We start from the raw sequence: 57671 nt of genomic DNA, 5'->3' as shown, positions 1-57671 counted from the left end.
AGTTTTATAGCTACAAAAGAATCGATAAAATTTGAGAGAGAATAATAGAAGAGTCGAATCATGGTCTGTCAAGGACACTGATTCGACTTTATTGTTATCTTATCATTCCTTTTTACCTTAAATATAAGCACCTGCCTTTGTAGATATATCAGGCTTTCTGTATGACACGTGATTGTGATGCCTGTGAGCATAAGGCATCGCATAACAGATAAAACAGACTAAAAACAAGGAGGAAATAGTCTAGGACTCATGTAAAAATAACCTATTTCCTCATGAAGGAGAGTGTTAGAAGCATAGAGGATAAGTGTTGGCTCGAGGATAGAGGTATATTGTTATGAAAAGAGATAAGCGTGTTGTACAGGCGAGATAACTTAAACAGTTTTCCTTTTTATTAGGATTTTTAATATATTGAGCGGTGGTTTCTTGGTATAAAAAAGGTATCTTTGCAGCAAGATTTATTTGCAGAATGAAACGGATTAGAATATCATCTCTGATAGTGTTTGCCGGACTCGTCGCATGTACCTCATGTGAAGACGTGAAACGTCCTGCACCTAAACGAGAGGCAGTCAATGTCACTCCTCCGTCTAGAGAGAACGAGGCAATAAGTCAGTTGACGGCCTCAATAGACGAAATATCGGATAATTTGGATCTTATCTCATCGCAAGAGGCAATGCTTTGTAAGACTACTGAGCATGCGAACAAGAAGTCTAAGATTATTCAGCAGATAAAGGGTCTTGGAGCGTTGTTGGCTGAGAAACAAAAGCAAATAGATAAGCTATTAAGTGAGAAGAAAAAGCAGTCAGAGGTGTCATCTGATAAGAGTGCCACAATAGATAAGCTCTATAAGACGATAGCTTTCTTAGCTTCTCAGTTGAAAGAAAAGAGTGATCACATGGCGGAACTAGAGGCTGTTGCTAGTAGGAAAGATGTCAGTGTAGAGCAGTTGAAATACATTGTCTTGAATCAATCTAATAGTGCTGAAGCCCTGCGCTATAAATATGATATGTCTGTATCAGGTAATAATAGCCCTAAAGTAAAGGTGGTGAAGCAAGTGGAACAACCAAAGAGAGTGTTCTATATTATTGCTGATAAACAGACGCTGAAAGATAAGGGACTCTTGAAGACAAGCCTCTTTTCGAAGAAGATAAACAATAATAATATCACAGAAGAGAGCTTTATTAAGGCGAATCAGAAGGACTTAACAACGTTGACGATTAAGTCGACATCCCCCAAGATATTATCTCCTAATCCAGAGTCAAGTTATACCTTGACAACGAACGAAGATGGTACTTCAACGCTCACCATTACAAATTCGGATAAGTTCTGGAACGTGTCTCCTTACTTGATTATACAGGAGTAAGAGGCTTGAAACCTACCTGGAGATGGATAGTGAGATACGACAGCTCTAGTATAAAGTCCTAAAATAACGTATGATAAGAGTTGTGAGAATGGAATAAAATTGCTATCTTTGCAGTCTAAAACTTATGCGTAGCGTGAAAATAAAGGAAGTGATTGATGCCCTTGAACGGTTCGCGCCTTTGCCCTTGCAGGAGAGTTATGATAATGCTGGTCTGCAAGTTGGATTGACAGAGGCGGAAGTATCAGGGGCTTTATTGTGCCTTGACGTGACGGAGAAAGTGGTGGAGGAGGCAATGCAACGTGGTTGTAACCTAATTGTTGCACATCATCCACTTATCTTCCGTAAGTTATCACAAGTGTCAGATACCGATTATGTTCAGCGTACGGTTATGAAGGCTATTAAGAACGATATAGCCATCGTTGCCATGCACACGAATCTTGATTCGGCAGAGAATGGCGTGAACTTCAAGATAGCCGAGAAACTAGGATTGAAGAACGCACATTTCTTTGGTCGGAATAAACAAGTGCTTAGTCCGCTCACAGGTAATACGATAATTGGTGGTGATGGGGTTATTGGTGAATTTGAAACACCATTAGCAGCTGATGACTTGATACTTTTACTGAAAAAGAAGTTTGATGTAGAGTGCGTTCAAGCCAATGAATTACTTCGCAGAGAGATTCGTCATGTTGCAATTTGTGGTGGTTCTGGTTCTTTCTTGTTGCGTGATGCCATTGGTGCTGGTGCCGATGCCTTCATAACGGGAGAGATGGGATACCATGAGTTCTTTGGTCATGAGCAAGAGATACAGATATGTGTTATGGGTCATTACCAGAGCGAGCAATATACAACGGAAGTACTTCGAGATGTGATAGAACGTGATACCCCAGGTGTTAAATGCTGTATATCAGAGATAAATACTAATCCGATTATCTATTTCTAGTAGGTTGAGTAGGTTTATCCAATCAATTAATCAAGCATAGGAATGGGGTTTGATAATGAATATTGAATTATAATTAAGATAAGAACTATGGCAAAGAAAGATCCAAAAGAGTTACCAGTAGAGGAGAAGCTAAAGAACCTTTTCCAGTTACAGACAACACTTTCTGCTATCGATGAGAAGCGTGCATTACGTGGTGAGTTACCACTTGAAGTACGTGACTTAGAGGATGATTTGGAAGGTTTGCACACTCGTATAGAGAAGATAGAGCAGGATATAAAGGATTTCCAGAGTGCTATCACTCAGAAGAAAGGTGATATCATTGAAGCTCAAGCAAGTTTGGAACGATACAACAAGCAGTTGGATACTGTTGCAAACAACCGTGAGTATGATACCTTAACAAAGGAGATAGAGTTCCAAACTTTAGAGATTGAGCTTTGTAATAAGAAGATAAAAGAAGCTCAGTATAAGGTTGAAGAGAAGCAAAGAGACTTAGAGGAAAATCGTGCTCTACTGGAGGATCGCCAGCATGCACTCGAAGAGAAGCGTAATGAACTGGACGAGATTATGCAGGAGACACGTGAAGAGGAAGGTCTGTTGAAAGAGAAGTCCGCTGAGCTTGAAACAAGAATTGAACCAGGATTGTTACGTAGTTTCAAACGCATTCGTCGTGGAGCTCGTAATGGATTGGGTATCGTTTATGTGCAGCGTGATGCTTGTGGTGGTTGCTTTAACAAGATTCCTCCTCAGCGTCAGTTAGATGTTAAGATGCACAAGAAAATCATTGTCTGTGAATATTGTGGTCGTATCCTTATTGATCCAGAGTTGGCTGGTGTGAAGGTAGAAAAGCCTACAGAAGATAAGCCAAAGAAGCGTAGAACAACCCGTAAGAAGAAGGAAGAAGAGGAAGACTAAATAATGTCTGATGTTGAATTCCTATAAAATGGAATTATAAAATGAAGTCCCTTATCTATGCACAATGATGCTTTAGGTAAGGGATTTTTCAGTTCTCTTGGTTACTTTCTGTGAAATTATTTGTGCCTTTAATAATATTTATTTATCTTTGCCAGTACTAAGATTGATTAGAATAAACATTAAGTTGCATGTAGGATGAGAGTTGCCTTATAGGTTCTCCCCAATCTCAAAACTATGTGTTAAATAGAACTGATTACCAAACTTAGCCATGGGAGACTGGCTCAAAATTTACTATTATGGAAGAATTAAACAATCCAAAGCCAAACAATTATTTGCCTCTCGCAATTTTCACTACTCTTTGTTGCTGTTTACCATTTGGTATCTATGCGATTATTCGTTCTATGAAGGTGAACGATTATTACATGATGAAGCAATATGATGCAGCAGCGGCAGCAGCAGCAGATGCTAAGAAGTGGAGTATTATTGGTATTGTTACGGGCGTAATCTTTCAGATAATCTACTTTGGTTTCTTGGGTGGTATGAGTTATTTAAGCGCATTATCACACTAAAAATTGAAATCTAAGAAGAGATTTATGGGGGCTCTCTTTTTGGGAGCCTCCTTATTAATCATATACTATTTTTATGATCCTGTTACTACTTCTTGGGCTCCAAAATGTCCATTTAAGGTGTTGACAGGACTGCAATGTCCAGGTTGTGGATTGCAGCGGGCATTGCATGCTTTGTTGCAGGGAAGATTCGTAGAGGCAATTCATTATAATTACTTCTTGTTATTTGGTATCCCTTATTTATTTTTATTTGGACTTCGTGCGTTGCTACCTGCTAGCAATTCTAAGCGCAGATTGACTAGAGTAATAGAGGATAGAAGACTTATTTTGACCTATGTTGTCCTCTTCTTTGTATGGCTTGTTGTGAGGAATATTTTGCATATATGATAATTCTTCTGTTATTACCATATGTTACAGACGGATAAAAGGGTTATTTTACTTTAAAGATAAAGATAATGGAACAAGAGAAAGTTAATCAATTATTAATGATGATGGGTTCGAAGATTCCATCTGAAAGTATACCAATGGTACGTGATAGATTGCTTAAGTCAGATATGAGTGAATCAGATTTTCTCATTCTAGTGAATGGTATGAAAGATCCAACTCTATCTCTTATTTTATCGATACTTGTTGGTGTCCTAGGTGTTGATAGATTTTACATCGGTGATGTTGGACTTGGAATTGGAAAGTTGTTGACCTTTGGTGGATGTTACATTTGGGCTTTGGTTGATATTTTCCTGATAATGGGAGCTACGAAAGAAAAGAACCTAGAACTCCTTTTAACCCATATTCATTAATTTGTAATTTGACGTAATGTTATTACATTCGTATTAGATTGTAAATCTAAGAAAAAGCCCTTATCTACTTGATATAAGAGTCATCAAGTAGGTAAGAGCATTGATTATTTTGTTGTTATAAAACTTCTATTGTTTCAATCCTAACATCTTCTGATGGGCGGTCGTTGCGATCTGTTTGACAATTTTGGATACGTCCAACGATGTCTAATCCTTCTTCAACTTCTCCAAATACTGTGTATTGGTTGTCAAGGAAGGGAGTACCACCTAATGTTGTATAAGCCTCATTTTGTTCTAGAGTGAATGTCGGTTTACCTTGTGACTTACACTTTTCTTTCGTTTCTTCTATCAGTTTGTCTTGTAGAGTCTGTAGTCCTACATGATCGCGATTACGTCTTAGATTCATAATTTCATCATGATGTTGTTTGGCTAATTGATTGAAGACGTCCTGCTCTTGTTGTATTCCCATTTGTCGTTCCAACTGCTTCAGTTCGGCTGATTTATATATTTTTCCCCATACAATATAAAACTGACTACCACTGCTAGCACGCTCAGGGTTTACCTCATCGCCTGTGCGAGCAGCACTTAAAGCACCACGTTTGTGGAAAAGTTGTGGGTATATGAACTCTGCGGGGATAGTATAGTCTGGACCACCAGTTCCAAGAACCTTTCCTTTAGGCGCATTCTTACTATTAGGGTCACCACCTTGTATCATGAAATCTTTGATAACACGATGGAAAAGAGTCCCATTGTAATAGCCTTCCTTTGCAAGCTTTAAGAAGTTATCACGATGTTTAGGGGTCTCATCATAAAGGCGAATAATAATGTCGCCCTCACTTGTTTTTATTTTAAGTCTTGTTGCCATAATCCTTTTAAGATATTGTTTATAATTTATAAATCGAAGTTATATGAGTGATTGGTGATAATATTTTCTATAAGAAGCAGCTAGGTTAGAAAAAGAATACTTACAATCCTCTGGCTTTAAAGATGCGTTCTTTAGCATCGTTAATGTCTTGGAATTTCTTCTCTGCCGCTTTACGAATATCCTCTCCAAGGGTTGCTACTCGGTCTGGATGATGCTTTAAAGCCATCTTTCGATAGGCTACTTTTACTTCGTCGTCAGTAGCAGTAGAAGACAAGCCCAACACTTTGTAAGCGTCTTCTATATTACTATTTGTCCTTGCCCCATTCTCCATGTTAAGCATTGAATCAACGTCCTTTGCTGTTAGTCCTAAGTGGCGTGCAACCTCCTTTAAAGCCTTTATCTCTTCTGGACTTACATATCCATCTACCTTCGCAATGATAACAAGGTAATTGAGTAATTGTAGTCGTTGACTAACGTCCATATTGTGTTTTATCTCTGCACAACTTTGATGGATGGTATTTCGAAACACCTGTATCCCTTGTTTCTTTTGTATTTCAAAGAGCTTTAAGAGTATTTCTTGTCCTTGATTTACTGCTTGTTCTCCAAAGTTCTGACGTAGGAACTGACGTACAAACTCCATCTCTGAATGCATGATTTTGTTATCTGCTTTGATGATATAAGATGATAAAACAAGCATAGAAAATAGAAAAGAATTGCGCTGTCCTTCATTGGAATGTGCATTAGAAGAACCATTCTGCCCTCCATACTGATATTGTTTATAACCATTACCTTGAGAGTAATAATCTTGGTTATTAGTGTTATAATCATTGGGGTCAGCCCTAGAATCCATCATTTCATCAATGATACTACCAAGGCAAAAACCTGCTAATGTTCCAAGAATTCCACTTCCTAACATTGTTCCTAAGGTTCCGCCAATCCAACAACCAACCCATTTCATATTTCCCATGTTGTTCTATTTTGATGTTTTCGGTCTTATTAATATTGTTCTTTATATCTTATATTAGTTCACAAAGATAATGCCAAATTGGGAGAAGCTTGTCTTTTGCCTTTGGGATTGGATGCCAAATATAATGTATATCATTGAATAGATGCAGAATGATGTAAAGTAATTTGTGTGATAAAAGATACTTTTAAGAGTTATGTATGTTAAATATTTTCGTAATTGGGAATAGCTTCTAAGAACTTATATGTTTGCTTCTCGTAATCCATCTTACAGATGTATGTAATCATACCATTTGATACAATGAGGTAATCTACATGAAGTAGTAAATTGTATACTGTGATTTGGTCAAACACTTTCTGTGTTAATGTGATATTGGGTGCTTTGTATTCTATGATCATGCGAGGGTGTAGTTGGTTATCATACAACACACTATCCGCCCTCATCCTTTTCTCTCCAATCTGCAAAGAAACCTCATTAGCAAGTAATGAGGATGGGTAATTCTTATGTTCAACGAGATAATGTATGAAGTGTTGGCGTACCCATTCTTCTGGAGTGAGTGCAACATATTTTCTACGTAGGATGTCGAAAATTTGCTTTCGACCATGTGTCTCTTTCACTCTAATTTGATATGGAGGGAGAGTAAGTTGTATCATTTTGGACAATTCCTATATATAATAAGGTGAAAACGATAAGGCGAAAGTCAAATGAAAATTTTGTTTTCTATCTCTTTTCTATTAACTTTGCATGAAAGGATTCAGCCATGGTTATGGTGAAGTTAATTCTTAATTTCTACGGAAATAGGTGACTTCAGACATGGTAACAATCTATTCTAAATGCAAAGTTAATAAAAAAGTAAATGCCAACAAAGCAAGGAGTAACATTTCAGGCTATCATGCAGGATCTTAAAAATAGGAACTTTGCCCCTTTTTATTTGTTAATGGGGGAAGAGTCTTATTACATCGATACTATATCTGACTATATTGCTTCGCACGTTCTTTTACCAGAAGAATGTGATTTTAATCAAACGATTTGTTTTGGTTCAGATGTGACTGCTGTACAAGTTACGGATATGGCTAAGCGATATCCTATGATGGCCGAATTTCAAGTGATTATAGTAAAAGAGGCGCAAAATATAAGATCTTTAGAGGCTTTAGAGGGATATCTTAAAAAACCTGTAAAATCAACTATTCTTGTCTGGTGTCATAAGAATGGGAAAATAGATACACGTAAGAAAGTTATTGGACTGGCGCAGGCAATGGGAGTAGTTTTTGAGAGTAAGAAGTTGAGAGATTACCAATTACCAGAATTCATCCAAAATTATTTGAAGTCAAAGAAGGCTACTATTGACCCTAAGTCATGCCAGATGATAGCCAATCATATTGGTTCTGATCTAAGTCGTATAGTTTCGGAACTTGATAAAATTCTAATTTATCTCCCTAATGATAATCGGCGTGTTACGCCAGATATAGTAGAGAAGGAGATTGGGGTAAGTAAAGATTTTAATGCTTTCGAATTGAGGAATGCCATTGTTTCTAAGGATATATTTAAGGCAAATCAGATAATCAAATATTTTGACAATAATCCTAAAGCCGGCTCTCTTTACTCTTTTCTTCCTTTACTTTTCTCGTTCTTTCAAAACCTTATGATACTACATTATACTCCAAATAAGAGTTCAGAACAAGACATTGCTAGGGCATTAGATTTGAATTCAACGTGGGGAATAAAAGACTTAATAATAGGTTTGAAAAATTATTCAGCACGCAAAACTATGGATATTATTTCTAAGATTCGTGAAGTTGATGGTAAGAGTAAAGGTTTGGATAATCCTTATACTGGTGCTGGAGAATTGATGAAAGAGCTAATTTTCTACGTTTTACACTAAAGTAAATGGAGATTTTTGGTAATTTGAAGTCTCAAAAATCTCCATTTCTATGCTAAAATCCTTCTTTTTCGATCTAGAATGAGTACTCTTAAAAGGGTACTTTTTTTGTGTTACTCCCTGAATAATAGGGTAGTTATGGTATTCTTACCTTCTCATTTTGAGCGTATTTTCGTTTGTCTTATACTCCGTTTATGAATATTGCAAATACGCTAAAAATAGACAGAAATTCAAAAATTGCATTTACTATTCACATTTATTATAAGTTAAGAATTTAGGATTCTTATTTACAAATACAAATAATCTGCATATTATTTACAAGTATAATAATAATAGTTTATGTAATCAAACCATATATTATGATGTAAATATGAGTATTAAAACTTATATATCTCACTTTAAAAATGTACACGAATAAATATACATCATACCATTATTAAATATAACTACTTGTAAACCAGAATTATATGAATTAATATTCTTGCTATAAAATGAAAATAGCCTAAATTTATGCGCGAACAAGTGTATAATCCTTTATTTTATCTTCTTAAATGTATAAATAGGCTTTTAATAGCCAGTTAATTAAAGATATTGACCAAAGAACAGCTTATATATGATATTCTGTTGTCTATTTTGATTTGTATATGTGTATATGAATTGCACACATTTAGTTATTTGTTATTTTAAATTGTAAACATCAAAAGTTGTATATACAAACTTATATTATTTGTGTGGAGATTTTGGTGTTTAATATTATTTGTTTACCTTTGTAAAATTAATGGAAGTATGGCTCTAGAGCCTAAAAAAGCCTATTATTTGGTTATGAAAGATAGAATTAGACAACTAATGGAGAGTCAACACATGACTCAACAGACCTTTTCAGATTTTATAGGAATATCGTCTGCATCACTCAGTAGTATCTTTACAGGGAGGACGAAACCTACTCTTAACACGGTTGAGGCTATTCGTAGTAAGTTTACAAAGATCAATCTTGATTGGTTAATGTATGGTCAAGGACCAATGTTTAAGGATCAGGTTACAGCGTCAGGAGTTGATGATGGTGAAAGTAGTGTGGTCAATGGTACAAGTTCTGAAGGTCATTTGAATTTCTCTTCAAGCCCTGCCCCATCTGTTGAGGGATATGGTCAAGGTTCTTCATCGCACGTTGCTGATACACTTAAAACACCTGCGAGAACTGAAATAAAATATGTTGACAAACCACAAAGGCGTATCACTGAGATTCGAATCTTCTTTGATGACCAGACATGGGAGAGTTTTGTTCCAAAAAAGTAAGTAGGTTAATAAAGTTGGAAGTCATCATTTCTTGTAAGGTTGTTCTATGATATTTTGCACAGAGTATAATCAGCTTTTATATCTCTGGAAGGCTGATTTCTGTCTTTGTGTTTTATCCTTTATAATCTTAGATGAGCCCTCCCTTTATGAATGGAATTTGTTTTGCTTTATTTATAGGGGATCATTTTGATAGCTGCTATTGGGTCTTTCTAATTATATAAGGTATAACCTATGATAGAAGTTGCAATGAGATAGCCTATCCGTAATCACCATCCGTACATTCCTTTGAAGATGGACTTTTACCCCGAACTTAGGTCTATGTGATAGAGTCAGAAGCAATGGAAGAAAGCTGTTAGCAGTGTTGTTTTGTCCATTTCTTTGTTTTTTCGTTGATATTTTTTGTGTATCTATCCTTTCAATAGATAATTTGTGTATCTTTGCATAAGCTAAGCAGCACTCGACAAAGCGAATGTGAACATTCCTTTGTACTCGTTTGCATTATCTTTGCATAAGCTAAGCTGCACTCGACAAAGCGAATGTGAACATTCCTTTGTACTCGTTTGCATTATCTTTGCTAAATACATTCAAAGCATAAAAAGATGAAGAAGTATGTCCTCGACTTGAAGGTCTCTTCTGTGGAGCAGGTCAATGATAAGAATGTTCTCATTCGACTCACTGATGACAAGCCTCTACCTGAGATGCTTCCTGGTCAGTTTGTAGAAGTGAGAGTGGACGGCTCACCTTCTACCTTTCTTCGCCGTCCTATTTCTATTAATTTTATCGATCGCGAACGTAATGAATTATGGTTGTTAGTTGCCACCATAGGCGATGGAACGCGCACGCTTGGGCGTCTGCATATTGGCGATAAGCTTAATTGTGTACTCCCATTGGGTAACACCTTCACTCCACCTAGTCGTCCTGGCGAACGTATCTTGCTTGTTGGCGGTGGTGTTGGAGTTGCTCCTTTGCTTTATTTTGGTAAAACCATAAAGGATGCCGGAGCCTGTCCCGTTTTTCTTTTAGGTGCTCGCACGGCATCTGATCTTGCAGAACTAGAACTTTTCAAAGCCTATGGAGAGGTGTGCATTACCACTGAAGATGGTTCAGCAGGTGAGAAAGGATTTGTTACGAATCACTCCGTTCTGTCCAAAGAACACTTCGATCGCATCTCTACTTGTGGACCTAAACCTATGATGAAGGCTGTTGCTCTGTATGCTCAAAAGGCTTCTATCCCCTGCGAAGCGTCCTTGGAGAATATGATGGCATGCGGTGTCGGAGCCTGTTTGTGTTGCGTTGAGAAGACCATTGAGGGCAATCTTTGCGTATGTAAGGAGGGTCCCGTCTTTGATACGCAGAAGTTGATGTGGTGAGAAAATAGTGATAACAACATCTGAAAACTTACGAATTAAAGCATGAGAATAAGCCTAGTATAAGGTGTAGTTATCCATAAGGTATAAGCTAAATATGTAAAAATAAATGATGAATCTATGGCAGATTTGAATGTAAATATAGGTCACTTACATCTGAAGAATCCAGTAATGACAGCCAGTGGAACATTTGGCTATGGTCTTGAGTTTGCTGATTTCGTCCCATTGGAAGAGCTTGGAGGAATAATCGTAAAGGGTACTACGCTCGAACCACGCGAAGGGAATGATTATCCACGTATGGTTGAAACACATCAAGGAATGCTTAATTGCGTTGGTCTGCAGAATAAAGGAGTGGACTACTTCATCGATCATATCTATCCCGAGATACGTGATATTGATACGAATATGATTGTTAATGTGAGTGGAAACTCTCCCGAGTCGTATGCAGAAACAGCTGCAAAACTAAACGAGCTAGATGCTATCCCTGCAATAGAAGTGAATATCTCTTGTCCTAATGTGAAAGAGGGTGGCATGTCGTTTGGCGTTACCTGTTCTGGAGCTTCTACTATTGTGAAGGCTGTCCGACAGTCTTATCACAAGACAATGATAGTGAAATTATCGCCTAATGTGACCGATATCGCTAGTATTGCACGTGCTTGTGAGGATGAGGGAGCCGATTCTGTTTCGCTCATCAACACCCTTATGGGAATGGCAATAGACATCGAACGTCGTCGTTCAAAGCTGAGTATTCGCACAGGAGGATTGAGTGGTCCTGCCATAAAAACAGTCGCTGTACGTATGGTGAATGATGTTGCAAGAGCCGTAAAGATACCAGTTATTGGGCTAGGAGGTATATCAACAGCAGAAGATGCAATAGAGTTTCTTATGGCAGGGGCAACAGCTATTCAGATAGGAACAGCCAACTTCATCGACCCAAAAGTGACCATTAAGGTGCGTGACGGAATTAATTCCTGGTTAGATAAACATGGTTGCAAGTCGGTTACAGAGATTATAAATTGCCTTGAATAAAGGGTGAGTTCAATCGCTAAATATAAGATAATATTATGAAGAAAATGCTTTTGATAGTCGATCCACAAGTCGATTTCATCAGTGGATCATTGCCAGTTCCTGGTGCAGCAGTGGCTATGGATGCACTTGCAGAGTATGTTCGTGCGCATGGCGAGGAGTATTCTGTGAAGGTTGTAACCTCCGATTGGCATCCTTATCATCATAGTTCTTTTGCTGATGAAGGTGGTCAATGGCCTCGTCATTGCGTTCAACATTCAGCTGGCGCAGCCTTATGGGAATCATTGCTAGTTGCTCTTAATGAGAGTTCTGATAGTTTTCAAATGCTTTATAAAGGCGATACTATTAATCGAGAGGAATATTCCATTCTGCAGAATAAAAGGTCTGCAAGACTGCTTTTAGAGCTCCTTGTTGATTATCACATCGATCAGATTGATGTCTGCGGACTAGCTGGTGATGTCTGCGTGTTGAATACTTGTAAGGATTTAAAGGCGATGATAGGAGAGAGGCAACTACACGTTTTGAGTGAGTTGGCTCCATCTTTAGATGGTGGCAAAGCCTTGAACGAGTTTGTAAAGACCTTGGAAGCGTAAAAGGAATTGGTTGCCAATCAATCAAGAAATCGTTATCTATGTTGGAGAAGATACTCATGTGAGTTTGAAAAGATACCACTCAGACTGGGAAAATAAACTAAAAGTTTCCGCATAATAGGTTATAAGGGAATAAATAATAGTCTATTTTCTCTTCCAACAAAGTCTTTTCTCTTGATATAAGGGCGAATGGGAGTAAGATAGAGGAGCATTTGTTCGCCTTGAAGAGAGCATAAAAGAAGAGGATGCCAACCATCAATAAGAATGGTTACGGCATCCTCTTTTTCGTATTCTTACGTCCACGACGTGTGTAGCTTATATTCGTTTGGCATTGTCAACAAGCAAAGCATCAAGTATAGTCATGGCTGCCATCGCTTCAACAATAGGTACGGCACGTGGCAGAACACATGGATCATGACGCCCATGAACTTCTATCTTCGTTGCTTCTCCCTCTTTATTGACCGTCTCTTGTTCCATCAATAAAGTGGCAACAGGCTTGAATGCAACACGGAAATAGATATCTTCACCATTGCTTATACCGCCTTGTATACCTCCACTATGATTCGTTTTTGTTTTGATATCATGCGTTTTTTGCTTGTTAGAGGAGGGGCTAAAGACATCGTTCTGTTGGCTACCTCGCCATGAGGAACCTGCAAAGCCCTCTCCATACTCGAACCCTTTCGCTGCATTGATACTAAGCATTGCAGCACCTAGTTGCGCATGTAGCTTATCGAATTCAGGCTCTCCTAATCCAACAGGGCATCCCTTAATTACACAGGTAACTACGCCTCCGATAGTATCGCCTTCACGCTTCATTTCAGCGATGAGTGCTTCCATTTCCTTCGCTTTCTCTGGTTCTGGACAGCGCACGGGATTACTTTCTATGAGCGAGAAATCATATTTTTGATAGTCTTTGTCAAGCGTTATATTACCCACCTGACTAGTGTAAGCTGTAATACTAATACCCTTCTGCTTTAGAACTAACTTTGCCAACGCACCAGCAACGACACGTGAAAGGGTGATGCGAGCCGATGCGCGACCTCCTCCTCGATAGTCTCGAATGCCATACTTATTATAATAGGTGTAATCAGCATGAGAGGGTCTAAAGAGATTGGCGATACTATCATAGTCCTTTGACTGCTGATTCCTATTCCTTACGATGAAGCCAATAGGAGTTCCTGTAGACTTTCCTTCGAATACACCACTCAGTAGTTCCACCTGATCCAGTTCCTTCCTGTCAGTCGTAATCCTACTTTGTCCAGGTTTACGTCGAGCTAATTCTCGTTGTATGAAATCGATGTCGATAGGAATACCAGGCGGCATTCCATCCACCACACCACCGACAGCCACACCATGACTCTCGCCGAAGGTAGTTAGTGTAAAGAGCTTACCAAACGTGTTCATAATCAGTTGCCACAGTTGCAGCCATCACCACATCCGCCACCACAGCCACAGCTATCACCATCGCCACAGTTGCTTCCGCAGCCTCCGCCACATCCACAATGATGCTGGTTCATGCGGTCGAAGAAGTCCTTAACTTCAGCCTCGCTTGCCTCGAGATTCTCGATAACCTGTCCGCGAAACATTAAATCCTTACCAGCGAGCGGATGGTTTAGATCAATCGTAACCTTATCCTCTGACACCTCAAGCACCTTACCCAAGAATCGTTGCCCCTGCTCGTTTTGCAATGGAACAATCGCATCTTTGTAGATATTCTTTGCGTCGAACTCACCATTCACACTGAAAGTTTCCTTGTCAAGAGCCAACACGCTGTTTGCATCATGCTCCCCGTAAGCCTGCTCCTTAGTAAGTGAGAACTCAAAGTTAGCGCCTGTTTCGTGCTTAACTATCTCTTCTTCAAAAGCTGGCAAAGCCATGTCGCAACCCGTATAGAACTGCATTGGCTTTTGTTCCTCAGTCTTTTCAATGAAGTGTTCAACTCCATTCTCTACGCTATTTAACTCATATTTGACCACGATGAGTCGATGTGTATTTTCCTTCATTATCGTTTTTTCTTTATATATAATATGTTGTAAAGGGTATGCAAAGATAGTTATTTAAAACGAGATAGAGCTTTCTTAGTTACTGATTTTTCGATTTGCAGTCCTTTAGAATATGGTTTGTAACGGAAAAGATAGTCAAAAGTATGATATTGTTGCTGATATATATCAAACCTCTTGATATGTGTCAAAAATATAAGATAAAAGCACAAAAATGTGTTGATTAATCATTGTATATGCCAAAAACCTACTAACTTTGCAATCGTAAACAAGATAAAACTACAGGTTTAAAGATAATAAGAGGCATCATTAATGACGCCTTTGACTAAAGAAAGGAAAATGAATATGAAGAAGATTGTATTGACAGTAGTAGCAGTAATGAGTATGACAATGGCTTTTGCAGCAGGTGAGAACGATAACAACACAGCAACAACCAACGCATACAAGTTCAATCTCAGCACATATGCATTGAGCCGTGCTCTTAATCTAAACCAGGATCAGGTAGATGTAGTAGAGGATATTAACCGCACTTTCTCAGCAGAGATGATGAATGCAGCTGTATCTGATAGCTCTGAGCGTGAGGCTAAAGTAAATGCTGCCATCAAGAAGGATCTTTCTTATATGCACTATGTTTTGAACAATAGTCAGTATCGCGAGTATGTAAAGCTCCTCAATGTTACATTGAACAACCGCGGTCTTAACAAGTAAACGATCCTCTTTCCTCTTCCGATAGGAGAGATTCATACAAGATATATTAAAGGCTACGAATCAGGCTTCTGATTCATAGCCTTTTTTATTGCAAAAGGCTAATAGCAATTTATCGCAGCCTTTGATATAGAAAAGAGTAGGGGTGGAATCCCTCGTCACCAGTGCTCTTTGCAAGATTAATTATTGCTGTCTATAAGAATTATGGTATTAGGGAAAGGACTTATCAAATGGTGATATTTTGTAATAAAATACTGCTAATTTGAGGGTATGTCTTTGCAATATTTTCGATGAGGAGCGTACTTTGACTCAAATACGCAAATTATGAGACATATAAAGTGGTACTTTGTAAATCGCTGATAAACACTATGTTATGTGGATTGAGGTGTCATTCTAACGAAAATAGTATTCGTTTTGCCTGAAAAACAAGGTACTTTTTGCCAAAAATCTATATATTTCTCAGCTAAAACCTATATAGGTTTTGCCCAAAAACTATATATCTTTTTGGAAAAAACTATATACTTTTTGCGCAAAAGGTATATACTTTTCAGGAAAAACCAACTTCTAACTCGATTTTCATCTATAATGTTTCCCTTTTGACTCTAGAATGAGAAATTTAAATGTAAAGTACTTTCAGAAATATAGTAAGCCATTTAAGCTATTTGAAGAAAGGTAATGTTGTCTCAAATATGTACTTTTGCACATTACAATGATATACGAACTTGGAGAGCAGATGAGGGTGTCTGCCTCCTCTTTGGTTGTTGATTAATGATTCTTCTTATAGCTTTGTACAGCCCAACAACCCATGACAAGACCGATGCCAAGGAGTGCGAGGACCTGATGTAAGATACTCTTTAAGTTTCCACCACGAATGAATACAGTACGCATCGCATCTATGAAGTAGCTTACTGGGTTGGCGTATGTAGTGAGATAAGCTGCAGCTGGCATTGACCGAGTAGGAGTAAAGAGCCCAGAGAGCAAGAGGAGTATCACAACAAAGAACCACATGACAAGTATGGCTTGCTGCATTGTGTCCGAGTAGTTGGATATTATCAAGCCGAAAGACGAGAAGAAGAGGGCTAACAACATCGCTAAGAGATAGATAAGGGCCACATTTCCCACAGGAGTAATGTCGTATAAAGCCCATGACAACAGTAGGCAAACAGTGATAACAAAGAAGGCAATCAACCAATAAGGAATTAACTTTGCAAGTATAAACGTCCATTTATTTACTGGTGTCACATTAATCTGTTCGATAGTACCAGCCTCCTTCTCACCGACAATATTCAATGTTGGCAAAAAGCCTGTTATCATCATCATTATTATCGCAAATAGTGCGGGAATCATATAACGCTTATAGTTCAGCTGTCTATTGAAGAGATAGAACGTAGAAACGTTCGTTTGCAATGCCTGCAAAGTAGGGACAGCATTGGTCGTCACCATCTGTGAGAGGTAAACAGACCCTATCGATCCCTTTGTTCCATTGACAGCATTGGCAGCAATGAGCACTTGTGGCTTGTTGCCCAAGGTCAGGTCACGACTATAATGTTGTGGTATCACCACAACGATGTCAGCCTCAGAATGTTCGATATCATTGAGTGCTGCAGTATAGGAAGGCTGTTGTCCGTGAAAAGAGAAGTAGTTATTGGCTGCAATCTCATGTACCAACTGTTGCGAAAGAGTAGACCTATCATTGTCTACTACATCCACAACAACATTCTTCACCTCCATATTCATGACCCAAGGCATGATACACATAATCATGACGGGGAACATAACAATAAGGCGGGGGAGGAACGGGTTGCGTCGAATCTGTGTAAACTCCTTTCGTAGAAGATATTTCAGTATCATAATGAAATTACTCTAATCGTTTGTTAAACATGGCGAGCGATAGTCCGAGCAGGCCGATAAGCATACAAATTAAGACTATCATCTCGTGCATCACTTGTCTTACTCCCACCCCCATAATCATCAGTTTGCGCATAGCACTGGTATAGTAACGTGTCGGAATGATAGCCGAAACGTATTGCAACACCTTTGGCATTGACTCAATAGGGAAGAACATACCAGAAAGCATCACGATAGGCATGAGCAGTACCATTGCTGATAACAACAAAGCAACTAACTGTGTTTTGGCAATGTTAGAGACGAGTAAGCCCAAAGAAAGGGCTAAGAGAATATAGATAGTAGAGATAACGAATATCCAGAACACCGACCCCTGCAAAGGAACACCGAGTAGGCTGTTTGCCATAAGTAGGATGACAATTAGGATGATGAAGGCAAGCACCAAGTAAGGAATGGCCTTTGCGATGATGATAAGTATTGGTCGAACGGGCGATACCAGCAGCACCTCCATTGTTCCCCGCTCTTTTTCGCGAACAATAGAGATAGAAGTCATCATGGCACATACCAACATCAACAGTGTTCCCATGATAGCAGGAACGAAGTTGTAAGCCGACTTCATTTGCGGGTTATACAGTAGCTTCGTGTTTACTAAGCCGTTATTCGGATTCGTAATGACGGCATTGGCGTATTGAGTCCATTGTTGAGCCATATTCGGGTCGGCACCGTCTACAATAAATTGAAGGCCTGAATGTCCGCTGGCATAGTCCTTTCCAAAGACGATAGCCAGGTCGGCCTTTTGGTCTCGGATAGCTTGTTCAGCCTCTACGGGAGTAGCAACAACCTGCGTTATCGTGAAATACTCCGATGCAGATAAGCGGTCGACAGCCTGTTGGGTGATGTAATCAGTGTTACTCATCACTATCACCGTCCGTACATTCCGCACGTCATTCCTAACGGCATAACCAAAGAGAAGCATCATGATGATAGGCATTCCAAAGAGAATCAGCATTGTTCGTTTGTCTCGAACAATGTGTTTAGCTTCCTTGATAATGAATGATATAAATTGTTTCATTGCTTGTTGGTTTCCTTTTTGCATGTTGTCATGCTGTTCTAAGCGATTTTCTCAAAAGCTCTTAAGCTTTCCACGAAAAGCTCTTAAGCTTTTTCTCAAAAGCTCCTAAGCTTTCTCAAATTAGTTCGCGAACTTTTCCTAAATTCTTCGCGAGTCTTTTGTAGCATCTTATGTGACTTAGTCTGAACTCCTCTTCGCCTGTCGAGCTAAGTAGGTAAAGACCTGGTCAATATCGGATAGTTTGAACTTCTGTTTCAGTTCCGTGGGTGTTCCAAGGGCTTTAATCTTCCCATCAACCATGATGGAGATGCGGTCGCAATATTCAGCCTCGTCCATATAGTGGGTCGTAACAAAGACGGTTATACCTCTTTGGGCGGCATCGTAGATTAATTCCCAGAACTGTCTTCGTGTAGCAGGGTCAACTCCTCCAGTCGGTTCGTCAAGGAAGACGACACCAGGAGAGTGGAAGATACTTACCGAGAAGGCCAACTTCTGTTTCCAACCTAAGGGCAGACTTGACACTAAGGTGTCACGATGTTCTGAGAAATTCAGGCGTTGGAGAAGAGCGTCGGTCTTGTGTTTAATCTCTTTATCGTCCATTCCGTAGATACCAGCAAACAGACTGATATTCTCTGCCACAGTAAGATCTTCATAGAGAGAGAACTTCTGACTCATATAGCCAATGTGCTTCTTTATCTGCTCATAGTCTGTTCGGATGTCGTATCCCACAACTCTTCCCGTCCCACTTGTGGGCTGGCTGAGTCCTGTGAGCATGTGCATCGCTGTAGTCTTACCAGCTCCGTTGGCCCCAAGAAAGCCGAAGATTTCCCCCTTTCTCACCGTGAAGGAGATGTCGTCAACAGCATGGAAAGTGCCGAAAGCCTTTACCAGATGTTCCACTTCAATTACGTTTTCTGTTGTGCTTCCCACCTTGCTGTTATCATGCTTTTCATCATGCTCAAGGTTGGGAGGACTAAAGATGTCGCTAAACTCATGGAGTATCTTCTCTGGCGAACCAATACCTCTTATCTTGCCTTCCGATAGGAAAGCCACCCGTTCACAGCGTCTCACCTCATCAAGATAAGGCGTGGAGGCAACGATGGTAATCTCTCGCTCTTTTAGTAGGGAGAGTATGTCCCATAACTCCTTACGGCTAACAGGGTCGACACCCGTTGTCGGCTCGTCCAAGAAGAGGACACTCGGCTTATGAACAAGAGCACAGCAGAGGGCTAACTTCTGCTTCATACCACCCGATAGTGCGCCAGCCTTGCGGTCTTTGAAGGGTTCTATCTGCGAATAGATAGCCTTGATAGCATCGTAGTTCTCCTCAACTGTGGTACCAAAGAGCGTTGCAAAGAAATGAAGGTTCTCCTCTACTGTTAAGTCTTGATAGAGTGAGAATTTCCCTGGCATATATCCAACCCGCTTTCTTATCTCCTTCATTTGCTGTATGACATCGTACCCCTCAACCCTTACGGAGCCTTCGTCAGGAAGGAGCAAAGAGCAGAGAATGCGATAGAGTGACGTCTTACCCGCACCATCTGGGCCGATAACACCGAAGAGCTCACCTTTCCTTACTGAAAAGCTGACGTCTTGCAATGCTTGTACTTTGCCGTATCGCTTAGCTACTTGGTTTACTTCTATTGCGTTCATCAGCATTGTTAAAATTTCACCTCACCGTACATTCCTATCTTCACATAGCCATCGTTCGTGAATTGTATCTTAATGGCATACACCAAGTCGGCCCTTTCGTCGTCTGTAACAATAGTCTTTGGCGTAAACTCTGAACGGCTTGATATCCAGGTGACCACACCATTATAGGTTTTCTTCTGACCTTTCCCATAGTCGGCCATGACTTTTACCTTCTGTCCTATCTTCACACGTTTCAATTGCTCGGAGGTAACGTATGCACGGAGAAACATCCTCTTGGTGTCGGCAATCTTAAAGAGTGGCCTACCAACAGGGACATACTCTCCTGCCTCAACATACTTCTCCAAGACCATTCCTGTAATCGGACTCCGCACGAAGGTATGGGCTATTTGGTCGTCAAGTTGGGCTTGTTGCGTACGTACTCCAGCCTGTTGGGCATTGATGCCAGCCTGTTGTGCGTCTATACCCTCCATCTGTGCCGTAATCCCTTTGTTCTGTTCGGCTAAAGAAGTGTTCTGACTGCTTATCTGTTCTTCTGTGGCAGCAAGTTGTTTCAGCAATACTTGTATCTGATAGTCTATGTCATCAACTTGCTTCCGAGCGACGGCTCCGTCCTGCAAAAGCTCCGCAAAGCGTTGACGCTCCCGTTGCTGGTTTGCTATCTGCTGTCGGATGGCTGCTACCTGCTTCTTCAAATCGAGTTGTTTGCTGCTTGTTGCCTGCTGATTAGCAGCCAACTGGCGTTTGTTAGCGGCTAATTGTCCGTGCGTGGCAGCGAGCTGTTCGTTGCTACTCCTTAGTTGTTCACGTTTCAAAGTGAGTTGTCGAGCATCAATCTGACCCACTGTCAAACCTCCATTCAACACCTGTCCTTCGGTCACATTGAAGTTCTCAAGCTGTCCAGTCGACTCTGCCGACACTGTTACCTCAGTAGCCTCAAATGTCCCCGTAGCGTCATAGTCTTTCTTGTCTTTCGCACATGATGCCATCATCAGAGCACCGAGGCTTATTAAAAGAAGCTTTTTCATATCTTTAGTTGTTTTATTCGTTGTTGGTGAACTTTAGGTTATACATCTCTTTGAGCATGTCAATCTCGTGTATAGCTTGCTGTGCCTTAGCTGCGTTCTCATTGTTAATCTCTCTCAACAAACTATTTACATCAATAATTCCATGAGCCAGTTTCGACTCAGCAGCCTTACGGATATGGGTGCGCAGGTCGATGATTTCGTCGTCGTTCTGCATCATTTTGCGGTACCTATTTACATTTTCTTTCTGTTGTATCTCGTCTATACTGTTGTTAAACAAGAATACTTCTCGTGCATTCTCTATTTGTTCTCGTTGTAGTCTCAGTCTTGCTTTATCATTCTTATGAGTATAGAGTGCACCGATGTTCCACGATAGTTTTACGCCCACTAAGCCGTTCAGACTCCATTTATGTTGCATCATATCCTCAAACATATTGAGTCCCGGATAACCATAATAGCCTTGTGCAAAGAGTCCTAAGTGTGGCTTTAATCGTGCGTCTAAAGCTTTCTCCTGTGTTTCTGAAAGGCGTAATTGATTGTCAAAGAGCCTTATCTCTGGTCGAGTATTCGTTGATACAACTGCGTCAAGGGCTTTGGGTTTCTGCAGGTGAGTGATTTCAATGCCACAGAAGAGGCTTAGCATCCTACTTAACATCTCTTTCTGTGCTTTCAGACTCTCGTTAGCTTGCTCTGCGCTAAGCCGTTCGGCCCTCACGTTCTCGTAGTCGCTTGTTGCTGCCGTACCACCTTTCACCATGGCAGAGAGTTTCTGCTCGCTCGATTGTAGCAGTGCTTTGACATCGTCATTGAGCTTGATTTGTTCGTCAAGGAGCAAGAGTGAGAAGTATAACTCATTGACCCTTCTTCGCACCTGATATAGATTTACCTCATTCTCAGCCTCCTGTACCTTTCCTTCTTGGCTGGCTATCTTACGCTGACCACTGATAACGCCACCGTCATAAATAGGTTGCTGAACATCAATAGACAGTTTATATTGGTCTTTCCTTAAACCTTTCATCTTCAGTCCTACCTGCTGGAACATACTTTGCAGATGGTCAGGCCATGCAGCAACAGCGCTCTGATAAGTAGCTTGGGCAGCTGCTGTCACCTGTGGCAACCACCCTTTCTGAATGTTCTTAACCGTTAAGTCGGTCGTCTTAGCTATCAAGTCATAACGCTTGATAATGGGATAGTGCTTCTCTGCCGCACGTTGGCACTCATCTAATGTCTGTGCTTGTGCAACTGATGCCGAAGCTAATAATGCAAGAATTAATATTTTCTTCTTCATGTCCTATTCTATCGTTTCATAACCAATTAACATCTATGATGCTGACAAAGATAGTCTATTTGATGGAGTGGTTGGTTATTAAATACACAGAAAAGATGGTCAGATTGTACGATTTCTGGGCTTTCCTGCCTTTCATTCAGAGGATTAATACTAATTTTGTAATCGAATCATACAATAAGAACATATTATGGGAGAAGTCAAGACCATCAACCCTTTTTCGATGGATAATATCGATATTAACGAACTATCGAAACAAAAGGAACGAATCATGATGGCGGATGATGTCGTGGTAGTTCTCAATGGGCACTTGCAGCACACACGCTTTCTTGAGAAGGAAAAGATCTATCAGATAGTCGAACCACGACTAGTTCTTGGTATGGACGGACAAGCTGATATTTGTTTAAACCTGCAAGACTATCATCTAGAGAAAGGCTGTTTACTACTATTGCCATCTGATACAATCCTTGAAATAAAGAATGTTTCAGATGATGCGCGTGTAGTTGCTCTTGGCTTCCGAGAGGGGATTAACCTTACAGATGAGATTGTTCTCAATGCTTCACCAGCAGAGTTTAGTCGTATCCTACGTATGATTTATCTTACATGGGACATCCTTCAACTTAAACCTTATCGGCGAAAAACTATCCAAAACCTACTCCAATCGATTATTTCAGACATTCAATATATAAAGGATATAGCAGATGAAAGTGAGAAGCACGACCAAAGTACTCGTACACAAGATGTCTTTATGCAATTCAAACGATTGGTACATAAGTATTGTTTCTGCGAACGTTCTATTCCATTCTATGCGTCACAATTACATGTAACTCCGCATCATTTGTCTGCTATCATTCGGAAAGCTAGTGGGCATAGCGTCATGTATTGGATTAATCGTGCTACCATTCAGGAGGCGAAACTACTATTGAAAACAAACAATGCGATGGGATATGAGATTGCTGATCAGTTGCATTTCTCTAGTGCATCAGCCTTCTCTAAATTCTTTAAGAGGGAAACAGGCATGACACCAAAGATGTATCAAGAGGACATGAAATAATGAGGGGAAGGGAGAGGGGGCTTGAGCAATCAAGCACTTTTTTTCTTCTTTTCCTTGCTCCTTTCATTTTATCTTCTTACCTTTGCGCCCGTGAAACAATTAGCAATGACATATCCAGTGAACAAAGTACTGCAAAGAATTATCAAGTTCTTTGCATCTTTTTGCACTTTATCTTTGGTCAATCCAAATAATTTGCTAACACACACACACACACACATTCGCACCTAGCGTCTAATAACACATTTTTTCTTCTCGCATACGCGCGCGCGAAGCGTGCCGTAACCCCTGTAAACAAAGGACTTCTAGGAGTTTCCTTTGTTCGCTTTTTTATGCCCTTTTGTGAATTCGATTTTAAGCAAAATAAGAACGAAATAACAGCTATTTTAATCAATAAAGTTATGAGAAAAGAACAAACTAAGAAGGATTATTCTGCACCCAGTTGCATGATAATCCAAGTAAACGAGACCACTAATTTGATGGACACGTCTTTCCCAAGTCAACATAATCCTGCACAGTCAGGTGGAACCTTTGGTGATGCAAAGCAGACACCTAGTTGGATGTCAGAAGACGAGGAAGACGAAACCCCATCATGGGAAGACTAACAGAGAGTTATTAACAAAGAGAACAAAGTAAAAATGAAGAAAACAATGAAAAGACTTTCCTTTAAGTCAGGGCTTCTGTCATTGATAGCATTATGCAGTATGGCTTTGACAATCGGCTCTTGTGCGAATGATGACGTAGCACAGAACCCAACAATACCTAACGACGATAAGAATTTGACGACCTTTTCAGCAGGTAATCCCTCAACCCGTACCTCAATGGAGAGCAACGGCAAGTTCTTTTGGGAAGCAGGCGACAAGATTTATGTAAAGGACGATAACGGTGCCTGGCACGCAAGTAGCAACTCACCAACAGGTAAGACAGCTAACTTTAAGTTCAAAGTGCCTGGCACTTACACAGCCCACACGTCATACGAGGTTTATTATCCTGGGCAAGGCGGTAGCAATGACCAAGCTGTTATCGCTGCTTCTCAAAGCCAAGCAGAGCCAAACACTACCTCCCACTTCGGTGCAGCAGGCGATTGCGGTATGGCAACGGCAACTAAAGTACCAGGTAAACAACAGTTTGCTTTTACCCTTGACCATAAGGCTGCATATCTCCTCTTCTTGCCACACACGAACAACACTATTTTGCATAATTGTTACCTAACCAAAGTAGAGGTAAATTCAGACAATGATATTACCGATACTTACACCCTTGACCCAACAACAGGCAAACTAACAGGCATAGGCACTGGCAAGCAAATTGTGCTGACAACGACAGGTAGCGGAACATTTGCTAACGGTTTTCCTTTGACTAATAGCACAACAAGTGCAGCCACTAATGGTGCTTATATGGTGATAAAACCAGGAACTCACACCTTAAAAATACGTTATTGGGTGAAGGACGTTGCAACAAGCGTGGAGGGAACTATAACCAAGACATTAGCATCAGCAACCTACGACCAAAACAAGTATTACAACATCACTGCTAACTTTGACGTACGCAACTACGATGGCGACCATTATTACATGTGGGACGCCCAGGAACAATATTGGAAGGGTCACGAATGGAATCACGGCGGTAGTCAGCCAACACTTAGCAGTAATCTCCCAAATGCAACAACATCCAGCGACTACGCCCAGAGCAACACTGACCTACGTTACTACAACACAAGTTACCCAGGTAATGGCATAAGCAACCCCGCTATCCACTCATGTAAAGACCTTCCCAACGTGAACGAGATGACATGGTACGCAAAGTACGGCGATCCACGTTGGGATGCAGATGAATTATGGACAACTATGGGTCATTTATATAAAGGTGGTATGTGGTTTAAGAAGAAGTCTGTATTACAGGCAGAGGGTCATTACGACACCGAGAAATCTGCCGACGGTACAACCGACTTTCGTACAACACAGAAGGGCTATGGCAACTACAGCAGTAGTATCAACAACTCTGGCCTCCCTTCTGCCGCCGATGCAGGTAATTACTTCTACCTGCCCGCCTTGGGTTGCTACCGCACTGGTCTGCTGAACGAAGTTGGCAGCAACGGCTACTATTGGTCATCAAGTGCTGACCCAGAGGGCACACGCAGCGCGTACAGCCTGTTCTTCTTCGGTGGCTTCGGTGGCTTCGGTAGCTACGTCAGTGTGTTCAGCAGCGGCTACCGCAACAGCGGGTACAGGGTCGACGGTTTCGAGTAGTCCTCGCGCTTGTTCGTGGTCTGTTTTGTACCCAGCGAATGGGTAGAGTTGTACCCAGCGAAGAAGTACGATCGTACCCAGCGAATGGGTAGGGAGTCTACCCAACGGGCAGGGTACGATGCTACCCAGCAGCTGGGTACAAGACGACCCAACCGCTGGGTATAAAATACATGAAAAAAGACATCAAAATGATGTTGATATATTAATCTAATGTTTAATTAAAAACCAAATCAAAATGATTGAATTCAAAGTTGCGCCTCGTAAGGCGACAATGGGAAAAATGAAGGGCAAGACGGTGTATATCGCTGTACCGAAAGGTCAACAAAAGATCTCGCCCGAAATGGTGTTGGAACGCATTGTTCGTGAGACTTCATTGACGGAGGGTGATGCACGGAACGTTATCATCACGCTGCGTAACATTATCTCGGACTGTGCACGCATGGGAACAGGCTTAGACCTCGGCGACATTTTCTCTTTGCGTGTGAACGTACCCTCAAAGATGGAGGAGAACGAGAAGGATGTGTGTGCCAAGAGTCTTAAAGCTCCGAAGTTGACATTGACCTGGAAGAGTCCAGTGCGCAAGGCATTAAAGGAGTTGCAGGTGGATGTGGATAATCCTGCGAGGAAGAAGCAAAAAAGCCTCACCCCCGCCCCCTCTCCAAAAGGAGAGGGGAGTGAAGAGCACCCAGGACCACAGGCAGGGTAATACCCCCTCCACAAAAGAAAGCCTCCCCAAGCCCCTCCGAAGGAGGGGATGTCCCAAAGTCCGCTCACATATATTTGGTTATTTCAAATTGTATGCAATAAGGACATCCCCTCCTTTGGAGGGGCTTGGGGAGGCTTTCTTTTAGGGGGCTTTCTTTTTTTACCACGGGAGCATTTAAGGTTGATTCAGGATATCAATCGTTCTGTAATAAGACAATCGATTATATTAATTGTGAAATTAATGTCTTTCAAAACTAGTGTATTAATTTGGTTCTCTCGCTTCCGTGGTACGGCCTCACCCCAAGCCCCTCTCCTACAGAGAGGGGGGCGCCTAACGGGGTGGGGCTTTTGTGTGAGACAGAAGAACATGGGTTTTGAAGACAGAGTAACATAGATTTTAGACGGAATGACAAAAAGACATATTTTTTCAATGACATAAGTTTTGGACACAGAGTAACATACGAGCATAGGGTTATAGTGACATGGGTTTATACAGAAGGACAGAAGAACATATTATTTAATGATATAAGTTTTGGAGACAGAGTAACAGATGAACACGAGGTTGTAATAACATATTTTTTGGGATGCTGGATAACATCTTTTGCCTATCTCATTTATTTTTTGTTCCTTTGCAAGGTGAATAATCACGAATAGAGATGGTGATGATATTGCCAGGAATAGATTAACCCGCAAATAAGAAATAAATGTATAGGATTCTTTTATCCCTCATCTTTTTGTTATCAGTGTGCAAACTCGAAGCACAGCGACCCTCTTTTGATAAGATGTCGCCCTTTGTGCGGGAAGCAATGGTGGATGAATTGACAACAAGACGGCTCACTCGTTCTGTTGGAGATCAGCGTATATTGACAGCCTTTGTGCGTATCAATGGAGATGCGGAGAGGGTCTTGCATAGATATGGATGTCGTGAGTTAGCACGTGTCGGGGACATTAGTATAGCTGCTATTCCACTTGATAAACTAGGAGAACTGTCGCTTTGTAAGCAGGTAACTAAGATAGAATCGGGCAAACGATGCAGTGTTCAAATGGATACAACAGCGGTAGTGATTAATGCTCTACCTGCTCAACAAGGAGTGGATTTCTCGCAGGCTTATACAGGTAAAGGCGTTGTTGTGGGTGTACAAGATATTGGTTTCGATCTGACACATCCTACTTTCTATTCTGCCGATATGAGCAGATATCGCATAAAGGCAATGTGGGATCAGTTGTCAAAGGATAGTGTTGGTACAGAACTTTATGTAGGTCGTGACTATGTAGGAGAGCAGGCTTTATTGCAAGTTGGGCACCCCGTTGATGGCTTGACAGAGACTCATGGAACGCATACAGCAGGTATAGCTGCAGGAAGTGGGGCAGAGGGCAATGGCGTGGTATCGCCTTATCGCGGTATTGCTTACGATGCCGATTTGGTCTTAGTGGATAATGCTGCAGGGGATAATGTTAAGTATATAGATCCAAAAGACTATTATAAATTCACTTATGCAACCGATGCTTTGGGTTTTAAATACATCTTTGATTATGCCGACCAACAGCGTAAGCCATGTGTAATAAACTTCAGTGAAGGGAGTACGCAGGATGTTCATGGTTATGACCAATTATATTATGAATTACTCTCGTTACTGACAGGACCAGGGCATATCATAGTATCTTCAGCAGGAAATAATGGTGCAAAGCGTTCTTATATACATAAGCCAGCTGGGCAGGAGAAGGCAGGAACCTTTCTTGTTGGCGAACCGAATACGGCTTCTGTCACGTGTACATCGGTAAAGCCATTTGTCTTCCGTACTACTATATATAATGTGGCAAATGGTCCGAAAGTATTTGATATTCCTACAACAAAGGTGTGTGCTGCCCGAGACTCATTGTTTACAGACTCTGTTGTTATTGATGGAAAGAAGTATTTGTGGAAGGTTCTTGCCTATCCAAATAGTTATAACCACACAAAGACAGCCTATGACTTTCTCATTAAGTCTACCGCTTTAGGACAGAGTACGGGTGTATCCTTACAATTAGTAGGGAGGGATGCAGACATCGAACTCTATCGTATGTCTGGTGCCCTGCAAACCAATTCTTTAGATCCAAGTCTCAATGCTGGTGAATTTACACATAGTATCTTCTCGCCATCAAGTGCACCATGTGTCATATCTGTTGGAGCGACAGGCTATCGCACAAGTTTTATAAACTATTTGGGTGAGAAGAAGGTTTATAATAATGGTGAACATGGTGCTCGTGCACCTTTTTCTGCCGTTGGACCAACCTTTGATGGTAGAGTGAAACCAGATGTTATGGCACCTGGACAGAATATAATCTCAGCTTATAGCTCGTTCTATATTAGTGCTCCAACGAGGGAGGATGGCTCTGCTAAGAATGATATTAAGAGTGATGTCCGCCACTTTGAGTATAATGGTCGCACGTATGCATGGAATGCGAATGCGGGTACATCAATGTCTGCTCCAGTTGTTACAGGTGCTATCGCACTATGGTTAGAGGCTAATCCAAAGTTGACACCAGCGGATTGTATAGACATCTTCAAGCAGACTTGTACGCATTATGATACGTCACTTCCTTATCCTAATAACCTCTATGGATATGGTCAGATAGATGTAACTAAGGGCTTGAAGGAGGTTTTGCGCAAACAAGCATTAGGTATTACGAAGATAGAAAAGGTTGTGCCAGATGACCATATATACCTTTTGGATGGACGATATGTTGGTACTTCGATAGAGAATCTACCCAAAGGTATATACATAAAGAATGGCAGAAAGTTCGTAAAGTGAAACTTACAGCTCCCTAAAAGTAGGTATTTTGCATAAACCATTACTTTTAGGTATTGCAGATAATAGTTTTTCATCGTATCTTTGCAATCGTAAATAATAAACAAACAAGAAATTAAATCAGTAAAAGAAATATGAAGAAGACAATTGTTGTTTACGGTTCATCAACCGGTACATGTGAAGCTATTGCAAATACAATCGCTGAGAAGTTAGGTGTTGAAGCTATTAACGTATCAGACTTTAATGCTGATGTTGTAGCAGAGAATGATAATCTTATCCTTGGTACTTCAACATGGGGTGCAGGTGAATTACAGGACGATTGGTATGATGGTATCAATGTTTTGAAAGAAGCCGACCTATCTGGTAAGACTGTAGCAATCTTTGGCTGTGGTGATGCTGAAAGCTATTCTGATACTTTCTGCGGTGGTATGAAGGAGATTTATGACGCTGCACAAGGTGCTAACATCCTCCCAGGTGTATCAACAGATGGTTATACATTCGATGATAGCGAGGCTGTTGTTGATGGTAAGTTTGTTGGTCTTGCATTGGATGATGTTAACGAGGATGACCAAACAGAAGGTCGTATCGATGCATGGTTAGAGGCTATCAAGCCAGCATTGTAATCTAGCAAGAAGATTTATCTTACATTATATAGAAGGGATAACTATGATGACGGATATGATGACAGCCGATATGAAGGTCTTGATGAATCACATCTATGAGTATCAGAAAGGGGTTCGACAGATGGTTCTCTATACTTGTAACAAAAAGTATGAGGCATTTGCAACACTCCGACTCGAGCATCAGAATATCCCTTATATCATTCAACCAGTTGGCAAAGATCGCATGAATCTGTTCTTCGGACGCAAGGAATGCCTTGATGCCATTCGGTTAATGGTAACGAAACCCCTTAACCAACTATCACCTGAAGAAGACTTTATTCTCGGTGCAATGTTGGGTTATGACATACGTGTGCAGTGCGAGCGGTACTGCGAGCGCAAGTGTCGTACTTGCAAATGTGCGACATAAGCCATAATTATTAAGTGATAATCTTGTTCGCGAAATAAATTATTTCATAATGTTTTTGTATTATAAATGGGCTTGTCGTGAGATAAGCCCTTTTAGTATTTAAGGCTTTTATCTTTCCTTTGAAAGATCGAATAAATGAATATCTTAGGCTTGGATACCTTTGTAGGAATGGTATTTCCCATTCGTATATATAAGAATTTGTGTTTAAATCATTATTCTTTAGGATGAAATTAGACTATTGTGTGTGATAAGCGTGACTGCAAAAATGAAAAACCACCAAATGATTACTCACTTGGTGCTTGCTATTTCGGGGGAGAAAGGAGTATTAATCCCGTCTGAAAATATCTCTTGTATAGACTTTTTCTTTTACGTCATCCAAGCATTTGTCATATCGATTCGCAATGATTGCATGGCAACGTTGCTTGAAATCATCAAGATTATTGACTACCAAACTACCAAAGAATGTGGCACCATCTTCTAGTGTTGGCTCATAGATAATGACCTGTGCTCCCTTTGCTTTTATGCGTTTCATGACTCCTTGAATAGAACTTTGGCGGAAGTTATCACTATTCGACTTCATCGTTAGTCGGTATACTCCGATAACACATTCCTTCTCTTCTTCTGGGTTATAATCGCCTCGATCATAATAATCATAGTAACCAGCTGTGTGTAATACTTGGTCAGCAATAAAGTCCTTACGTGTGCGATTGCTTTCTACGATAGCCTGGATAAGATTCTCGGGAACATCTGCGTAATTAGCAAGCAACTGCTTCGTATCCTTTGGTAAACAATATCCACCATATCCAAATGATGGATTGTTATAGAAGGAGCCGATGCGTGGATCGAGGCAAACTCCTTGGATAATGTTCGATGTGTTAAGTCCTTTCACTTCTGCATAAGTGTCCAATTCGTTGAAATAACTTACGCGTAATGCAAGGTAGGTATTGGCAAATAGCTTTACGGCTTCAGCCTCAGTAAGCCCCATGAAGAGGGTAGGGATATTCTCTTCGATAGCTCCTTCTTGTAATAATTGGGCAAAAAGATGAGCGGCACGATCGAGTCGCTCGTTACCTTCTGGGCGTCCAACGATGATACGACTAGGATAAAGATTATCATATAAAGCCTTACTCTCACGCAGAAACTCTGGTGCAAAGAGAATATTCTCGCAGTTATATTTCGTTCGAATGTTCTCGGTGTAGCCCACAGGAATGGTAGACTTAATCACCATGATGGCATTAGGATTTACCTCCTTCACCACTTCGATGACTTCTTCCACATGACGTGTATCAAAGTAATTCTTGACAGGATCATAGTTTGTTGGTGTGGCGATGACTACAAAGTCGGCATCTTTATAAGCCGTCTCTGCATCCATCGTAGCTGTAAGATTCAGTTCCTTTTCAGCCAAATACTGCTCAATATAATCATCTTGAATCGGTGAACGACGATTGTTAATCAGCTCAACCTTCTCCTTTATTACGTCAACAGCCATTACTCGATGGTGCTGGCTCAATAACGTAGCAATGCTGAGACCGACATAACCAGTCCCAGCAACAGCAATCTTTAAGTCTTTTATATCTTTATCCATGTCTATTGTTCAGATTATTTGCAAAGATACTTCTTTTCTCTGGAAAGCATAAAAGAAGATGATAAAAACTTATTCTTCCGTTATAGACATGTATCGAATGAGTTCTTAAACGTGGTGATATGTTTCTTTGAAAGGACGACGATAACGGGCACCCCATACGCCATCAGATGCACGGATACCACAGGTAATGACCATATTAATCTCTGCGTTGTAAGGAAGATTTAATGCTTTCTTCACCAAAAGACTATCGAACCCTTCAAGAGGACAGGTGTCATAGCCAGCCTCACTCATAGCTAACATGAAAGTCTGAACAGCCAAGGCACAACTCTTATGTACACTAACTCGCATATCACCTTCGCTTACTTGTCGCATCATAGGGCGGAATAATCCAACACATTGAGCCAATGTCTTACGAACAAGTCCCCACAATCCGAAGCAACGTGAGTAAAGAAAAGGTATTAATTTAGCGTAATACATCTCCTGTTTCTTTAGGCGATTCTCTTGTTTTTCGGCGGGACTATAACTCTTGATATTGTTTCTTTCAAATGCAAGTGCAGCTTGCGCATGCTGTTTATATTGATCTTGACGAGTAACAAACACAACCATCTGTTGTGCTGAACGTGCCGATAACTGATCCAAACAAGCATGGGATAACTCCTTCAAAACATTCTTATCCGTGACATGATAAGCCTCCCAAAGTTGCATGTTAGAACTTGTTGGAGCCAAGGTTGCCTGTTCTATACAATTTCTTACTACTTCTTTATCAATTGGCTTTTCAACATCATAATGTCTAACAGCCCTTCTGTGATTCAAAATATCCAGTAAACTCATTGTCTTTTAAACTTTGATTTGCATATAGAAAGGCAAAGTATGTGCCAATGTTAAGCATATATTGCAGTCTTATGTCTATGTGTCAAGAGAAGATCAAGGCGTTTAGAATAAAAGAGAATCCCAGGTAACTCATTTGTTATCTGGGACTCGTTCTATAGGGAAAGACCTATTTATGGGTATTATCCGCAGTGGAAGTACTGACGAACAAGCTTTTCCATCATCATTTCTTTACCTTCAATATCCTGGCGCAAAGTGCGATCGTTGAAGGAACGAAGTTGTTTGATGATACCATCAATCATAGCAGGAGAGAATACATCATGCTCTTCATAAACCTTACGTTGACGCTCCAAGCAATCAGCTGACGCCGCACAACTATCAGGTAATTGTGCTAAGGTGGCATAACGCTCGGCATTCTTTGGATCGTGAATATCACCATCTGCGAAGGTTCTTTCGGCTTCTTCTTCTGCATTTGCCATCTCGAAACCATGACGACAAGCAACACAAAGACCTGCCAAAAGCTGATAGATATCAGCAGAAGCGTCTGGTGAACGCATCTCAACAGTTTGTTTACCAGAGTAATCACGCTGTGTGAGTGGCTCAATCTCATTGGCTTTATGGCACATATCTTCACCAGAAGTCCAACCTAAAGGCACACGAACAAGTACAGAACGATTGCTCATACCCCAGCAAACATTCGTTGGAGCTTCCTGATGTGGCACGAGGCGGAAGTAAGATGTTGGGTTTTTATTGCCGAAGGCAGTGATACTCTCTGCCAGATCCATCATACCAGCAATAGCCTTGCGAGCGTCCAATGACAACTTACCATTATCTAACATCATGTTCTTTCCATCCTTCATTATGCGCATGTGGATGTGCATTCCTGAACCAGCCTTACCCACAGTTATCTTCGGAGCAAAGGTTACATCGAGTCCTTCTTCATAGCCAAGACTACGGATAATCCACTTAGCAATGAGCAACTGTTCGGCACATTCATTGGCAGGAACAGGCAAGAACTCTATTTCGTTCTGCTCATAACAGCGTCCATTCTCAACGAAGTTGCCCACTTCGGAGTGCCCGTATTTGATCTTTCCACCACATTCTGCAATCAACTGCATCGCACGCATACGGAAGTCATTACCCTTAGAGAAGGGTGAACTCTCGTGATATCCATGTTGATCATCAGCCGGGAAGACACCTTCATCATCGCGGATAACATAGTATTCCAACTCTCCCATTGCATGGAACTCCATGCCTGTAACCTTCTTAAAGGCAGCCATTGCCTTGCAAAGAGTGTGCTCGGGTGATGATGCGAGAGGTTTTCCGTCACGATCAAAGAATGAGCAGAGCATACAAAGAGTAGGTATTTCTGAGAACGGATCAATGAATGCCGTTGAGAAACGAGGCATAACATAAAGGTCACTACTAGCTGCAGCTATAAAGCTGAAAAGTGACGATCCGTCCACACGTTCACCACTAGTTAGGATTGTCTCTAAGTACTCTGGTGAGTGAAGCATAAAGTTTAAGGTCTTCAATCGACCATCACCAGCAGGATACATAAAGTTTATCATTCTGATGTTCAAGTCACTTACAACCTGCTTGATGTCATCTTTTGTAAACTCGTGTGCATTCTTTTTAAGGTGCGCCTCCAGCCTATTAGCTGAACGCAAAGTAAGGTTATTCTCCATTGTCTATGCTTGTTAAAGTTAGTATTCGATTCTGTGGACAAAAATACATATTAATTCTCTCATTCGCAATTATCTTTGATGTTTTCTTCATATCTTTGTATTAACGTTTTATAAAAGTGACATAATCGTATGCAGAATATAGATTTTGAGCACCATTCTTATAGGCGAACTATTCGCAAAGCAAGCATGGAAGACTTACCAATTATTATGGATTTTCTGCGGCAGGGAAGGGAGAAGATGATAGCAGCTGGTAATCTTAATCAGTGGAGAAAGGGCTATCCTGCGCAACAGACAATAGAGCAGGATATACAGCGAAACGGCTCTTTCTTGCTTTGTGAGAATGATATTCCTATTGCAACTTTTGCTTTCTTGCCAGGACCAGAGCCCACCTATTCTTATATAGAGGGTGGTCATTGGTTGGATGATAGTCCGTATTATGTTATCCATCGAGTGGCTTCTATGGATGGAGTTCATGGTATTATGGTGGACATCATCGCCTATTGTTCTTCCGTAGCTCATGCCCTTCGCATAGATACTCATGCTGATAATCACCCCATGCAAAAGGCTTTGTCTCGGTTAGGCTTTGCCTATTGTGGTGTCATTTACTTACAAAGTGGAGACAGCCGAATGGCATTCCAGAAGATTACAAGTGCTTTGTAATACTTCTCCAAGTGCTTTGTAATGGTATTACAAGCCTCTTGTACAGATTCTGGAGATGGTGGTTTCGAGTTGACAAGTTTATGAGTAGACAAGTAAATGGGGTGTTTGTTAGGTTGACAAGTTTATGAGTAGACAAGTAAATGGGGTGTTTGTTAGGTTAACAAGTTTACGAGTTGACAAGTAAACGGGTTGTTTGTTCTATTTGAAATGAGGCTATTTACTCCCCTCTCCATTCGGAGAGGGGTGGGGGTGAGGCTTCTTCTCTATTCCATTGTTTCTACCGTCACGTCCTTAAACTCTGCCATAAAGTTGAGCAAATGACTTTGGTAATGGTTTCGCTTCACCTTCATCTCCATCGTAACTAGGTAGTAATGACCCGATGAAGTGTCTTTGCGATTCATCTCATAAGAGTCTATTATCACCTCTTTCTCACGTAATTGCTGTAGAACAAGCTTTATATTCTGTTCTTTCGGAGTGCTGAACGTAACACTAATATTGCGTGTTCCGAAGTGTTGTAAGATGAAATAAAGGGCTTCCAAACATAGGATAACGAGGATAGTTGTTGCGATAGAGAGCACGTACATACCAGCTCCAGCGGTCATACCAATGGCAGATGTCACCCATAAACCAGCCGCTGTGGTGAGTCCTCTCACTACATGTTTCTGAAAGATAATCGTACCTGCGCCAATAAAACCAATTCCTGTGACTACCTGTGACGCAATACGACTGGGGTCGAGTGATACATGTTCGTGCATACTTAGAGCGTCACTGAATCCGAATTGGGATAGAACCATAAACAAACCACTGCCCAACGCTACTAAGAAATGCGTTCGAAAGCCTGCTTCTTTCGCACGATATTCACGTTCCAGTCCGATAGCTCCACCCAACATAGCTGCTATAAACAGCCGTAATATGAACTCAGAAGTTGTTATATTCATGATGTTTATCTTTTAAGTAAATAGGTCTTCGGCACAAAAATACAAAAATAATAATGTAACCTACGCCTTTCTTTGCGAAAAAATACGCCTTTAACCCTTGTCGGGTTATCCTAGGATTGAAGTGTAAAACGCTTTCCTCATAAATGAGGATTGTTTATGTTAAGGCTTATCCGTACCTTTGTCGGATAATTTATTTCGACGAATGAAGCAAGAACTAATTGATAAATACAATGTGTCTGTACCTCGTTATACGAGTTATCCTCCCGCTAACTTCTTCCGTCCTTTTACAGGAGAAGAGTATCTGAAAGAGGTTGATTATAGCAATGAGGTGCGTGAAAAGAACCTTTCCTTCTATTTCCACATGCCTTTCTGTCGCCGTCTTTGCCATTATTGTGGCTGTAATTCCTATCCAATGGCTAAGGAAGAGCGGGTTGCAGAATATGTGCAAGCGTTGCATAAAGAGATAGATCTCGTGGCAGCCCACTTGGATAAGAGTAGGTGTATATCGCAGATTCATTATGGTGGTGGTAGTCCAACTGCTATGCCAGTGAGTGTTTTGAAGGAACTAAATGAGCATTTACTATCTCTGTTCTCAACGATAGAGCAGCCCGAAATCGCCATAGAATGTCACCCTGGTTATCTAACGTCAAAGGACTGGCAAGGCTTGTTGGATGCACGATTTAATCGTTTTAGTCTGGGTATTCAGGACTTCAATGAGGATGTACTAAGGCTCGTTAATCGCACACCTTCTGAATTACCAACGGAAGAGATAGTGGCTATTCTTCGTAGCGCAGGCGTTAGTCTTAATATGGACTTCCTTTTTGGTTTACCGCTTCAGACGTCGGATAGCTTCAAGACTACAATAGAACGTGCAGTAGCAATGCGCCCCGACCGAGTTACAACCTTTAGTTATGGTCACTGCCCATGGATATTTAAGCGCCAGATGATACTTGAGAAGGCTGGTCTCCCTAGTGCGGAAGAGAAGGCATTGATGTTCCAAAAGGCTAAAGAGGTACTGCATGAGGCAGGTTATCTTAGTGTTGGTCTGGATCATTTTGTGCTCCCTAATGATGAACTATCTGAGGCTTTGCGGTCGCATAGATTACATCGTAACTTCCAAGGTTATTGTACTCGTCGCACAACAGGACAAGTGTATGCCTTTGGCGTAACAGGTATTAGTCAGTTAGATACAGCCTATGCCCAGAATACAAAGTCTATAGATGAATATATTGCAGAGGTCACAAAGGGCACATTACCTATTCGCAAAGGTTACCAACTAACGCCTAGAGAACGAATTGTACGTGAGGTCATAGAGCGTTTGATGTGTAACTATCATCTTGATTGGACACATCTTGCAGAAGATTTAGCAATATCTGTTGCTGAGGTGAAAAGGGCTATCAATTATGATGTAGAACGCCTGCAAGAGATGGAACGTGATGGTATTCTTCGTTTGACAGAACATACGTTGGAGATGACAGGAGAGGGCAATCCCTTTGTTAGAACAGTGGCTGCAGCACTCGACCCAATGATGATAGACACTGATAAGAAGTTCTCAAAACCGATATAAAAAGCCTTATATCTCACCCTTACTTTATTGAGAGAAGAGCGGGCGAGAGGCTTCTATAGAACATAAATAATATGGAACAACAAAGAAAGATAGTTGTGGTTGGCGCCGGACTTACTGGTCTTACTTGTGCCGCCCACCTGCGTCATAAAGGTCAGGATGTTGTGGTACTGGAGGCGGCTGAGCGTATCGGTGGACTCATGCAGACGGAAGAGATAGACGGCTTCATTATGGAACAAGGACCGAGTACGGGTACTATTAAATATCCAGAGGTGGCTGAACTCTTCGATATGTTAGGCGATGATTGTGCGCTAGAGGTAGCACAGCGTTCTGCTAAGTGCCGTTTGATATGGAAAGATGGGCGCTTTCATGCATTACCTTCTGGACTTTGGTCAGCTATCACAACCCCGCTCTTCACCTTGAAGGATAAGTTCCGCATCCTTGGTGAACCATGGCGTAAAAAGGGAACAGACCCTAATGAGAGTGTTGGAAGCCTTGCTGAACGACGCTTAGGGCGGTCATTTGTGGACTATGCTGTCGACCCTTTCCTCTCTGGTGTGTATGCTGGCGATCCCTATAAGCTACCCACTCGCCTTGCCTTGCCTAAGCTCTATGCGCTAGAACAGCAGTATGGTAGCTTTATTAAAGGCTCTATAGCACTGGCAAAACAGCCAAAGACAGCCAGAGACAAGCGTGCAACGAAGGATGTTTTCTCAACGTGTGGAGGATTCCGCAACCTAGTTTCTGCGTTAGGGAGAGTCATAGGTGAGGATAGAATCCTAACGAGTTGCAAGGAGTTAAGAATAGAGCCGTTAGGAGATAAGTGGAAACTAGTTTGGGGCGAGAATACTATAATAGCTGAGCAAGTCATTACCACTTGTCCAGCCTATGCTTTACCCGAGTTATTGGAGTTTTTACCTAAGGAACAGCTCGACGATTTAAGCAACCTTTATTATGCTCCTGTAATAGAGATTGGAGTGGGAATGAGGAATACGGGGCGTGTACATTGGAATGCTTTTGGTGGTTTGGTACCTTCTAAAGAACGCCAGAATGTATTGGGAATCCTTATGCCTTCCGCTTGCTTTGAAGGTCGTTCACCTAAAGAAGGAGCCAATTATGCGTTCTTCATTGGCGGTGCTCGCCATCCAGAATATCTCAATAAGACGGATGAAGAGCTTACGGAATTAGTGAATAAGTCTCTTCATACGATGTTAGGATACCCCGAAGGCACACGTGCAGACGTTATTCGCATTTATCGACATAGCCATGCTATCCCACAATATATGCCCGAAACAGATGCTAGGCTCCATGCTATTGACGTCATAGAACAAGCGCACCCAGGATTGCATATCATAGGTAATCTGAAAGATGGTATCGGGATGGGTGACAGAATTAAGCAAGCTGTGGATATGGCAGATAGGATTAGTTCGATATAAGGAGTTGAAAGGACTGTTAGACAGCCTTATGAATATACGGAAAGGGCTGAATCACCTATTGTGATTCAGCCCTTTTGTTATTTCAGAGAATACTAGTTGCCTATTTGTTAGAAGCGATAAGTCACCGTAGCCTTGATGTTTCGTGGTGCTCCAGGGAATGAGCGGAGCTTGTCGTAACCGCCTACCCAGTAGACTTTAATGTCTGGTCATGTAAGAACGGGGTGCTCGATAGCGAGTCTTGCATTAGGCTATCTCTTTGCAGTTCTCCTTGTGAGTGCGCTTGCGCATGAATAGGAAGGGCAGCACTATATAATAAGGTACCCGTCAACAATAAATAAGAATGTAGTCTTGTTAACATGTGATATTTGTATTAATCCTGAAACGTTATATATTTCGCTGTGCAAAAGTATATAAAACAGGTGAATACGGCAATACCTAAGAATAGGTAATATAGTGCGTTTTAGCGACACATACGAGTCAGCTCAGTGACACATATGTGTTACCACCTGTAACACATACGAGTCATTTCATTTACACGTATGTGTCATTTCGGTAACACGTACGTGTCATTTTCGGTTACAATTATGAGTTCTTCTCCCGTCTAAAGGCTATAAGTACATAGATGAGGCTAATGATAGCGACCGCAGTTTCGGCTATGTAGAGACCGCGATAAGCGAAGAGGTGTGCCACGGTTCCCGCTAGTACGGCAACGAGCAGCCCGCTTATATGACTGATTACAATCTGTATCGTGAAGTCTGTACCCTCTCTGCCAGGGCGAACGCATCGCATGGCTGAGGTGTAGAGAACCACGGTAGCTAGTCCGTAACAAGCCTGAATGTAAATGATACCCATGACGAATGCTACCTTATTGAAGTCGGTGAAGGTCATTGCAAGGAAATATACGGGTGCCAGAATGATGAGCCCTGCAATGATGATACGTGCTTTATGTATTCCGATTCGGCGTATGAGTACTCCAGAGAACCATGCCATAATAAAGGAGGCAGTGGTACCAACGATTCCCGTGAGGAAGCCAATCTCCTTCATGTCGTAACCCTTATCAACGAGGTAAGGGCGTAACATGGATAGAATACCTATTATGCCCATGTAATAGAGCATTAGGAATCCTATCTGCGGCCATATTTGCTTACGTGTAAAGAAGCGGAAGATATCCGTCCACTTGGCACGCTCTCGTGGCTTCTCATTCTCTATTTTGATATGAGTATTGAGCAGTAAGGGAATGATCATCATCGTAACAAATAAGGCTAGGCAGGGCACTACGACATTCCAACCATAGCTTTTAAGTAAGATGAGCAATAGCCCTCCACCAATGACAGCGCCTCCGAAAGCTCCCATAGATTGCATACTGTTCAGCATACTATGATCGTGTTTCTTGAAGGCGAGTATGGCAAGCGCATCAGTAGCTATGTCTTGTGTAGCAGAGGCGAGCATGGAGATGCAGGCGAGGATGATGACGAGCGTAATTTCCGAGTGCACGTTGATGAGCTCAGTGGCTAAGAGTGCAACGGCATATATCAGTTCCGTGGTGACAATCGTTCGTTTGTAGTCGCCCACTGTTACGCAATGTCGGTCAATAAAGGGCGACCAGAGGAACTTAATCGTCCATGGTAGTCGGACGAGGTTTAGCAATCCGATGGTTGCAAGACTGTATTGTCCCTCCCTCATGATTACCTGTAAGGCTGTCATGAGAAAGGATGAAGGTACCATCTGTGCGATGTATAGACAGAAGAACGTACCGAGACTTAGTTTCTTTGAAGATATACTATTGAACATATGATTCGTTGGTTTTTCTGCCCTAATCCTAGAATGTCACGCTGACAGAAGTACCGAAGGATAGAGGCTTACCCTTCTGTGCGTAGTTACCCGTTGACATCTTGAAGCCATACGCCATATAGTCAGTTCCCGATAGATTCTTACCCCATAGATCCCATGTAACTATACCCTTTGTGATACTAACTTTCGCATTGAGCGTTGCATAGAAGTTCTGTCGGACGATGTTATCATCAGCCCAATAGATACGACCGAGACCTGTTAAACCAGCATTAAATACCACCTTATCAAACCATCCAGCCTGCATAATGGTGTAAGTACCATCTAAGGATAGCGTGTGGTTAGGCACCATAGGAAGTCTATTACCAGAGAAGTCCTCGTTAGCACTCTTCTTGTATTCCAAGTAACGAGCATGGGTGTATCCGTAGTTCATTGTGAGCTGTAAACTCTTGATTGGATGATAAGCCATTGAAAGCTCGAAACCCTTGCTATCGGTGTGCCCTGCATTAGCAATCACGTTACCCACACCAGGGACAGTGTAAGTCGTTTGCATGTGTCGCCAGTCAATGTAGAATAAATCAGCCTCGGCTGTCATTCGCCCATTCAAGAACTTCAATCGTGTTCCAACCTCATAGTTCCAGCTGTATTCTGGAGCGTAAGTACGCTCGGCATCAGTCTTGAATATTGTGTTAAATCCGCCTGGCTTATAACCCCTAGTGACACTCGCATAGTAGAGGTTATCCTTGTTTGTGAGATATTGAAGCGTGAACTTAGGTGTGAATTGGCGGAAGCTAGCACTACTAATAAAGTCCCTTACATGAGCCGTTGCGCCTGTTGTAAGCGTCACCTTCTCCTGGTTGTAACTCGTCTTTGCGTGCTCGTAATCAAAGCGTAAACCCGCTGTTGCTGATAAGCCTCTCCATATATTATATGAGCTTTGATGATAGATTGCATAGCCCGTAGTGGGGTTCTTATAGGTAGTAGGCGTTGAGAAATTCCTCGTGTAATAGCTCGTTTCAGCGAATTGGTTGGAATGTAGCAACATACCAAACACGCCAATAATCCATTGGTAACGCCCCTTGTCATTCGACTTTAAGGTGATGTCCTGTGATAACATATTCTGATGATAGCTATTATCAGTGAAGAATATGTCCTTTGGGGTGAAGTCCTGGTCTAGCCCTTGGTGTGATTTGATGAATTGATAAGATGTCTGACTATTGAAACTAATATGTCCGTTCTCATATCGTACATTGAAACCAGTAGAAGAGATAAGACGTTTGTAAGGGCTATTGCGGTTATAACTGATAGGCGATAGCTCATCTTTTACAATGTCATAAGGTGCATAAGGATACCCATTCTGCTTACTAAGTGTGAGCGTACTATTGAGATGGATGAGCCAATTCGTGTTGGGTCTCCAATAGAGTCCTAGGCGTCCTTCCCCTTCATTCAGCTTGTCAGCCTTCTCATTTAGGAAGTGATTGGTAAACATACCATCGTTGTGATGATAGGAGATAGCGGTAGAGAAACCGAATTGATCACTCACTTTCGAATAGTTAGAAGCCTGTGCAACGAAGTCGTTAAACCTTCCATAACCAACTTTGATACGTGTCTTTTGATAGTCAAGAGGGTTATGTGTATAGACATTAATAATGCCTGCAATAGAGTTACGTCCGTATAAAGTGCCTTGTGGACCTCGGAACACATCCACGGCGGCAATATCACTGAGGTCAATGTTGAATGCTGATGACTCAAAGTGGGGCACACCATCAACATAGAAGCCCACCGCTGAGCCCTTACTCTTCGAGCCTATACCACGGATATATACTGGTGTATTAGCATACGAACCATAGTCAGGCATATAGAAGTTAGGCATCACAGCCGTTAACTCCTTTAGATTCACAATCTGCTGGTTCTGTAATTGCTGAGTGCTAATGGTTGATACTGCCGTAGAGGTTAGGTTTCTCTTGTTTTGCTTAAAGTCAGTTACTACGATCTCATCAAGTGATACGTTCTTGTTCGCTGTTGAGTCTGGGTTTATCCCAGCTGCCCCACTGATAGTTAGGGACGCAAATAATAAGGCATTTAACATATAAGATGGCTTAATTTAAATGTTTTTGTGCTGCAAAGGTACGGATGATGACTTATCCTGACAATCCTCATTTATAAGGAAATTAAGTCGTCTAACTCGTGCTAACAAGCAAAGGGAATGAGATTACAGCAGGCTGGCAAACGCTATTTAATATATTTTCTAATATAGGATAAGCCCTATCTAAAATACTTTTCTTACCTTTGCAAGGTATATTTAAACGATAGAAACGAAATAAGAAGGATGAAGAAGATATCATTTCTCATAGCGATGTTGGCGGTAATACTCGCTTTTGGTTCATGTAGTAAGAGCGAGACTTATGCCAATCAACTCGATAGAGAGAAGAAAGCGATGAACGACTATATCATCAAGCATAGCATTAATGTCATTACGGAAGAGATGTTTGAGAAACAGGGCTTCACGACTGATGTCACCAAGAACCAGTATGTGCTATTTAAGAACACAGGCGTGTATATGCAGATAGTAGATAAGGGGACAGGTAGGGCTATTCAGCAAGGTGAAACCGCTACTGTGCTTTGTCGCTTCCGTGAAGACAATCTCTTAAAAGACACCTTACAGCTTACGAACAATGTATTATACTTTGGAGGTAAGGTAGATAAGATGTCTGTGACAAACACAAGTGGTACTTATACGGCTTCGTTTGATCCATCTTCTAGTGTGATGTATGATGTTTATAAGACGGCATCTGTACCTGCTGGTTGGCTCGTACCATTACCTTATATTAAGATAGGACGTATCACTTCGGCAACATCAACACTAGCTCATGTGAAGTTAATTGTCCCATCACAACAAGGGCAGATAGATGCTTCTAGCAATGTTTATCCATGTTTCTATGATATAACTTATCAGCGCGGTTTCTAACATCCAGCACATTGATATATAATAGAGGGTAGCCGACTGCCCTCATAAAGATATTCAAGCATGACTCTTATAAAATCTATTTCCGGCATCCGTGGTACTATCGGAGGTCGTGCGGGGGATACTTTAAACCCGCTGGATATTGTTAAGTTCACATCAGCCTACGCTACTTTCATTGCTCGTAAGCACCCAGGAAAGAAGCTAAAGATAGTTGTTGGGCGTGATGCTCGTATCTCTGGACCTATGGTTAAGAATGTGGTATGTGGCACATTGATGGGTATTGGAGCAGATGTAATCAACATTGGGCTTGCTACAACGCCTACCACAGAGCTTGCAGTGCGTATGAGTGGTGCTGATGGAGGTATTATTATCACCGCTTCTCACAACCCTCGTCATTGGAATGCACTGAAACTTCTTAACGAGGAAGGTGAGTTCTTGACTGCTGCTGATGGTGCAGAGGTACTCGATATAGCTGCACGTGAAGACTTCGAATATGCTGATGTAGATGGAGTAGGGAGCTATACGGATGATAACTCATTTGATGAACGTCACATAGATGCGGTTATGAAGCTTGAATTGCTCGATCTTGAGGCAGTTAAGAAGCGTAAGTTCCGTGTGGTTGTAGACTCTATCAATTCTGTTGGTGGCGTTATTCTCCCTAAGTTGCTAGACCGTCTAGGCGTTGAATATAAGTTCCTTAATGGTGAACCAACAGGTGACTTCGCTCATAACCCAGAGCCTATTGAGAAGAACTTGACGGGTATTATGGATGAGGTAGCCAAAGGTGGCTATGATCTTGGTATCGTTGTTGACCCTGATGTGGATCGCTTAGCATTCATCCAAGAGGATGGTAAGATGTATGGAGAGGAGTACACACTCGTCACTGTGGCTGACTATATCCTCGACCACGTGAAGGGTAGTACCGTTAGCAACCTCTCTTCAACGCGTGCCCTACGTGATGTTACCGAGAAGCATGACTGCAAGTATTATGCATCAGCGGTCGGTGAGGTCAACGTAACCACAAAGATGAAGGAGGTGGGAGCCGTTATCGGTGGTGAAGGTAATGGTGGAGTTATTTACCCAGAGAGCCATTATGGACGTGATGCACTCGTTGGTATAGCTCTATTCCTTAGCTCATTGGCACAAAAGGGAATGAAGGCAAGCGAGTTACGCAAGACTTTCCCAGAGTATTTCATAGCAAAGAATCGTATCGACCTTACACCAGAGACGGATGTAGACGCAATCCTTGTTCGTGTAAAGGAGTTGTACGGACAAGAGAAAGACGTGCATGTTACGGACATTGATGGCGTGAAGCTCGACTTCCCAGATGCATGGGTTCATCTCCGCAAGTCAAACACTGAGCCTATTATTCGCGTCTACAGCGAGGCTAACACGATGGAGGCTGCAGATGCATTAGGCAAGAAGCTCATGCAAGTAGTTTACGATATGCAGTAGTACTCACCTTATATTATATAAGAGAAAGGATGCTTTAGAACTATTCTAAGGCGTCCTTTTCTTTTTTATAAAAGGCTAGCTCCCAACCTCTCTCCATTCCGAGAGGGAAGTAGATAGCGTTGTTTGTATATAGAGGAGATATTCCTTTGAAAGGAAGAGGGCGTTTCTTCGACGGTTAGAAGGCGTTTCCTTATGATGACGAGAGGCTCTCTTGGTCATGAGGAGACGCTCTCTTTCTTTCCATTCATTAGCCCTCTTCATTGAAAGGGATGGTGCTAAGTTGTACAGCCGAAGGCATTTGTCCTACTAATTTTGGATAGTCTCTTGTAGAGATATAGCCCATGACTATTCCTAAAAATAACCATGTCGTATAAAAAAGTTATCAGAAAATGTCTCAATTAGTTGCTTAATATCTAAGAATTACCTATATTTGACGCGTGATACCTACGCGATCCTAAATCATAAAAGCAATATACTAATCTAACAATATGATCTTATGAGAAAAACAAAGGAAGAACTCAAGTCTGCAAGGAAGGGCGAGAGACTATTCATGGCGAGTCTATTTGCTACATCGTGTTGCATGCTCCCAATGATTAGCCTAGCATCTCCAGCGGATAATGCTGTCATGGTAGTGCAGCAGAAGAGCAATGTAATTCATGGTATGGTGATGGACAATAATGGTGATGCCATTATAGGAGCTTACGTCGTGAAGAAGGGCGAACGCAGTGGAGCTGTCACCGATGTGGATGGTAAGTTCACGATAGATGCGACGGACGGAACCGAGTTAGTCGTGAGTTATGTGGGTTTCCAGTCTAAGACCTTCGTAGTGAAAGCGGGCAAAGCAGACTATTCCATCACGCTAGAAGCTGATAATAAAGTGCTAGATGATGTGGTAGTTGTTGGCTATGGAACCCAAAAGAAGGTGAACTTGACGGGCTCTATTGCTACCGTATCAGCCGATAAGTTGGTAAATCGCACGGGTAGTGACGTGTCGAACATGTTGACAGGTCTCATGCCTGGCGTTACTATTATTCAGAACTCCAGTATGCCAGGTGCCGACCAAGGAATCCTTCGTGTGCGTGGATTAGGCACCATGGGCAACTCCAGTGCGATGGTGATAGTCGATGGAGTAGAGTCCAGTTTGAGTGCTGTAAACCCTAACGATATAGAGAATATATCGGTATTGAAAGATGCTGCAGCCTCTGCCATCTATGGCGTTCGAGCAGCTAATGGTGTTGTTCTCATTACAACGAAACACGGACAGAAGGGGCGTACAACCGTCACTTATGATGGCTATGTTGGTTGGCAACAAGCCACTCGTATGCCCAAATATGTTGGTTCTTATGACTATGCGAAACTGATGAATCTTGCCTACAAGAACGATGGGCAAGCCGCACCTTATAGTGATTCTGACCTACAGAAGTTCAAAGATGGTAGCGACCCCGACCGCTATCCAAACTCTGATTGGTTGGGTGCTTTGCTAAGTGAAAAGGGCTTCTTCCATAACCATCACGTGGGTATAAAGGGCGGAGGAGACCGCGTTGTCTACTCTTTAGCGATGAACTATTTTGATAAGGACGGCTTGATTTATAACACAAACTACAAGAAGTTTAATATCTTAACCAACCTTGATGCACAAATAAATAAGCGTGTTAAGTTGTCAACGAATCTCTCGCTCTATCGTAGTAAGCAAACATCTCCTGCAGAAGGGGTGAGCAACTTGATGCATTATGCCTTTAGAGAGGCGCCTACAACAGCCATCCAATATGCAAATGGGCACTATCCTCTCTTCAAAAACGAGCATAACTCGGTTGCTTCCGCTCGAATGGGTGGAACGAGCACAAACGTTGTGACGAGTGTTCAAGGTAATCTTGGATTGACGGTAGACATAGTTGATGGCTTGAAATTCCGTGGTATTGCCGCTTCTTCATTCAGCCTTTCTGACAATCCTGTACATAGTATGTCAATGCCATTCTATGGTATCAATGCGGGTGGCGAATCGTTGGTGAAGACCACACAAAGCTATATCTCAGAGTACGATATCAAGTATTTTGAGACGAACCTACAGGCTTATCTCGATTATAACAAGACCTTCGGGAAACATAGTATTAGTGGTTTACTGGGCTTATCTCAGATCTATCAGCAAACACGTTACCTCTATGCAATGCGAAAGAACTTACCCAATAGCCTCAGTCAGTTGAGTGCTGGTGAAGTAAAAGGGCAGAGTACAGATGGCAATGAGGTAGAGTATGCATTGCGTTCAGCCTTTGGCCGCTTGAATTATGTATATGCTGATAAGTATCTCTTCGAGGCTAACTTGCGTTATGATGGTACTTCACGCTTCCCAAAGAATAAGCGATTCGGTGCATTCCCGTCCTTCTCTTTAGGTTGGAGAGTATCTGAAGAAGCCTTCATGCAGTCTACTCACTCGTGGCTTAACAACCTGAAGTTGCGCCTGTCATGGGGATTGCTTGGCAATCAAGAGACCGTTAACTCTGATGGTTCCGTCAACTATTATCCTTACCAGAACACTTACAGTTACGGTTACGATTACAGTTACAACGACCAGTTGCAGTCGGGTATCTCCATCTCATCACGTATGGCAAACCCTAATATCACATGGGAGAAGACGGCGCAATGGAACTTCGGTATTGATGCTACTCTCTTCAGTAACCGCTTGAACTTCACGTTAGATGTGTTCCGTAAGGATACTCGCGATATTCTTTTGCAGCTCCCTGTTCCTGGTATCTTGGGTGTTGACCCTCCTATGCAGAATGCTGGTAAGGTGCGTAACACAGGTTTCGAACTTCAAACGAGTTACAACAATCATGTCGGCGACTTCGTCTATTCTATAACAGGAAACTTCAGTTATGTGCATAATAAGATAGTCGACCTCAGTGGAGGCGATGTCCCTGGGCAGTCAGTAGGCGACCCACTTTGGGCATACTATGGCTATGTGTGCGATGGAATATTCCGTTCACAACAGGAGATAACCAATCATGTTAGGCAGTCGATGGGCGATCCCGTACCAGGTGACTTGAAGTATCGTAATCTCAATGATGACGATAAGGTGGACAGCAACGATCGTAAGATTCTAGGTTCATACTTCCCTAAGATCAACTATGGCATTAATATCAACTTGCAGTATAAGGGCTTCGATCTCAGTGCAGTGCTACAAGGTGCGGCCGACGTGAAAGGCTTACCAGTGCCCGAGATACGCTATGCCTTCTATAATGGTGGTAAGGTGACAAACAAGTACCTCGATAGTTGGACAGAGGATAACCCAAATGCTTCGATGCCACGACTATCTATGACTGACAAGAAGAACAGGCTCATCTCGAGCTTCTGGGTACAGGATGCTTCTTACTTGAAGATGCGCAATATCCAACTCGGATATACGCTCCCTGCAAAGCTAATGAGCAAGTATGGAGTTAGTAGGATGCGTATTTATGGTAGCATAGATAACCTCTTTACCATCTCTAGCTTCGATAGTGTAGACCCAGAATTAGTTTCTGGTAGCTACTACCCATTGACGCGTAATTATACTATAGGGCTTAACATAACATTCTAAAAGATTATAATCATGAGAACAAAATATAGTATTGCTGCTTGCTTGTTTGCACTAACTTTCCTTACTTCTTGTAATGATAGTTTCTTGCAGCGTGACCCTAAAGATGAGTATTCTGACGTATCTTTCTGGAAGACTCCAGCGGAGGCAGAGAAATACGTGACTGGTATAAATCTATATCTGGTAGCCCCCGAGAACCACACCATTATGACGGATTGTTACACTGATAATGCCGTCCCTGTGCACGTGGGAGCAGAGCAAGGATCGCTGTCAGCTGGTACGGCGGTGTCGACGAATAGGCATTTCCAACAGGTTTGGGATGCTGCCTATGAGGGTATCCGACGTTGTCTGGTGTTCTATCAACATATAGATAATGTGCCCATGGCGGCTGCTGATAAGGCAAGACTTACGGGGGAAGTGCAGTTCCTAGAAGCCTTCTTCTATTCAACATTGATGAAGTTTATGGGAGGGGTGCCTATCCTTGATCACCCGCTTGCATTGAGAGAACCAATGCCAGAGCGTGCTACGGAGGAAGCGACTTATAATTACATTGTAAGTCTACTTGACAAGGCTGCACCAGCATTGCCTGATATCCGTCAGAGTAACGATCACGGCAAACCTAGTGCGGGTGCTTGCTATGCACTCAAAGCACGATTGGCGCTCTATGCCCATAAGTATGACGTGGCTGAGCAAGCCGCTAAAAAGGTGATGGACATGGGGGTATATGGCTTATATAACAATTATGCCAACCTCTTCCAGCCTGTTGCTGAGGACTGTAACGAGATTATATTCGACCGCGAATACCTGTCGAATCCTAAGAACTCCAGCGAGGGAAGCATGATAGGACTGTTCTTTGCACCTATTGTAATGGGTGGTTGGGAAGCCTTGTCGCCAACGCAAGACTTAGTGGATGCCTATCCTTGCACTGATGGAAAGTCCATCCAAGATTCGCCACTCTATGACCCTAATCATCCGTTTGAGCACAGAGATCCCCGCTTAGCAGCCTCTATCCTATGGAATGGTTCGATGATTGCAGGACATGAGTACACGACGAATAGTATTGGTGATGGCAACCACACACGCACGGGCTATTGTATGCGTAAATATATGAATCCAGAGAACGATGGTATCAATAATTACGACTGGACAAACTTCATTTATATCCGCTATGCAGAGGTGCTACTCACTTATGCAGAGGCGCGTAACGAGCAGCTTGCCTCACCTGATAACCAGGTCTATGATGCGGTGAATGCTATTCGTCAACGCCCTAGCGTGAATCTCCCAGCATTAGCTTCTGGTATGACAAAGGATGAGATGCGTGCGGCAATTAGGCTTGAGCGTCGCCTAGAGTTCGCCTTTGAAGGCATACACTTGTTCGATACCCGTAGCTATAAGACGACAGAGGCTGACGTGAAGAAACCCGTTTATGGTATGCGCCCTGACGGCACGAAGTTCCTTGTAGAACAGCGTAAGTTCAATCCTAATCGCGATTATCTGTGGGCTATCCCATTGACTGAAGTCGATCTTTCAAAGGGTGTTCTAAAGCAGAATCCTAATTGGGATTAAGCCCCCTGAAACCTCATAGAGAAAGCCGTGCTACGAGTAATGAATCGTAACACGGCTTTCTCGCATTATAGCTGTTTATGATCTACTAAAATCGGTACATACGAGTAAGCGTTCTGACACATATGTGTTAACGCCACTGACACGTACGTGTTATTGAGCTGAATCGTATGTGTCATCACGCTGACACGTATGTATTAAAAAACATGGGTCTTATGAGTCTGCATTTGAACTTATTAGTTTCAAGATAATTCTCACTTATTCTCAAGGTGGAATCTCACTTATTCCGTGGAAAGAGGGTAGAGGCTGTTAGCTGATGATTATTGCTAAGAGTAAGTCCTTTTCATGGCTTATATTAGTGCCGTAAATACTATTGTCACATTGCTCTTCACGTCTTATAGAGCTATTCGGATGGGGATTAAGCCTTTATAGTAGTCTTATCTGCGCATTATCTGCAACCCCTCATTCATTCTTCCGATTCTCCTTATTAGTCAGCCCTAGCTTCCGTTATCAGTCGTCCTAGTTCTTCTTATTTGTTTTTCTGTCTCTCGTTATTAGTCGTCCTATCTCTTCCTATTAAGTTCTTCTAGGCTCTGTTATTGGTTGTCCTAGCTCTTCTTATTAGTTCTTCTAGGCTTCGTTATCAGTCATCCTAGTTCTTCCTATTCGCTTTTCTAGCTCTCCTTATTCAATAGACTATAACGAAAAACGGAAGACCTTATATAAAGTCTTCCGTTTTTAAGGGTGGAGGGTGGGACTCGAACCCACGACATTCAGAACCACAATCTGACGCTCTAACCAACTGAACTACATCCACCGTGTTGGCTATTTCTCTTTAGCGTGTGCAAAAGTACGGCTTTTATTTGAACTGACCAAATATTTCCCGTACTTTTTTAATATAATTCCTTACTTAGCAGGTGCAGCTGGAGCCTGTGGAGCATTGCCCTGCGCACCTTGTGCTGGGGTAGCTTGCTTTTGCTGACTTGCGCCAAAGTTAGGTAAGTTGTTAGGATTTGTTGCGTTATTGCCCGTTGCAGCCTTCTCTATAACGCTCTCATCTGTGTTTGCTGTTGGAGCAACATATGCGCTTGCAATACTGATAACGACCATTGCAATTGCCAAACCCCATGTAGCTTTCTCTACGAAATCAGTAGTCTTGCGAACTCCCATGATGGCATTAGATGAAGAGAAGTTAGACGATAAACCACCTCCCTTTGACTCTTGAATCAAGACAACTCCTATCATCAAGAGAGCAGCAATCACAATAAGGATTACGAATAACGTGTACATTTTCTTGTCTTATTTAATATTGTTATTTATTATCAATTTCTCTAAGAAACGTATTTGATCTGCAAAGTAACGATTTTTTTTCGGATATACCAAATTTAATCGCTTAATAATTTCCAGTGCCTTGGAATATCTACCCTGTTTGATGTATATACGTGCCAAAGTCTCGGTGAAGTAACCAGTATCCTCTGTTTCAGCTGCTTCATCATCGTTGTTATCCTCGGGTTCGTATTCTGTTTCCTCTTGTAGGGTAATTTTACCACCCTCGTTATTGATGAAGTCATCAATTAGCTCTTGTCCTTTCAGCTGCGGCGTTCTATCTTGCTTCTGCTCACTTTCGCTTTCAAGTAAGTAAGCTACGTAATCAACAGTAGCATCAGCAGGTGTTGGCTTTCGATGAGGTGTTGCCGTCTCTTCGCTATTATCTTCTGGGATTTGATCAAGGAAGGAGTCAATGAGCGAGCGAGTACGATCTTCTTCAGCTTGTTGTGTAGGTTGCTTGTCGTCAGAAATAGTTTTCTGATTAGTTTCTGTCTGCTTCTCTTGCGTTGCCAGTTGATAGTGGATACCCTCAACAAGGTTAAAGAGTATGCGACAATCAGAGATATAGACAGCTGCCCGCCGCAATTCATCATCAAACGTAGGGTCATGCATTAAGAAGAGATTCTGCAACAGAAGGATGCGTGCTGGCTGATAGTAAGGATATAGCGCAAGCAGACTCCTAAGGTTGTATAAGGTCTCCTTGTTCAGTTTCTCTGGATGTTTAATGAGGTTGGCAATATCCATTGGTTGATGTGTGATAGACGATGATTATTAGTGAATAGCGTTCTTTCGGATTACCAGTTAGCTACTGTTGCGTTGAAAATCTGGTCAGTTAAATCCTTTATCATATCTGTAACCAACTTCTCTTGTACGGAGTTTAGATTTTGCGTAGTAGAGTAACTAGACGTAGCAGTAAACTGGCGTTCGAAGTCTTCCTTATGGTTTGTATTATTCGTAAAGCGCACATTCACCGTTATCGAAAGTTCCGTCTGAGCCGAGTAACCTTCGCTAGACACACTCTTATTGCGTTGTTGGTACTGCGTTATCTCGCCTTCTATCTTCATATCACCATTCCGCTTTACTTGTTGCAAACGTGTATGGTTAGCAAAGACATCCTTCAGTTGATTGTTGAACATTGGTCCCATTGGCCCCCATACGTAAGCAGATCTGATAGGGAAGTCAGCTATCTGTATCGTGTGCACTTTGTCATAATTGATACTTGCACCATTAAACTTATAGGAAACACTGCATGCCGCCAATAAAAGTATGCAAATAATAGCGAATCCCCATTTGGCTGGGTGCATTGACTTAAATCTCTTTCTATTATTCATCTTATGTTAGAATCGCTCTGTGAGGTTCTTATTCTATAGAATCTTTCTCCAATCCATACTGTTTGATACGGCGATAAAGTGTGCGGTCACTGATACCGAGCTCTTGCGCTGCCTTCTTCCTATTCCCATGATTGCGCTCTAGTGCTTTCTCCACTAATTGCTTTCCAATATCGTTAAGATTGAGCGTCTCTGGCTCTGAGATTTCCTCCGCTACCGCATCCTCAACTTGTTGTAACGGGGTCTGAATAGGCTGTTTGTCAGGAGCAGTAGGTAGATTCGGTGTTGCTATAGGAGCTGGTTGGAAGCCACTTGCACCATTGAGTTGTCTACTCTCTTCTAACTGCTTCCTAACATTGTTAAGGTCACGACGCAAGTCACTCACGTTGCCCCTTAACTCGTATAGAATCTTATACAATATCTCTCGTTCGCTCTCATAACTCGGCGAACCATTGCTGTTTGGAATCGTTGCCAACTGCGTACTATCCTGATCGCGGGGAATGAAGTGGAGTAAGGTCTCTGCGTCAATCTCCCGCTTCTCGCTCAGCACAGACATCTGTTCCGTAATATTCTTCAACTGTCGAACATTACCCGGCCACTTGTATTGCAGCATTATTTGGCGTGCTTCCTCAGTTAGAGTAATCTTCGGAATACGATACTTCTCCGCCATTTGCATAGCGAACAGACGGAAGAGCAAGATAATATCTTCCCCACGCTCTCTAAGTGGTGGCATCTGAATAGGAATCGTATTTAAGCGGTAAAACAAGTCCTCTCTGAACTTACCTTCGCTGATCGCCTTACGCATATTGACATTCGTTGCGGCAACAATGCGCACGTCTGTCTTACGAATCTCCTGTCCGCCCACACGTATATATTCTCCCGTCTCCAGCACACGCAGCAGTCGTGCTTGTGTTGCGATAGGCAATTCGCCCACCTCATCGAGGAAGATCGTACCCTTATTAGCTATACCGAAATATCCCTCACTCTCACCGATAGCACCCGTAAAAGAGCCTTTCTCGTGACCAAAGAGTTCGCTATCGATAGTTCCTTCAGGGATAGAACCACAGTTAATTGCGAAGTATTTCTCCCTTCTGCGTGGTGAGTTATCGTGAATTACGCGTGGGATAATCTCCTTACCGACACCACTCTCACCGATAATTAATACAGACAAATCCGTAGGCGCAACTTGAAGTGCTACGTCTAAGGCGTGATTCAGCCCATCGCTGTTACCTACGATGTTATATCTCTGCTTGGTTTGTTGTAATTCTCTTGTATTCATTCGACTGACAAAATTACCTATTTAATTTGAATAAGCTGCAATATTGGCAGACTTTAACAACTCCTTTCAGCTGGCTTTTAGGCTTTACTAACTTGTATGAGGCACTCAATATAAGGATGAACGCCTGATAGATAGTTGCATTACTACGGTATTCTAAGTTAGAGTACCGTCTTTGCCAAATCAAATAACAAACGGGTAGTAAAGGAGCATGTCAATAAGCATAAATTTGAATGCCTCACTGAGGGGTATTCAAGTTTATCAAACAAGCGAAACCGCAAGCTCTGCATATCCCATAAAAGCTTTAGGGCTTGAACCTATCTTTATTTAATATGCAGGAAACGCAGATAAGGCTTAATGGATGATAAATTTTGATACTTTCATTTTTTAATTCTAAAATATATTTCAAGCAATAGTACTTGCAGAACTATATTCATTATCACCATAGGAATTATTTGCTTTGGAAAAGTGGATTCTGATAGAAAGAAAGGATAGTCTGTATTGATGATAACTAAAGGGAATCCACAGATGTATTTCAATATTCCAAACTGAAGATTTGCTACCATAGGTAAGGGTTCATCGGTCATGTGTAAAGCAATGAATAAGATTATCATAAAGAAATCTATTAGCAAAATAACAAAAAAAGATATAATGATTCTTCTCATCTTTTATCAATCAATTTTACTTAATAAACTCATCATTATCTGTTACGTTGGCATGGTCATCAGTGATGTAAGACGTTGAGCCGAGGTGGTCACTATGATAGAAGAAGGTTTCTTCTTTTGTAGTGTCGTTTGGAATATAACCATAACCAGCCTGTGGGTCATCAGGGTTACTCGGGTCATTCCATGAGACAGGGGCACCGGGGTTGGTACCTGGTGTTGTGTTTGGGTGTGGAGTCTGAATCCAACCCTGTGGCACATCGTGGTTGCCAAGTTCTGTGAGAACGGCATTATAACCAACACCCGTGTTCTCCGGATCACCATACGCACCCTTCTCTGTTGGAACACCAGGGGCTACACCCACCTTCTTATAATACGCCTCTTTCTGTGTCTGTATCTGATTCATGCGTTCAGCATAATCCTGCTGACCAGCCGTTACGTATGAGCCGTTACGTCCATAGACATTATTGAACAGACCTGTTCCTATTCTTGAAGCAACTCGTTTGTCACCAAGGAAGTAATGTTTTGTGAAGCGGTTCTTGTTGATGCTGATTATCGAAGCAGGGTAGAGCGTGAAGTTGTCCGTCTCATGGAATGTAATACCCTGCGGTGCACCATTGATATACACACCTTCCATCGTACCGTAACTCTTCATGATGCGTTCACCGGCGGCGTTGTAAGTGTAACGGCTTGTCTTGCCATTGTCCGACAGCACCATCAGGCGGTTCTCCTCGTCCCAGTACAGTTCTCTCGTCTCATTCGTCGAGTCATTCACCACTCGGATAGGTATATCTTTAATCACTTTACTTTTTAAAGTTCAAAATTTCTTTAGTACAAACCATATATGTAGAATCATTTTTTAAAATTATATAATAGTTTAATCTTTCATTTTCTTTTTGATTCTTTTTAAAAATCACTGAATATTTACCATTTAGAATACTTTTAGATACTTCTATCTGAATGGAATCTGGATTAACACTAATTATTTTCCAGATTCCTTTAGCCTCTTTTTCTAGTCTATCTAATTCTTTATAATTTCCTTTTACATCATCATTGGCTGTTACTATAACAGGAAGACTAATCTTTTGTTTAGTAATGAAAATATTGTTTTCTAAAGGACGAAAATCCGTTTGACGATAGAAATACGATTTGCTAAAATCTATATTACATACACCTTGCAAATTATCATATAGAGGAGTATGCTTTTTGATCATAGTAAAAATACAAAAGATTGCTATTATAACAATCACTGTTAAGAAAGCACGCTTTTTACCTTTTAATAAAAGGCTTGTAAGTCTTATTTGTCCTATCATATCTCCCAGATTTTGATAAAATATTTTGTCCTATTTTCTCGATGTTTTTATCTTTTGTTGTATTTTCTCCTTGAAAAACATAATTTAGAATTGCGCCCATCTTATTAGTGTCCTTTCTGTAATTATCGGGAATTGAATTCATTTGGCTATTTACCGCTCTTATTGCTTTTCTGAAAGAGGCCATTTGATCGTCAAATGCATTACTATCCCAAAAGGTCGAAAGTGTCATATATGTATCTACCGCATAATTTGCAAAGTCTAGTATGGCAATCGCTCCAACAGCCTTAGCTGATCCTCTTACAGGCATAGGGTCAAAACTATGGAATCTTCTATCTTCTTGGCCAGTAGATTTCGCAATTGGCCTCCTGATTCTTACATTCCCATCTTTTGGGTCTATACCAGCTGGTTTACGCCCTATGGTGAAACTTTTATGTGCATAATTGTCAACAGAAATTTTTCCGATTTCTGTGTTTATACCAAGTTCTCCTGGTCTCCAATTAGCAGGATTATTATTAGCTCTTTTGAAATTGGATTGCATAGTTTTGCTAAAATTTTCTATTCTTATTCCAAACACCCCATTACCACGGTATTCAATGAGTGATCCTCGTTCCCATGGCCAGGACCAATTACCATTCGGATCTATTAATCTCACAGGATTATCCAAGGTATATACATATCCACCTGTGGCGACATATTTCTCTGCTAGCGGATCCACCCCATACCAAATACTTGCCATAGGATTCATGTACCTTGCACCGTAATAGTACAAGCCTGTTTCCTCATCGAACTGCTTGCCGTTGAACTTATATGGCAGCTCTTCACTGCTACTATGCTCGTCAACTAACAGTTCACCGTATGGTAGGTAGGCATCATATTGGGTGATGTTACCCTTGTCATCGGTAATATAAGAAGTTGAGCCAAGATGGTCTGAATGGAAGAAGAAGGTTTCCTCTTTCGTAGTGTCGTTTGGAATATATCCATAACCAGCCTGTGGATCATCAGGGTTGCTCGGATCATTCCAGCTTATAGGTGGACCAGGATTGGTATTCGGTGTGGTGTTGGGGCGTGGAGTCTGTACCCAACCCTGGGGCACATCGTGGTTACCGAGTTCTGTGAGAACGGCATTATAACCTACACCCGTGTTCTCCGGATCACTATACGCACCCTTCTCTGTTGGTACACCAGGGGCTACACCCACCTTCTTATAATACGCCTCTTTCTGTGTCTGAATCTGATTCATACGTTCTGCATAGTCCTGCTGACCAGCCGTTACGTATGAACCGTTGCGTCCATAGACATTATTGAACAGACCCGTTCCTATCCTTGAAGCTATGCGCTTATCACCGATAAAGTAATGTTTCGTAAAGCGATTCTTGTTTACAGAGAGGATACTTGCAGGATAAAGCGTGAAGTTGTCTGTCTCGTGGAATGTGATACCCTGTGGTGCACCATTGATATACACACCTTCCATCGTACCGTAACTCTTCATGATGCGTTCGCCAGCAGCGTTGTAAGTATAACGACTCGTCTTGCCATTATCAGAGAGTACCATCAGTCGATTGTCCTCATCCCAGTACATCTCACGGGTAGTATTCGTAGAGTCGTTCGTTACCAGTGTTGGATTACCGTTGGCATCATACGTGTAATGGTCGTGACCAATCTGCGTTGGAGCCGTCGGATGGTTACTGTCCTCGTATTTATAAGCGAAGTTATAACTCTTGGCTGTGTTCGTAGAGTCTACCTTCTGGATCTACGTCAGCGGCT

General features: G+C 41.8%; 48 protein-coding genes, 1 tRNA gene and 2 pseudogenes. 26 read left to right on the top strand and 25 right to left on the bottom strand.

Going from position 1 to position 57671, the window contains the following annotated elements; translation table 11 throughout:
- Positions 1-466: 466 nt before the first annotated feature.
- From HMPREF9969_RS05420 to HMPREF9969_RS05395, 6 genes are all read left to right on the top strand, one after another.
- Positions 467-1360, top strand: a complete 894-nt coding sequence (locus HMPREF9969_RS05420; protein ID WP_036895153.1) for a hypothetical protein — start codon at positions 467-469, stop codon at positions 1358-1360.
- Between the two features lie 124 nt (positions 1361-1484).
- The gene (locus HMPREF9969_RS05415; RefSeq protein ID WP_036895150.1) at positions 1485-2300 is read left to right on the top strand and encodes a Nif3-like dinuclear metal center hexameric protein; all 816 of its coding nucleotides are present in this window, start codon (positions 1485-1487) and stop codon (positions 2298-2300) included.
- An 87-nt stretch (positions 2301-2387) separates the two neighbouring features.
- Positions 2388-3212: a zinc ribbon domain-containing protein gene (locus HMPREF9969_RS05410; RefSeq protein WP_009434915.1), complete on the top strand. Its 825-nt coding sequence runs from the start codon at positions 2388-2390 to the stop codon at positions 3210-3212.
- A 296-nt stretch (positions 3213-3508) separates the two neighbouring features.
- The gene (locus HMPREF9969_RS05405) at positions 3509-3781 is read left to right on the top strand and encodes a CD225/dispanin family protein (RefSeq protein WP_009434837.1); all 273 of its coding nucleotides are present in this window, start codon (positions 3509-3511) and stop codon (positions 3779-3781) included.
- A 24-nt stretch (positions 3782-3805) separates the two neighbouring features.
- The gene (locus tag HMPREF9969_RS05400; RefSeq protein ID WP_083835290.1) at positions 3806-4165 is read left to right on the top strand and encodes a DUF2752 domain-containing protein; all 360 of its coding nucleotides are present in this window, start codon (positions 3806-3808) and stop codon (positions 4163-4165) included.
- A gap of 68 nt (positions 4166-4233) precedes the next feature.
- Entirely contained in the window at positions 4234-4575 is a 342-nt protein-coding gene (locus HMPREF9969_RS05395; RefSeq protein ID WP_009434917.1) for a TM2 domain-containing protein, read from the top strand.
- A gap of 115 nt (positions 4576-4690) precedes the next feature.
- Here HMPREF9969_RS05395 and HMPREF9969_RS05390 read toward each other — a convergent pair whose 3' ends face one another.
- The 3 genes from HMPREF9969_RS05390 to HMPREF9969_RS05380 all read right to left on the bottom strand — a co-directional run bounded on the left by HMPREF9969_RS05390 (position 4691) and on the right by HMPREF9969_RS05380 (position 7054).
- Positions 4691-5437, bottom strand: coding sequence for a peptidylprolyl isomerase (locus tag HMPREF9969_RS05390; RefSeq protein WP_009434836.1), 747 nt, complete (start codon positions 5435-5437; stop codon positions 4691-4693).
- Between the two features lie 100 nt (positions 5438-5537).
- Positions 5538-6404: a DnaJ domain-containing protein gene (locus tag HMPREF9969_RS05385; RefSeq protein ID WP_036895148.1), complete on the bottom strand. Its 867-nt coding sequence runs from the start codon at positions 6402-6404 to the stop codon at positions 5538-5540.
- A gap of 200 nt (positions 6405-6604) precedes the next feature.
- A complete protein-coding gene (locus tag HMPREF9969_RS05380; protein WP_009434921.1) occupies positions 6605-7054 on the bottom strand; it encodes a type I restriction enzyme HsdR N-terminal domain-containing protein in 450 nt (149 codons plus the stop codon).
- 203 nt (positions 7055-7257) lie between these two features.
- On the opposite strand from HMPREF9969_RS05380, the gene holA reads away from it, so the two are divergent.
- The 5 genes from holA (at position 7258) to HMPREF9969_RS05355 (ending at position 12559) form a co-directional block, all read left to right on the top strand.
- Positions 7258-8283 (top strand): DNA polymerase III subunit delta, encoded by a 1026-nt coding sequence (gene holA / locus HMPREF9969_RS05375; protein ID WP_009434828.1) that lies wholly within the window; start codon positions 7258-7260, stop codon positions 8281-8283.
- Between the two features lie 819 nt (positions 8284-9102).
- Complete coding sequence (locus HMPREF9969_RS05370; protein WP_232212652.1) at positions 9103-9573, top strand: helix-turn-helix domain-containing protein; 471 nt, start codon at positions 9103-9105, stop codon at positions 9571-9573.
- Positions 9574-10172: 599 nt separating this feature from the next.
- The gene (locus tag HMPREF9969_RS05365; RefSeq protein WP_009434788.1) at positions 10173-10943 is read left to right on the top strand and encodes a dihydroorotate dehydrogenase electron transfer subunit; all 771 of its coding nucleotides are present in this window, start codon (positions 10173-10175) and stop codon (positions 10941-10943) included.
- 117 nt (positions 10944-11060) lie between these two features.
- The gene (locus HMPREF9969_RS05360) at positions 11061-11969 is read left to right on the top strand and encodes a dihydroorotate dehydrogenase (protein ID WP_009434857.1); all 909 of its coding nucleotides are present in this window, start codon (positions 11061-11063) and stop codon (positions 11967-11969) included.
- Between the two features lie 35 nt (positions 11970-12004).
- Positions 12005-12559: an isochorismatase family protein gene (locus HMPREF9969_RS05355; RefSeq protein ID WP_009434886.1), complete on the top strand. Its 555-nt coding sequence runs from the start codon at positions 12005-12007 to the stop codon at positions 12557-12559.
- A 312-nt stretch (positions 12560-12871) separates the two neighbouring features.
- Here the strand turns inward: HMPREF9969_RS05355 and aroC are convergent, their stop codons facing one another.
- Both aroC and HMPREF9969_RS05345 read right to left on the bottom strand, forming a co-directional pair.
- Entirely contained in the window at positions 12872-13960 is a 1089-nt protein-coding gene (gene aroC / locus HMPREF9969_RS05350; protein WP_009434834.1) for a chorismate synthase, read from the bottom strand.
- A 2-nt stretch (positions 13961-13962) separates the two neighbouring features.
- Positions 13963-14559: a peptidylprolyl isomerase gene (locus HMPREF9969_RS05345; protein ID WP_009434799.1), complete on the bottom strand. Its 597-nt coding sequence runs from the start codon at positions 14557-14559 to the stop codon at positions 13963-13965.
- Between the two features lie 336 nt (positions 14560-14895).
- Here HMPREF9969_RS05345 and HMPREF9969_RS05340 point away from each other — a divergent pair, with 336 nt between their 5' ends.
- A complete protein-coding gene (locus HMPREF9969_RS05340; protein WP_009434823.1) occupies positions 14896-15264 on the top strand; it encodes a hypothetical protein in 369 nt (122 codons plus the stop codon).
- A gap of 762 nt (positions 15265-16026) precedes the next feature.
- Here HMPREF9969_RS05340 and HMPREF9969_RS05335 read toward each other — a convergent pair.
- From HMPREF9969_RS05335 to HMPREF9969_RS05315, 5 genes are all read right to left on the bottom strand, one after another.
- Entirely contained in the window at positions 16027-17112 is a 1086-nt protein-coding gene (locus HMPREF9969_RS05335; RefSeq protein WP_009434899.1) for an ABC transporter permease, read from the bottom strand.
- A 7-nt stretch (positions 17113-17119) separates the two neighbouring features.
- Positions 17120-18178, bottom strand: a complete 1059-nt coding sequence (locus tag HMPREF9969_RS05330; RefSeq protein WP_036895203.1) for an ABC transporter permease — start codon at positions 18176-18178, stop codon at positions 17120-17122.
- A gap of 177 nt (positions 18179-18355) precedes the next feature.
- The gene (locus tag HMPREF9969_RS05325) at positions 18356-19831 is read right to left on the bottom strand and encodes an ATP-binding cassette domain-containing protein (protein WP_009434919.1); all 1476 of its coding nucleotides are present in this window, start codon (positions 19829-19831) and stop codon (positions 18356-18358) included.
- A gap of 8 nt (positions 19832-19839) precedes the next feature.
- Positions 19840-20856 carry an HlyD family secretion protein gene (locus HMPREF9969_RS05320; RefSeq protein WP_009434800.1) on the bottom strand — a complete coding sequence of 339 codons (1017 nt, stop codon included), beginning with the start codon at positions 20854-20856 and terminating at the stop codon, positions 19840-19842.
- Positions 20857-20869: 13 nt separating this feature from the next.
- Positions 20870-22141 (bottom strand): TolC family protein, encoded by a 1272-nt coding sequence (locus HMPREF9969_RS05315; RefSeq protein ID WP_009434890.1) that lies wholly within the window; start codon positions 22139-22141, stop codon positions 20870-20872.
- Between the two features lie 187 nt (positions 22142-22328).
- Between HMPREF9969_RS05315 and HMPREF9969_RS05310 the strand changes: the two genes are divergently transcribed.
- The 7 genes from HMPREF9969_RS05310 (at position 22329) to HMPREF9969_RS05275 (ending at position 29961) form a co-directional block, all read left to right on the top strand.
- Complete coding sequence (locus tag HMPREF9969_RS05310) at positions 22329-23192, top strand: helix-turn-helix domain-containing protein (protein WP_009434812.1); 864 nt, start codon at positions 22329-22331, stop codon at positions 23190-23192.
- Positions 23193-23590: 398 nt separating this feature from the next.
- The gene (locus tag HMPREF9969_RS05305) at positions 23591-23794 is read left to right on the top strand and encodes a hypothetical protein (protein WP_036895195.1); all 204 of its coding nucleotides are present in this window, start codon (positions 23591-23593) and stop codon (positions 23792-23794) included.
- A 33-nt stretch (positions 23795-23827) separates the two neighbouring features.
- A complete protein-coding gene (locus tag HMPREF9969_RS05300) occupies positions 23828-25438 on the top strand; it encodes a hypothetical protein (RefSeq protein WP_009434931.1) in 1611 nt (536 codons plus the stop codon).
- 235 nt (positions 25439-25673) lie between these two features.
- Positions 25674-26144, top strand: a complete 471-nt coding sequence (locus HMPREF9969_RS05295; protein WP_009434911.1) for a DNA-binding protein — start codon at positions 25674-25676, stop codon at positions 26142-26144.
- 703 nt (positions 26145-26847) lie between these two features.
- Positions 26848-28935, top strand: a complete 2088-nt coding sequence (locus tag HMPREF9969_RS05285) for a S8 family serine peptidase (protein WP_009434821.1) — start codon at positions 26848-26850, stop codon at positions 28933-28935.
- 131 nt (positions 28936-29066) lie between these two features.
- Positions 29067-29555 (top strand): flavodoxin FldA, encoded by a 489-nt coding sequence (fldA, locus tag HMPREF9969_RS05280; protein WP_009434925.1) that lies wholly within the window; start codon positions 29067-29069, stop codon positions 29553-29555.
- A 46-nt stretch (positions 29556-29601) separates the two neighbouring features.
- Positions 29602-29961 carry a DUF2023 family protein gene (locus HMPREF9969_RS05275; protein ID WP_009434826.1) on the top strand — a complete coding sequence of 120 codons (360 nt, stop codon included), beginning with the start codon at positions 29602-29604 and terminating at the stop codon, positions 29959-29961.
- A 325-nt stretch (positions 29962-30286) separates the two neighbouring features.
- Here the strand turns inward: HMPREF9969_RS05275 and HMPREF9969_RS05270 are convergent, their stop codons facing one another.
- The 3 genes from HMPREF9969_RS05270 to HMPREF9969_RS05260 all read right to left on the bottom strand — a co-directional run bounded on the left by HMPREF9969_RS05270 (position 30287) and on the right by HMPREF9969_RS05260 (position 34062).
- Positions 30287-31546 carry a nucleotide sugar dehydrogenase gene (locus HMPREF9969_RS05270; RefSeq protein ID WP_009434928.1) on the bottom strand — a complete coding sequence of 420 codons (1260 nt, stop codon included), beginning with the start codon at positions 31544-31546 and terminating at the stop codon, positions 30287-30289.
- 105 nt (positions 31547-31651) lie between these two features.
- The gene (locus tag HMPREF9969_RS05265) at positions 31652-32377 is read right to left on the bottom strand and encodes a nitroreductase family protein (RefSeq protein ID WP_009434840.1); all 726 of its coding nucleotides are present in this window, start codon (positions 32375-32377) and stop codon (positions 31652-31654) included.
- A gap of 179 nt (positions 32378-32556) precedes the next feature.
- Positions 32557-34062 carry a glutamine synthetase family protein gene (locus HMPREF9969_RS05260; protein WP_009434789.1) on the bottom strand — a complete coding sequence of 502 codons (1506 nt, stop codon included), beginning with the start codon at positions 34060-34062 and terminating at the stop codon, positions 32557-32559.
- 129 nt (positions 34063-34191) lie between these two features.
- Between HMPREF9969_RS05260 and HMPREF9969_RS05255 the strand changes: the two genes are divergently transcribed.
- Positions 34192-34722, top strand: a complete 531-nt coding sequence (locus HMPREF9969_RS05255) for a GNAT family acetyltransferase (protein WP_009434845.1) — start codon at positions 34192-34194, stop codon at positions 34720-34722.
- Positions 34723-34985: 263 nt separating this feature from the next.
- Here the strand turns inward: HMPREF9969_RS05255 and HMPREF9969_RS05250 are convergent, their stop codons facing one another.
- Complete coding sequence (locus HMPREF9969_RS05250) at positions 34986-35660, bottom strand: MgtC/SapB family protein (RefSeq protein ID WP_009434867.1); 675 nt, start codon at positions 35658-35660, stop codon at positions 34986-34988.
- A 202-nt stretch (positions 35661-35862) separates the two neighbouring features.
- Between HMPREF9969_RS05250 and hemN the strand changes: the two genes are divergently transcribed.
- Positions 35863-37227, top strand: a complete 1365-nt coding sequence (hemN, locus tag HMPREF9969_RS05245) for an oxygen-independent coproporphyrinogen III oxidase (protein WP_009434876.1) — start codon at positions 35863-35865, stop codon at positions 37225-37227.
- A gap of 71 nt (positions 37228-37298) precedes the next feature.
- On the top strand, positions 37299-38660 hold the full coding sequence (gene hemG / locus HMPREF9969_RS05240) for a protoporphyrinogen oxidase (protein ID WP_009434868.1): 1362 nt from the start codon (positions 37299-37301) through the stop codon (positions 38658-38660).
- 181 nt (positions 38661-38841) lie between these two features.
- Here hemG and HMPREF9969_RS12815 read toward each other — a convergent pair whose 3' ends face one another.
- The 3 genes from HMPREF9969_RS12815 to HMPREF9969_RS05230 all read right to left on the bottom strand — a co-directional run bounded on the left by HMPREF9969_RS12815 (position 38842) and on the right by HMPREF9969_RS05230 (position 42537).
- Positions 38842-39018 carry a hypothetical protein gene (locus HMPREF9969_RS12815; protein ID WP_156787945.1) on the bottom strand — a complete coding sequence of 59 codons (177 nt, stop codon included), beginning with the start codon at positions 39016-39018 and terminating at the stop codon, positions 38842-38844.
- A 224-nt stretch (positions 39019-39242) separates the two neighbouring features.
- The gene (locus HMPREF9969_RS05235; RefSeq protein ID WP_009434869.1) at positions 39243-40451 is read right to left on the bottom strand and encodes an MFS transporter; all 1209 of its coding nucleotides are present in this window, start codon (positions 40449-40451) and stop codon (positions 39243-39245) included.
- A 28-nt stretch (positions 40452-40479) separates the two neighbouring features.
- Complete coding sequence (locus tag HMPREF9969_RS05230; protein ID WP_009434806.1) at positions 40480-42537, bottom strand: TonB-dependent receptor; 2058 nt, start codon at positions 42535-42537, stop codon at positions 40480-40482.
- A gap of 240 nt (positions 42538-42777) precedes the next feature.
- Between HMPREF9969_RS05230 and HMPREF9969_RS05225 the strand changes: the two genes are divergently transcribed.
- From HMPREF9969_RS05225 to HMPREF9969_RS05210, 4 genes are all read left to right on the top strand, one after another.
- Positions 42778-43416, top strand: a complete 639-nt coding sequence (locus HMPREF9969_RS05225; RefSeq protein WP_009434835.1) for a DUF4827 domain-containing protein — start codon at positions 42778-42780, stop codon at positions 43414-43416.
- Positions 43417-43476: 60 nt separating this feature from the next.
- Positions 43477-44868, top strand: coding sequence for a phosphoglucosamine mutase (gene glmM / locus HMPREF9969_RS05220; protein ID WP_009434820.1), 1392 nt, complete (start codon positions 43477-43479; stop codon positions 44866-44868).
- Positions 44869-45364: 496 nt separating this feature from the next.
- Positions 45365-48439: a SusC/RagA family TonB-linked outer membrane protein gene (locus HMPREF9969_RS05215; protein ID WP_009434798.1), complete on the top strand. Its 3075-nt coding sequence runs from the start codon at positions 45365-45367 to the stop codon at positions 48437-48439.
- A 12-nt stretch (positions 48440-48451) separates the two neighbouring features.
- Entirely contained in the window at positions 48452-50002 is a 1551-nt protein-coding gene (locus HMPREF9969_RS05210) for a RagB/SusD family nutrient uptake outer membrane protein (protein ID WP_009434850.1), read from the top strand.
- 739 nt (positions 50003-50741) lie between these two features.
- Here HMPREF9969_RS05210 and HMPREF9969_RS05205 read toward each other — a convergent pair.
- The 8 genes and pseudogenes from HMPREF9969_RS05205 to HMPREF9969_RS13180 form a co-directional block, all read right to left on the bottom strand.
- A tRNA-His gene (locus tag HMPREF9969_RS05205) sits at positions 50742-50817 on the bottom strand.
- Positions 50818-50905: 88 nt separating this feature from the next.
- The gene (secG, locus tag HMPREF9969_RS05200) at positions 50906-51289 is read right to left on the bottom strand and encodes a preprotein translocase subunit SecG (protein WP_009434893.1); all 384 of its coding nucleotides are present in this window, start codon (positions 51287-51289) and stop codon (positions 50906-50908) included.
- A gap of 9 nt (positions 51290-51298) precedes the next feature.
- Complete coding sequence (locus HMPREF9969_RS05195; protein ID WP_009434864.1) at positions 51299-52072, bottom strand: hypothetical protein; 774 nt, start codon at positions 52070-52072, stop codon at positions 51299-51301.
- Between the two features lie 50 nt (positions 52073-52122).
- Entirely contained in the window at positions 52123-52632 is a 510-nt protein-coding gene (locus HMPREF9969_RS05190; RefSeq protein ID WP_009434796.1) for an LptE family protein, read from the bottom strand.
- A 55-nt stretch (positions 52633-52687) separates the two neighbouring features.
- Positions 52688-53935 (bottom strand): sigma-54 interaction domain-containing protein, encoded by a 1248-nt coding sequence (locus HMPREF9969_RS05185; protein ID WP_009434832.1) that lies wholly within the window; start codon positions 53933-53935, stop codon positions 52688-52690.
- Positions 53936-54619: 684 nt separating this feature from the next.
- Positions 54620-55381, bottom strand: a pseudogene (locus HMPREF9969_RS05175) (RHS repeat-associated core domain-containing protein); the annotation flags it as partial.
- 16 nt (positions 55382-55397) lie between these two features.
- Positions 55398-55907, bottom strand: a complete 510-nt coding sequence (locus tag HMPREF9969_RS05170; protein ID WP_036895138.1) for a hypothetical protein — start codon at positions 55905-55907, stop codon at positions 55398-55400.
- Positions 55864-57657 (bottom strand): annotated as a pseudogene (locus tag HMPREF9969_RS13180) (RHS repeat domain-containing protein); the annotation flags it as partial. The gene HMPREF9969_RS05170 and the pseudogene HMPREF9969_RS13180, both read right to left, overlap by 44 nt.
- Between the last annotated feature and the right edge of the window lie 14 nt (positions 57658-57671).

It is taken from the genome of Prevotella sp. oral taxon 306 str. F0472 (genome assembly GCF_000257925.1).
Lineage (GTDB): Bacteria > Bacteroidota > Bacteroidia > Bacteroidales > Bacteroidaceae > Prevotella > Prevotella vespertina.
Note: the sequence above shows the minus strand (reverse complement) of the source record. Positions and strands in the feature narration are given on the sequence as shown.

What these genes read in the sequence shown, in the direction of transcription:
- HMPREF9969_RS05250 (WP_009434867.1), bottom strand. Translation starts at nt 35,660, where the DNA reads ATGAATATAACAACTTCTGAGTTCATATTACGGCTGTTTATAGCAGCT.
- HMPREF9969_RS05395 (WP_009434917.1), top strand. Translation starts at nt 4,234, where the DNA reads ATGGAACAAGAGAAAGTTAATCAATTATTAATGATGATGGGTTCGAAG.
- HMPREF9969_RS05315 (WP_009434890.1), bottom strand. Translation starts at nt 22,141, where the DNA reads ATGAAGAAGAAAATATTAATTCTTGCATTATTAGCTTCGGCATCAGTT.
- HMPREF9969_RS05260 (WP_009434789.1), bottom strand. Translation starts at nt 34,062, where the DNA reads ATGGAGAATAACCTTACTTTGCGTTCAGCTAATAGGCTGGAGGCGCAC.
- glmM (WP_009434820.1), top strand. Translation starts at nt 43,477, where the DNA reads ATGACTCTTATAAAATCTATTTCCGGCATCCGTGGTACTATCGGAGGT.
- HMPREF9969_RS12815 (WP_156787945.1), bottom strand. Translation starts at nt 39,018, where the DNA reads ATGTTAACAAGACTACATTCTTATTTATTGTTGACGGGTACCTTATTA.
- HMPREF9969_RS05335 (WP_009434899.1), bottom strand. Translation starts at nt 17,112, where the DNA reads ATGATACTGAAATATCTTCTACGAAAGGAGTTTACACAGATTCGACGC.
- HMPREF9969_RS05345 (WP_009434799.1), bottom strand. Translation starts at nt 14,559, where the DNA reads ATGAAGGAAAATACACATCGACTCATCGTGGTCAAATATGAGTTAAAT.
- HMPREF9969_RS05400 (WP_083835290.1), top strand. Translation starts at nt 3,806, where the DNA reads ATGGGGGCTCTCTTTTTGGGAGCCTCCTTATTAATCATATACTATTTT.
- HMPREF9969_RS05255 (WP_009434845.1), top strand. Translation starts at nt 34,192, where the DNA reads ATGCAGAATATAGATTTTGAGCACCATTCTTATAGGCGAACTATTCGC.
- hemG (WP_009434868.1), top strand. Translation starts at nt 37,299, where the DNA reads ATGGAACAACAAAGAAAGATAGTTGTGGTTGGCGCCGGACTTACTGGT.
- HMPREF9969_RS05320 (WP_009434800.1), bottom strand. Translation starts at nt 20,856, where the DNA reads ATGAAAAAGCTTCTTTTAATAAGCCTCGGTGCTCTGATGATGGCATCA.
- HMPREF9969_RS05405 (WP_009434837.1), top strand. Translation starts at nt 3,509, where the DNA reads ATGGAAGAATTAAACAATCCAAAGCCAAACAATTATTTGCCTCTCGCA.
- HMPREF9969_RS05170 (WP_036895138.1), bottom strand. Translation starts at nt 55,907, where the DNA reads ATGATAGGACAAATAAGACTTACAAGCCTTTTATTAAAAGGTAAAAAG.
- fldA (WP_009434925.1), top strand. Translation starts at nt 29,067, where the DNA reads ATGAAGAAGACAATTGTTGTTTACGGTTCATCAACCGGTACATGTGAA.
- HMPREF9969_RS05195 (WP_009434864.1), bottom strand. Translation starts at nt 52,072, where the DNA reads ATGGATATTGCCAACCTCATTAAACATCCAGAGAAACTGAACAAGGAG.
- HMPREF9969_RS05385 (WP_036895148.1), bottom strand. Translation starts at nt 6,404, where the DNA reads ATGGGAAATATGAAATGGGTTGGTTGTTGGATTGGCGGAACCTTAGGA.
- HMPREF9969_RS05370 (WP_232212652.1), top strand. Translation starts at nt 9,103, where the DNA reads ATGAAAGATAGAATTAGACAACTAATGGAGAGTCAACACATGACTCAA.
- HMPREF9969_RS05275 (WP_009434826.1), top strand. Translation starts at nt 29,602, where the DNA reads ATGACGGATATGATGACAGCCGATATGAAGGTCTTGATGAATCACATC.
- HMPREF9969_RS05390 (WP_009434836.1), bottom strand. Translation starts at nt 5,437, where the DNA reads ATGGCAACAAGACTTAAAATAAAAACAAGTGAGGGCGACATTATTATT.
- HMPREF9969_RS05365 (WP_009434788.1), top strand. Translation starts at nt 10,173, where the DNA reads ATGAAGAAGTATGTCCTCGACTTGAAGGTCTCTTCTGTGGAGCAGGTC.
- HMPREF9969_RS05185 (WP_009434832.1), bottom strand. Translation starts at nt 53,935, where the DNA reads ATGAATACAAGAGAATTACAACAAACCAAGCAGAGATATAACATCGTA.
- holA (WP_009434828.1), top strand. Translation starts at nt 7,258, where the DNA reads ATGCCAACAAAGCAAGGAGTAACATTTCAGGCTATCATGCAGGATCTT.
- HMPREF9969_RS05230 (WP_009434806.1), bottom strand. Translation starts at nt 42,537, where the DNA reads ATGTTAAATGCCTTATTATTTGCGTCCCTAACTATCAGTGGGGCAGCT.
- HMPREF9969_RS05420 (WP_036895153.1), top strand. Translation starts at nt 467, where the DNA reads ATGAAACGGATTAGAATATCATCTCTGATAGTGTTTGCCGGACTCGTC.
- HMPREF9969_RS05300 (WP_009434931.1), top strand. Translation starts at nt 23,828, where the DNA reads ATGAAGAAAACAATGAAAAGACTTTCCTTTAAGTCAGGGCTTCTGTCA.
- HMPREF9969_RS05380 (WP_009434921.1), bottom strand. Translation starts at nt 7,054, where the DNA reads ATGATACAACTTACTCTCCCTCCATATCAAATTAGAGTGAAAGAGACA.
- HMPREF9969_RS05285 (WP_009434821.1), top strand. Translation starts at nt 26,848, where the DNA reads ATGTATAGGATTCTTTTATCCCTCATCTTTTTGTTATCAGTGTGCAAA.
- HMPREF9969_RS05330 (WP_036895203.1), bottom strand. Translation starts at nt 18,178, where the DNA reads ATGAAACAATTTATATCATTCATTATCAAGGAAGCTAAACACATTGTT.
- HMPREF9969_RS05360 (WP_009434857.1), top strand. Translation starts at nt 11,061, where the DNA reads ATGGCAGATTTGAATGTAAATATAGGTCACTTACATCTGAAGAATCCA.
- HMPREF9969_RS05410 (WP_009434915.1), top strand. Translation starts at nt 2,388, where the DNA reads ATGGCAAAGAAAGATCCAAAAGAGTTACCAGTAGAGGAGAAGCTAAAG.
- HMPREF9969_RS05190 (WP_009434796.1), bottom strand. Translation starts at nt 52,632, where the DNA reads ATGCACCCAGCCAAATGGGGATTCGCTATTATTTGCATACTTTTATTG.
- HMPREF9969_RS05270 (WP_009434928.1), bottom strand. Translation starts at nt 31,546, where the DNA reads ATGGATAAAGATATAAAAGACTTAAAGATTGCTGTTGCTGGGACTGGT.
- HMPREF9969_RS05305 (WP_036895195.1), top strand. Translation starts at nt 23,591, where the DNA reads ATGAGAAAAGAACAAACTAAGAAGGATTATTCTGCACCCAGTTGCATG.
- secG (WP_009434893.1), bottom strand. Translation starts at nt 51,289, where the DNA reads ATGTACACGTTATTCGTAATCCTTATTGTGATTGCTGCTCTCTTGATG.
- HMPREF9969_RS05210 (WP_009434850.1), top strand. Translation starts at nt 48,452, where the DNA reads ATGAGAACAAAATATAGTATTGCTGCTTGCTTGTTTGCACTAACTTTC.
- aroC (WP_009434834.1), bottom strand. Translation starts at nt 13,960, where the DNA reads ATGAACACGTTTGGTAAGCTCTTTACACTAACTACCTTCGGCGAGAGT.
- HMPREF9969_RS05340 (WP_009434823.1), top strand. Translation starts at nt 14,896, where the DNA reads ATGAATATGAAGAAGATTGTATTGACAGTAGTAGCAGTAATGAGTATG.
- HMPREF9969_RS05415 (WP_036895150.1), top strand. Translation starts at nt 1,485, where the DNA reads ATGCGTAGCGTGAAAATAAAGGAAGTGATTGATGCCCTTGAACGGTTC.
- hemN (WP_009434876.1), top strand. Translation starts at nt 35,863, where the DNA reads ATGAAGCAAGAACTAATTGATAAATACAATGTGTCTGTACCTCGTTAT.
- HMPREF9969_RS05265 (WP_009434840.1), bottom strand. Translation starts at nt 32,377, where the DNA reads ATGAGTTTACTGGATATTTTGAATCACAGAAGGGCTGTTAGACATTAT.
- HMPREF9969_RS05215 (WP_009434798.1), top strand. Translation starts at nt 45,365, where the DNA reads ATGAGAAAAACAAAGGAAGAACTCAAGTCTGCAAGGAAGGGCGAGAGA.
- HMPREF9969_RS05225 (WP_009434835.1), top strand. Translation starts at nt 42,778, where the DNA reads ATGAAGAAGATATCATTTCTCATAGCGATGTTGGCGGTAATACTCGCT.
- HMPREF9969_RS05310 (WP_009434812.1), top strand. Translation starts at nt 22,329, where the DNA reads ATGGGAGAAGTCAAGACCATCAACCCTTTTTCGATGGATAATATCGAT.
- HMPREF9969_RS05325 (WP_009434919.1), bottom strand. Translation starts at nt 19,831, where the DNA reads ATGAACGCAATAGAAGTAAACCAAGTAGCTAAGCGATACGGCAAAGTA.
- HMPREF9969_RS05295 (WP_009434911.1), top strand. Translation starts at nt 25,674, where the DNA reads ATGATTGAATTCAAAGTTGCGCCTCGTAAGGCGACAATGGGAAAAATG.
- HMPREF9969_RS05235 (WP_009434869.1), bottom strand. Translation starts at nt 40,451, where the DNA reads ATGTTCAATAGTATATCTTCAAAGAAACTAAGTCTCGGTACGTTCTTC.
- HMPREF9969_RS05355 (WP_009434886.1), top strand. Translation starts at nt 12,005, where the DNA reads ATGAAGAAAATGCTTTTGATAGTCGATCCACAAGTCGATTTCATCAGT.